Origin of the sequence: Olleya sp. 1-3, assembly GCF_002836085.1 — a bacterium.
GTDB lineage: Bacteria > Bacteroidota > Bacteroidia > Flavobacteriales > Flavobacteriaceae > Olleya > Olleya namhaensis.
In genome coordinates, this window is record NZ_PJBW01000001.1 from 1 (window position 1) to 57,671 (window position 57,671).

A 57,671-nucleotide genomic window follows, 5' to 3' on the forward strand; every position below is an offset into this window, starting at 1 on the left:
GTAAGGTATTGCTAATGCATTAGTCCCTGAATCTGCTTCCGCTTGTGTTAAATAATAACTTACTGCGTATGCAGGGTTACCTCCACTTATTTCGTTGTTTTTAAGACTTAAGTTAAATGATGCTAATCCATCAGGCGTACCATCGTCACAAATTGTTAATGATGTTGGTATTGCCACAGTAGGTAATGGATTTACAATTAAATCAAAAGTTGTAGAGCCATAACATGTAGAATTGCTATTATCATTAACTCTAACATATATTGTTTGCTGAGAAGCTGTCGTATTTTGATAAGCTCCCGGATTTAAAATTGGATTAGCTTCTGTTATAACATCTGCCATATCTTCATAAAAAGTTACCGTATAATTTAAAGGATCTTGTCCTCCTAAAATAGTAGTTTCTTGAGCTGTTAAATCAAACACCTCAAAACCATCTTCGGTTGGGTCATCACAAGACGTCAAATCCATTGGCTGTATCGCAACTGCATTAGCATTCACGATAAGTGTAAAACCACCATTTGGTAATTGATTAGCAGAATAACAATTAGCATCTGAAGCACTTTCTAGTCTTACAAAAATAAATTCGCCATCACTACCACTGTAAGGACTTGTTAATGGATTGATATCTGCATCTGCATCTGCGAAAGAATTATGATAAGTCACATTAAAGTCTGTAGCTAGCTGAGTACCTAAAACAGGAACCGTTTGAGATTCTAAATCAAAAAATTCAACGCCATCATTGGATAAATCATCACAGACTTCCAGATCTGGAGCTTGGTTTAATACCGTTGTAATAACATCTAAAGTAAACGCTTCTGTATCTGAACACGTTTGAGAAGCAAGATCTTCTATTCTAACATAAATGGTTTCAGGATATACTCCAGAACCAACATAATTTGCAGGATCAACAATAGGGTTTGCATCGTTTTGCGCATCTACTAAAAGTGTATGATAACTAACAAATACATCTGTCTGCGCACCAATTACTTCTGTGTCATTTACAGTCAAATCAAAATTAATTGGTCCTGTAGCATTATCACACTCAACAATATCAATTGTATTTTGTACCGTCGGACCGGAAATAAATTCAATTAAAACCGAGTCTGATGCTTGACAAGTTGCAGAAAACACTACATCTACACTATAAACACCCGATATCATAGCATCCAACGTAGACGATGTTTCTCCAGCAATAACAACTCCATCTAAATACCAAGTATGAGAGGCAGTTGGTAGGTTAGTGTCTAATGGTATTACTCCACCACTACAAATTGCCGTACCTGCTCCTATTGTAACATCATCCCCTAAATCTCCTCCTAAATTGAAAGTTCCTGCTCCTAGAAAAACAGCCGAATTATAGCTTGTATCATTACCTCCACTTCCACCATCATCTGCGACTACAAGTTTAATCCTATAATTATTGTTTGGTATTACGTTAGCAAAAGCAGTCATAGCAACAGTGTATCCCCTAAAATCAATTGGTGAATTTGCTGCTGGTTGTCCACCTGCTCCATAAAAAGAATCAAAAAATGCAGGATTTTCTGAAGAACAACTAGGATCAAAAGCATTATCTCTTACGGTATATACAGAAACAACATCTGTTGTACCTGGTACTACAGCAAGGTTAACTGTTGTTGTAGTTGTTAAGTCCGTTAATAAAAAAGCAAATGCATCAGAAAAACTACATTGGAAACCACCATACTCATCCGAAGCAAACAAAAAATCAAAACTTATACTATTTGCTATTGGCACAAAATCGAATTCAATATAAGAAGCATTTGTTGAAAAACCTGCAGGTAAATCATCTCCTGCCACACCATCTAAATCAGTATTAATAGCAGCTTCTAAATCACTATCTCCAGGCCAAGAACCTCCTCCACTACTTTGCACACCAGTTTCAGGGCCCTCTGCTTCCATAGCATCTCCAGAGTTTAAAACAATACCTGCCTCAAAAGCAAATGCACCGGGAATAGCTGTAAAATACCCAATACCATTAACGTCTCCAAAATTGGTTCCTGTACTCCAGTTTATATTTGAAACACTAGCACAGGCACTATTAATTAAAACATCTTCTACTAATTCTGGAACAGTATAAGTGGTTTGATCCACATCTATATATGGACTTAAAACTTGAACTTGTATTGAGGCAGAACTAGAACACCCTGTTGGATTGGTATCCGTTGCTGTAAAAGTTACTGTATACAGACCCAAACTATTAAATGTGTGAGCTACTGATTCTCCTAAATCCGTAAAACCATCTCCGAAATTCCAACTGTAAATAGCACCTGTATTATCATCAGAAAAAGTAGCACTTCCATCAAAACTAACCACGCCACCTAAAGCAACTTGAACAATTCCTGTAGTATCAGCAACTGGGTTTGTACTATCAATAGTTGGTGTTATTGTCTGACAAGACTGTAAACAAGAAATATTTGCCGACCAACCTGTTGTATTAGTATTTGCAGCTGCATCCGAAACAAATGAAATTGTTATGCACCCTGTAGTACTTGTTGGCGATGCCGAAATAGTTCCCGGATTAGTAGTCCCTCCTGAAAAGGTTCCTAAAACAGCACCCGAAGTATCATCTCCATCATAAATAGTCATAACATCCGCTACCAATTGTGTGCTAAACGCTGTAAACTCTAATTGAACAAACTGATCCACACTGTCCGGACAAAAAGTAATAACAAAATTTTCTCCATCTGAATAATTAGAAGTCACCCCTCCTGAATCAGAAAAAACACCTGAACATTGGGTAAATGTTCCGTTTTGCATAACTACATCTTGAGAGTGTGCAGTAAAAAGAGCTCCAAAAAAAGCAATAATTAGTAGAAATTTCTTCATTTCTTTATATAAGAGGGTTTAACAAAGTATTACATTACAAGTATACTAAAATAATGACTAAAAAATCTGATTACTAAGTCATTTAACTAATCAAAAAAGGATATTAAAACTTAATAGTTTAGACAAATAGTCAAGACTATATTATGATAGTTAACAGTATAACAAGTAAAGTTAAAGTTATCCTACCTAAAACTAAGATTTTCTCATTTATATCTATATTTGCTCAAAACTAAGAATATACAGAATGAATTTACAAAAATGGATTGATAAGGGCACGCAAGTTATTATAGACTATGCGCCTAAATTATTAGCTGCAATTGCAATATGGATTATTGGAGCTTTTGTTATTAAGCAAATTACTAAAGCTTTAAAAAAATTAATGCTTTTAAAAAATTATGATGAAAGTCTTCAAAAATTTCTATTAAACCTACTTAACTGGGTATTAAAAATCGTATTAATTGTAGTTGTATTAGGTACCTTAGGTGTTGAAACAACTTCTTTTGCCGCAATTCTAGCTGCAGCTGGTTTAGCCATTGGACTTGCTCTACAAGGATCATTAGGTAATTTTGCAGGAGGTGTTTTAATCATGTTATTTAAGCCTTTTAAAATTGGTGATTTAATTGAAGCTCAAGGTGAAGTTGGTGTTGTTAAAGAAATACAAATCTTTACTACTAAATTAACAGGTCTATCAAACAGAGAAATTATAATACCAAATGGATCTTTATCAAATGGTAATATCATTAATTTTTCTACTGAAGGCACAAGACGTGTAGACTTAGTCTTTGGAGTTGGTTATGACTCTGACATTAAGCAAACAAAATCTGTATTAATGCAAGTTTTAAAAGACAACCCTAAAGTATTAAATACGCCTGAACCTACGGTAAACGTAATGGAATTAGCAGATAGCTCTGTTAATTTCGCGGTTAGACCTTGGTGTAAAGCAGAAGACTATTGGGCTGTTTATTTTGAAACAACTGAAAAAACAAAAGAAGCATTAGATGCTGCAGGAATAGAAATACCTTATCCTCATGCTGTAGAAATACAAAAATAAAGCTAGTTATTTAATATAACGGTATAATTCTTGATGCTAACTATATATATTAACTTAAACCAATAATTATGAAAAAATCAATTTTATTATTAACCGGTATTGTTTCTCTTTTTAGCTTTCAGGCTATTTCACAACAAGTTGTTCTTATACCAGAACGCACTTTTAGTCGTGACATGGGAATGAATACAGCTGAAAGAGAGGAGAACCCAAATATCGAAGGTTCTAAATACATTTACGAAAATTATCAACAGGCAAAATTATCTACGCATCCTAATATATTATTCAACGTAAGATACAATGCTTATAATGATGATATAGAGGTGCAAGGAGCGAATAATACGTCGTATGCTTTAAATAAATATGGAGGTACCATAATTGTAACTATGCTGACGGGAGAAAATTATATCAATTCCAAGTATGTAGACGATAAAGAGAATATTAAGACTGGATTCTTCGAGGTATTAAATACTAGCGGTGATTTTTTTCTATTAAAAAAACAAACAGTTTTTGTAAAAGAAAAAGAAATTGCTAAAACAACATATCATAAAGATAAACCAGCTAAATATGTAAAAAGTAGTGATGAGTATTTTGTAAAAGTAAATGATTTAACTGCTAACAAAATTCCGAAAAAAAATAAAGAATTTGCTAATTTATTTCCTCAAGAAAAAGAAGCGATTTTAAGCTTTATTAAAAGTGAAAAAATCAAATTAAAAAAAGAGGAAGATCTTATAAAGGTTTTCAAACATATTGAAAAGCTTAGAAAAGATAGCAAGTAATAATTTATTTCTTAGATTTTATTGCAACAAAATCTTTTAAATAATAAGGCTCAAAATAGGCGACATCTTCGATGTCGCTTTTTTTATACTTATTAAAACTTAAAGCGCTCATTTGATCTGCAGACGGCAACTTGTTTTCAATAAAAATAGCATTAGGGCTATTTAAAAGTATTTTTGTTTTCTCTACACCGTCTCCAACAAAGTAAACCTTACCAGAAGCTAGCTCTTTCTCAAAAGCACTTTCATTCAATATCTGAGCCTCTATAGCTCGTACTACATTATAATCTTTATCAAATATAGCAGAATAGACTTCTAATCGTCTAGCGTCAAGCATAGGTACAATACAACCTGAATCAGCACTTACTTGATGCGCTAATGCTTCTAGAGTAGATATTGATATTAAGGGGATATTTAAAGCGTAGGCCAATCCTTTTGCTGCCGAAACACCAATACGTAAACCAGTATAAGACCCAGGACCTTTACTTACCGCAATAGCTTCTAATTGACTTGAAGTAATATTTGCTTCCTTTAAAACAGCCTCAATATAGACATGCAGTTTTTCTGCATGAGAATACCCATTACCATAATCTTCTTTTAACACCAAAGTCTCCCCTTTATTAGAAAGAGAGACTGAGCAGTTTGTAGTTGAAGTTTCTATATTTAATATATACGCCACTTTTATTCTGTTATTGGTTTACCTAGATAAAAATCTAGCACTTTTGTTTTAAAAATAAAATCATATTTAGCATTTACTAAAGACGCTTCAGCGTTTACTAGACGCAGTCTTGTTTGCTCTATATCAAATGCGTTCATAGCCCCAATATTATAACGCTCTTGTGCATTTTGAAATGCAATATTTTGCGCTTCAAGGCTTACTTTAGCTGCTTCATAAGATCTAAAAGCTGCTTTTGCATCTGTAAATGCACGTTGCACATTAGCCTCTAAAGACAATTTAGTTTGCACTAAACTTAACTTAGCATTCTCTTCTTGTATTTTTGCTTTAGCAACATTGGTTTTATTCTGAAATTGAGAAAAAATCGGAATGCTAATGTTTAATCTAAAACTATGCGCTTTCTGATCGTTTAACTGATTAAAAAACGTGTTTTCAGTTTGAATTAAGTTAGTATAAAACACATTAGATCCAAACCCGTAACCTACTGAAATAAATGGTAAAAATCCACTTTTTGAAATATCTGTAGACAATTCTGCATTTTCAATATTCTTTTCAGCAACTTTAACCTCATATCTATTAGCCAATGCATACGCTACAATAGGGGTAGCATCATCATACATTAATTCTGCAGACGGATCATTAACCTCAATTACCTGGACATCAAAACCTTTATAAGGCACTTGTAATAGTTGAGATAACGTTAATAATGAAATATCATAATTATTCTGAGCCACAGTTACACTTTGTAAATCTCTACTTAAAGTTGCCTGTGCATCATAAATATTAGCTTGAGGTTGCACACCTGCGTCCACTAAATCTTGTACCTGTTTTAACTGTTTTTCTGTAAATCCATACTGTGCTTCAGCGATTTCAAGATTTTCGATATTAAACAATACATTTAAATAAGCATTAACTACATTTAAAGATATATCATCCTTAATTCTATTCAATTCTAATCTATTAGTCTCTAAACTTAATTGAGACTGCTTGTATAAATTAGTTAACCTAAATCCATTAAACACTGTTTGGTTAGCTGACACACTAAAGCTTGTACTGTTAGACGTTCTATCAACAAATTGTCCCGGAAATATTTCTGTGTTACCTAAAGACAAACTATGTCCTGCACTACCACTTACGGTTGGTAAAAACTGTCCTTTTGAAGCAATGATGTCTTGCTCATTTGATAACAACGTGTTTTGACCTTGTAAAACTGATATATTATTCTCTAAAGCGTGCGTTACACACTCTTGTAATGTCCATTTTTTGTCTTGCGCTGTTGCTGAAAAACCTATTAACAGCAAAAATAAATACGTTATCTGTTTCATATTAGTCTTCGTCTTCATCGTTATCCTCTTTTGAAGCTTTATTCCAAACTTTGATTTTATCACCTTCTTCAACACCATCCTTGATTTCGACATTAATCCCATCAGACAATCCTAATTCTACATCTTTCTTTTCAAATTTACCATCTTCCTTTTCAATTTCAACAAATGGCTTTTCTGTAATTCTATTAAACTGTAGTAAAGATTCTTTTATAACCAAAGTACTATCTCTGCTTTCCATTTCTATTTCAGCATTAGCACTATAACCAGCTCTAATTTTAGTTGATGGCTCCACAGTTACATCTGCTTTTATAGTAAATTGAACTGCTCCATTTTCCTCCATACCTTTAGGCGCTACAAAGGTTAATTTTGCTGGAAACACTTTTTCGTTAATGGCACCTAAGATAACTTTAATGTCTTTACCTTCCTCTAACTTACCAACTTCTGCTTCGTCTACTTTACCTTCAAAAATCATCTTACTCATGTCTGCAATAGTCGCAATAGTTGTCCCAGCATTAAAATTATTACTTTCAATGACTTGGTCCCCTTCACGTACCGGAATTTCTAGTACAGTACCAGGTATAAGTGCTATAATATTAGTATTGGCAGATCCACCACCAGACAACGATCCTCTTTTAATAATTTGATAATTATTTTGTGCTTGACTTAACGTCTCTTGCGCTTGATTTAAAGCCAACTCGCTGTTCTCAAAATCTTGTCTTGAAACTACACCTTTATCAAATAAGGTTTTATTACGATCGTATATTGTTTTAGAATTATTGTAAGACAATTTAGCACTAGAAATTTGACTACTTGCTCCTACTAAACTCTGCTCGTTAGGCACAACCCTAATCTTAGCGATAACATCTCCTTTTTTAACTACATCTCCTTCTTCTACAAGGATTTTGTCAATAATCCCTGATATCTGTGGTTTAAGTTCTACTTCTTCCTCAGGATTTAATTTACCTGTGGCAACAGTTTTAGTATTAATTGAAGTATAAAAAGGTGTTGCAGTTTTAAAATCTTCAACCGATTTTGAACTAGAATCTTTAAAATACTTTAACACCATGACAAGCGCTATTACCAAAGCAAGAATTACAATTATTTTTATTGTTTTTTTCATTTTATTTATAGTTTTCTTGGTTGACTTTATATATTTATTGGTTTGTTATACTACTTAAATTACTCTTCTCTTAAGGCATCGATTGGCTTAATACTTGTTGCTTTAAATGCTGGTATTAATCCTATTAATGTTCCTAAAACTATTAAAATTGTTAATGCTATAAAAACTATAGATATGGATACTGATGCATTTACCAACACCGCTTCTGGACCTTGACCAAAGAGGGTATCTACTAACATCAAAATTAATCCTCCAGTAATAATACCTATTAAACCGGCTATTAATGTAATAAACACAGCTTCTAATACTACTTGTCTTTTTATCTCAAAAGGTGTTGCACCAAGTGCCCGACGCACCCCTATCTCTTTTGTACGTTCTCTAACGGTTATCAATAAGATGTTTCCAATAGCAAATACACCTGCAAACAATGTTGCAATACCAACAAACCATGTTAGAAACTGCATCCCTGTTAAAAACCCAGTAATTTTCTCAAACTCTTTACCAAGGTTAAAACTTCCAAACGCACGATTATCTTCGGGATGGACTTTATTTAAGTTTCTTAAAATCAATTTGGCATCTGCTTCAATTTGAGAAATATCATATTCAGGTTTACCAGTAATCATCATCCAACCAATATTACCTCCCATATTATAGATTTGCTGAAAAGTGGTAAACGGAATATTCATGTCATCCGACGGTCCCATATTACCTCCCGTTTCAAACATACCCACGATCTTAAAATTCATTCCATTAAGTTGAATGTACTCCCCAATCATTTCGGCATCTTTCTCAAAAAGTTGTTTGTATATTTCTTCCGAAATAGCCACGACTTTCCTGTTTTCGTCAATATCCGTTTGATTAATAAAACGACCTTGAATCATTTTCTTTTTCTGAACCTGATCAAGCAATGGATAATCACCACTTACACTAAAATTTCCAGACAGAAAATCATGAATAACCAACGCTTGGTTTCTATTTCTAGGTACCACAAACTCAATGCCTTCTACGTTATCTTCAATTTTTTTTGCATCTGTTATTTTAAGTTGCACTTGTCTACCTTCTTGAAAGCCTTTAAAAGGCTTACTTGTACTTTGTGCCCACACAAACACACTGTTAGTAGCAAAACTACCAAACAATCTATTGAATGAGTTTTCAATCCCACGTGCAGACCCTAATAAAACGATAAGTAATAAAATTCCCCACCAAACACCAACCATAGTTAATGCTGTTCGAAGTTTGTTTTTACCCAAACTATCAAAAACCTCCTGCCAAGTATCTCTCTCTAATAAAAATCGCATAGTTAATCGTTTCTTAGTGCTATAATTGGTTTAATTTTCGATGCTTTTTTAGCTGGTAAATAACCTGCTAAACCTCCTGCAATAATAAGCGTGAATGTTGCGCCAATTACAAGGTTTATACTAACATAAGGGTCCTTTATAAAATAGTCTTCTAAACTAGGACCTATTAACTCTAAGATTCCCATACCTAAAAACAAGCCTAAAAAGCCAGCTATAATGGTAATTAAAATAGATTCTAAAAGGATGATCAAGACAATAGAACTAGGCGAAGCTCCTAAAGCTTTACGTATTCCTATTTCTTTAGTACGTTCTTTAACTATAAAAATCATGATATTACTAATCCCAACAATTCCGGCTATTAAAGTACCAAAACCAATAACCAATACTAGAATCCCTAAAATAAAAGTCATTTGGTCTACCGCTTTAGATTCGTTAGCCAAATTACGTACTCTAATGGCACGTTGGTCATTTTGAGACACCATAAAACGGTCTTTAAGTTTTCTTGTCAATAGATTACTAAAACCAATAGCCGCATCAAAATCCATATCTGGATTATAAGTCAAGTTAATTTGATCTATATGGTCATTGTTACCATAAATTTGTTGCGCTGTAGATACAGGCATATAAATGTAACGTTCCTCATTATCTCCACCATCATCTTCAAAAATACCAACAACTTTATATTGTATTCCGTTAAGGTTTACATATTTTCCAATCGCTGTAGTTTTTAGAAACAAATCCTCCTCCACTAAACGACCAATAACAACCACTTTAGTTTTGTTTTTAATATCAGATTCATTTATATAACGACCATAAGTAACTTTAGTATTTTCTAAAAACTGATGATCAGGGTTTACCGCACGAACACTGTAACTACTTTTTTCGTTTCTAAAAGTAGCAGTAACGTTTATATAAATTCTTGAAGTAATGTATTGCACTTTCCCATCAAATTCCTCTTCTATCCATTTTTGATCCTTATTTTCAAACTGAATTTGTCGTCCTGCTTGCAAACCATTACTGGCTTTTGAAGTTCTTCCTGAATTAATGAATATTGAGTTTTTAGCATCGTCTACAAAAGCACTATCAAACGTATTTAATAATCCATTTGTAATACCAAAAAGCAACGCAAATAACAAAATAGCAAAGGTTACTGTAAAACCAGATAACAACGTTCTGGTTTTATTCATGTTAATACTTTGAAAAATCTCGCGCCAAAGGTCTCTATCAAACATATTCCGAAGCTCTTACTTGTTGTACAAAAGCGTCTTCCATTATTACACCATCTTTTAAACGTACAATACGTTTACACATGCTTGCAATATCCTCCTCATGCGTTACCATTAAGATTGTTTTGCCTTCATCGTTTAAAGATTGGATAAAAGCCATAATCTCATGAGAGGTTTTTGTATCTAAAGCTCCTGTTGGCTCATCAGCCAATAATAATTTAGGATTTGCTGCCAATGCTCTTGCAATAGCGACACGTTGTTTTTGACCTCCAGACAACTCTTTTGGTAAGTGGTGCGCCCAATCTTTTAAACCTACTTTTTCTAAGTGAAACAAAGCTGTTTCAATACGTTCTTTTCGCTTTAAGCCTTGATAATACAATGGTAAAGCCACATTATCTAAAGCGTTTTTGTAATTTATTAAATTGAAAGATTGAAAGATAAATCCTAAAAACTTATTTCTATAAATGGCTGCTTTTTTCTCAGTAAGATCTTTGATGGGTACATTATCTAAAATGTATTCCCCTTCATCAGCTTCATCTAACATTCCTATAATATTTAGTAATGTTGATTTTCCTGAACCAGAAGACCCCATGATTGCCACCATTTCTCCTTCTTCAACAGATAAGTCTATTCCTTTTAAAACATGAAGACTAGAATCACCAATTGGATACGACTTGTGCAGTTTGTTTATTTTGAGCATAATGATGGTTTTTTGATTGATTAGTAACTCAATATCAATTAGACTACAAAGGATGGAATTTGTTACAACATTTATCGAAAATTTATGTTAAATGTTGATTTTGAGCTGTAACTATTGCTTTTTAGTCCTAAAAAATTTCCAATATATAAAGAAACCTAAACCAAAAACTAATATGTATGGAATAGACATCAAATACACAATACCGTCATTTATACCTTTAGCAGCCTTCTGACCATCTTCGTTTTCTAAAACAGCTCTACACATAGCACATTGTGCTGAACTAGTAAGAACAGCTGTTAGAATAAACACAAGACTTAAAATTTTAGTTTTCATTTTAAATATAATAAGGCGAAATCATTAAATACACAATAACACCTGTTACTGCTACATATAACCACAAAGGAAACGTTATTCTGGCTATTTTTTTATGACGTTCTATATTATTTGTAATTGCTCTTACATACGTTATTAATACAAAAGGAATAACAACAATTGATAATGCAATATGTGTTATTAAAATAATAAAATAAACGGTTCTAATAGCACCTTCTCCACCAAATTTAGTAGAATCGCTAGTCATGTGATACGCTACATACATTAGTAAAAAAACGACAGAACAACCAATTGCGGTTGTCATTAATTTTTTGTGAAGCACGATGTTCTTCTTTTTAATAGCTAAAAATGCAAGCACTAAAAGGATTGCTGTTAAACCGTTAATAGCAGCATATATAGCAGGCAAAAAAGTTAGAGGCGCTACATTAAACCCAAAATCGCTTAATTTTACATTAAATAGAACCGCAACCGCAATTGGAATTACTATTGACAATGCAACAATCCACTTATTATATTTTTTTTCGTTTTGTATGTTTTCTAAATTAGCCATATCTATAAGTTTAGGGAATCCTGAAAATAGTCAGAATAACGTAACAGTTTACTCGTTTAATAATTTTGCAATGTCTTGTTTTAAAGCTGTAATTTCTTGTTCATTACCATCTTCATCAACTTTTTCTTGTTCACTTATCACACCTTTGTAAAAGATTTTTGGATTACCAAAACCGTCCTTTCTAGAACGCAAATAACCTTCTTTATCTACTAAGGCAAAATCTCCTGAATGCTCAAAGTTTTCGATATTAACAAAAATATTAAATCCAATATTTGATAACTTATAAATAGCTTCTTTTGCACCAGTCAATAAATGCCAATTAGCACTAGTTACGCCGTAATCTGCAGCGTATGCTTTTAAAACTTCTGGTGTATCATTTTCTGGATTAATACTAAATGATGCAATACCAAATTCTGAGTTATCTTTAAATGCATCTTGAATAAGAGCCAAGTTTTTACTCATTCTAGGACAAATCGTTGGACACGTTGTAAAAAAGAAATCAACAACATACACTTGCCCTAAATAGTCCTTATTAGTAATGGTTTTACCATCTTGATCCGTAAAACTAAATTCAGGGACTTTTTTACGTTGCCCGTTAATAATCAAATACTCTAAATCAGATTTACCTTTAACTGCTTTCTTACCATTAACAACCAAGCCCTCACTTCTACTCTCATCAGTGCGACTAATATCGCCACTATTTATGCGTTCTATTATTCTTGGCACGAAAATAATACCAAATAATAAAATAATAAATGAAATCCCTATGTACGAATAATTTGCTTTTTTGCTCATTGTCCCTATATTATTTTGTGTCTCCTTTTAAATCGTCTGCACGTCTTGAAGCTGAGTTAAACTCACCTTTACGTTTTTGTCTATACTCTGTAAACAACACACGTAAATCATCAGCACCCATTATATTTTTAAGCTCTGATACTTCTGATGCATTATATGCTGTAAGCGGATAAGCTTCTCTCCCTTTTTCCTTTTCAATTTTAGTACGACTATCTAAACGTCCACGTTGGTTTAGTTCTTTATCAATTATAAAAGCTTTGCTTGTGGCTAAGTTAAAATCTAACACTTCACTAGTGCGTAAACTATTAAACATTTTTCTGGTATCAGAATCATCTAACTGAACAAACTTCCAATACTTAAGCTCCCCATATTTAGTCAACTCTTTTCTTAGCCTGGAGGCAGCTTCTTCTGCATCTTTAGACACCAGAGAAATAACTTGAAATTTTTTGAAACCTTGAAACTTATCGTAAATCAATTCTTTTAAATTAGAACACTCTACAACTAAGGCTTCTGGATCTTTACCTAAAAAAGTTAATACAGTAATATGATCTTCTAATTGAACATCTGTATTTGCTGACGTTAAATTTTGAATGTCTAACACATTATTTTTAACTACTTCTAATGGATTGTAATTGTTTGTAGATGGATACAAAAACAATAAAAAGATAACAGGAAGAAAAAACAAAACACTTAAAACAATACCTTTTTTTACATTCTTTTTATCCATAATACTTGCGGTGTTTTTTAAAATACAAAAATAAAAAAGGTGGCTTTAATAAACCACCTTTTTAACTATATATTATATTGATTTCAATCTAGAAATCTCTTTTGATAAATCCTTTGTCATATACGTCAAAAACGTAACCACCTTCTTGTAATAAGATAAAGACTAAGTAACAGATCAGGAAAATAGCTGTCCATACTACCGCACGTCTTAATCCTGGTAATTCATCACGCATGTGCATGAAATCCCAAGTGATATAATATGCTTTTACTATTGTAAGTATAATAAAGATCCAATTTAATAGTTTCATCCCTAAAACCATACTAGCTCCCCATGATGGCTTATAGATACCTAATACAACCTCTACAGCTGTAATAATAGATAATAAGATTAATACTCCCCAGATTTTTTGAGTGTTAGATTTAAACTTTACTAAACCTCTAAATATTTCTAATTTATGTGCGTCTGCCATGATATGTCTTTTCTATTTTTATTAAACTAGGTAGAAGAATGTAAATACAAATACCCATACTAAATCTACAAAGTGCCAGTAAAGTCCAACTTTCTCAACCATTTCGTAACTCTTACGTCTTTCGTATGTTCCTAAAACAACATTAAAGAAAATAATGATGTTTAAAACAATACCCGATACAACGTGAAATCCGTGAAATCCTGTTATAAAGAAAAAGAAATCTGCGAATAATGGTGAACCGTATTCGTTAACTTGAAGGTTTGCACCTTGCACAACAGCTTTACCGTTGTTTTTGATTTGCTTTAAAGATTCTGCTCTAGATAAGATAGTCTTCTCACCTTCTTCATTAAGTATTTGAGTTCTAACTAAAACATCAGTGTTAGCCTCCATACCTTTAACAACGTCTGATACTTGGTAAGCAGGTAACGTTCCTTCTCCAACAAACCATAATCCGTTTTTACGCTCATGATCTACTCTATCTGTATGCGCAGCAGTAGTAAAATCTGAAATAGCGACACGTTTAAATGTTTTTTCGCCATCTATAGTTACATACTCTCCAAACTGTAAGATGTTACCACCTTTAGTTTGTACAGCACCAAAATCTCCTTTAATAAAAGTATTCCATTCCCAAGCTTGAGAACCAACGAATATTATACCACCTATAATAGTAAGAAACATGTACCATGTTACTTTTTTCTTATTCATGTGATGACCAGCGTCGACAGCCAATACCATTGTTACGGAAGACATAATTAAAACAAACGTCATAAACGCTACATAAATCATTGGATAGTTTCCATGAAAAAATGGTATGTGCGTAAAAACTTCATCTGCAATTGGCCAAGCATCAATAAATTTGAATCTTGAAAAACCGTAGGCTGCTAAAAAACCTGAGAATGTTAATGCATCTGATACGATAAAAAACCACATCATCATCTTACCATAACTTGCTTTTAGCGGTTCATTACCACCTCCCCAAGTCTTTCCATCTGTATCAGTAGTTGCAACTGTAGTATTCATAGTGTTAAATTAGTTGTTAAAATGTGGCACAAAAATAATCAATTTATTCAGTTAAAAAAATAGCAAACTCTAATTTTATACTATCTAAATAAGCTTTTTGGCCTTATTGTATCTATTTTATTTAGTTTAGAAAAAAGTATAGGAAGAAAAATAGGTAAATCCAAAGCAAATCTACGAAATGCCAAAAGGTTAAAGCTAACTCAAATCCAACAATGTTTTCTGCGGAATATTTTCCACGTAAGTGATTGACTAACACAACCAAGACAGGTATCAAACCAACTACAACATGCACAATATGCACTACTGCAATTAAGTAAATATACGTTACGGTAATGTTACTTGTTGGTCCTGTAAAATTATAACCTAAATCAATTATCTGATTAAATCCTCTAAATTGATTGTACACAAAAAATAATCCTAATAAAAATGTAGTAATCAACATTGCGGTAGTTAATCCCTTATTACCATTTAATAGCGCTTTTTTAGCTGCCATAAATGTTAGACTACTAACAATCATAATAATAATGCTTATCCAAAATGGCTGAGGCATTGTAAAATCCTGAAGCCAATCTGGTCTAGAGCTACTTACAATAAAAGCACTTGTCCATCCTGCAAAAGACATGATTAAAGACGCTATACCAAAGTAAAGCATCATTTTTTTTGCACGTCCAGTTTTCTCTTCTAAAGTCCCTTGAGTTAAATCCATTTTATCTTATAAATTTATCAATTACATATACAATTTGTATTAATGTAATGTATAATACACTTGACAGCATTAATTGTTTTGCTGCTTTTTCAGTCATGTTTTTATACAGTTTAATAGCATAAAACAACATCATCAAGCCTAAACCAAACACAATAATTGCTGCTACTACAGATAACTTTAGCTGTCCCGTTACACCAAACACTGGTACAATTGACACTAAAATAGTCCAAATAGTATATAACAACACTTGTATTGCAGTCCCTTTATCTTGTTTTCCTGTTGGTAACATAAAAAAGCCACCACGTTTATAGTCTTCAAATAAAAACCATCCAATTGCCCAAAAATGCGGGAATTGCCAGAAAAATTGTAAAGCAAATAATGTCCCAGACTCAATACCAAAATCATCCGTTGCTGCAACCCAACCTAACATAAAAGGAATAGCTCCCGGAATAGCTCCAACAAAAACAGATAATGGTGTTTTTGTTTTTAATGGCGTATAAACACTAGTGTATAAAAATATTGATATTGCACCAAACATGGCTGTCTGCGCATTAATAGTATATAAAATTGCAATCCCTAAAATGGTAAATATACATGCAATTGCAAATGCCGTATTTACTGTCATGCGTCCAGAAGCAACTGGTCTGTTTTGCGTACGATGCATTAAAGCATCTAAATCTTTTTCGATAATTTGATTAAATGCATTACTAGCACCAACCATAAAATAACCTCCTAAAGATAGAAGTAAAACAATTTTTAAACTAATGGTATCTGCTCCTAAAAAATAACCAGCAACTGACGAAAACACGACACTTAAAGACAAGCGCATCTTTGTGATTTCTTTAAAATCTGATATAACTGTATGTTTTATTGTGGGTGTTGCTGTTGTACTCAAACCAACGCTATTTTTTTTGCTGATGCAAAGATACTGCTAATTGACTATTTAGCATAAAAAAAGCGCAAGGTTTTTATAGTGTAATGGATATCCTTGATTTACATATCAAAATACCAATTGAACAAATCAGTTCTGACACCAAAATTAATCCAAACCGTACTATTATTTAAAACCGAAGGGGTTTCTGCTTCTGGATTATAGTTACGGTAACTTAAATTAACAAATGCTTTTAAATTAGAAGCCGGATTAACTAAATACCCCAATTGAGCACTCGCATTTAAGGTAGTTGTTTTTATACCTTGGCCTATAGTAACGCCTGTATCAAAAGGTCTGTCATTATAATTTCTATAAATATCTCCACCGTAACTAAAATTATCAGTTCCGTCGTTTACATCAAAACCTCTTATCCCTGCAATCATCTTAGCTTCTCCAAACCAACGGTCCTTTTGATAACGCCCAATTAAAACTAACTCTCTAAAGTTTGCGCCCCAAAGATGAGCCATGGGCTGATTGTTATGCGCATAGTTTAAAACAATGGTGTTGTGAGAATACGTATATGGTCGGACTTGGTTATATTCTGCTTGAAGCATTAGATTTTTTGTCTTAAATGCATTGTACCATTTTGCGCCTAACTGAAACCCATATTTGTTTTTCCAACTTTTATTACCTCCTGTAACATCGCTTAACGAAAATTCGTCTAAAATAAATTGACCATATACGTTAGCATTATCACTTAATTTATATTTCCCTGATGCTCCTAAAATAGCATTTCCTGCACCTTGACCAGTTTCAAATTCTATAGCTCTAAAAAAGATTAACGGATTTAAATAATTAATATCAAAACCACGATCATTACTATTTTCCCAAATTACAGATTCAAATAAACCTAAATTAAATCGCTTAGTAACGTTCCAACTTAAGTAATGGTTGGCAATATATTTTGTTCTAAAAGCTTTATCAAGTGTAACATCATCGCGTACATCCTTTAGCCACGTCCAAGTATTGGTGTATTTAATATTCCAAAATTTAGTATTTAATTTTAAATATGGATATGGACTAGACACGTCACTTTGCAATAAACTTCTATAACCATCTCCAATAAACTGTTTACCGTGTCCAAATTGAATATTTAAAAACTTAGCTGGAGAATAAGACAAATAAGCTTCGGCAACAGGATAATCATAGGCATCTTCCTTAAATCGTTTTGCAATTCCACGACCAGGAATAATTGCTGGATCAGGACCAAATGCTTTTAAACTTTCTGCATATTGATTATAATATTGTGCAAAACGACCTTGACTTTCGTAAACCGAGGCAGAAAAACTAAGCTTGTTACCCAACCCTCCTTGAATGTAAGCCCCACGTGTATTATTGTATGTGTAACTAAAATCGGCATCTGTATCTTTTCCTAATTGTAAATCTAAAATCGGATCTATAGTTAACCAATAGTCTTTACTTTCTAACTGCACCAAATGCTCGTTCCATAACTTACGCCCAGCCCATGACTGAGATGTCCTCTGAAGCGCCTCATTTTCGTCCTCAAAATCATAATAATTAGACACCTCTTCATACCTGTACGGTTTTGAAGCTGTATGATTATTAGTACCTATTCTATTAACGTCTTGATCAAATCTTGAATAATTTTCATGAGAAAACGGAACATTAACCTGACTTTTATATGCTTTGTTTGTGTATTTAACTAATGATTTTTGAACACTATCAAACTCTTGTTTTGCTTTTTGTTGCAATACTGTCAATTCTTCAATTGGATTAACAGTCATATCGGTATCGGTCGTAGCCGAAGTAACAATAACATTACTTGGTATGTTATTTTCGTTTAATGGAAAATACAACGTCATACTATATTGCTTAAACGTTGGATTACCATTATATGTCGCAGGTTTAATTTTAGGAAAAGCAGAAAACACACGAGACGTCTCTTTTTTTAAAGCTGAATTCTGAGCATCAACATAAATAGTTTTAAAAAGACCATCTTTAGTAACTTCAAAAATAACTGCTATTTCTCCAATGTAATCCGCCTTAACTGATTCTGGCAAATTAAACTGAGCATATAAAGCTTTATATACTTCTTGATTAAAACAATGATCTAATTGTTTTAAATCCGTTTCTTGACAATTTTCAAAACGAGGAGACACTTGATATACAGTTGTATCTTGTCCATAAGACAACGTAGAAAACATTATAAATAGTCCTAAAATGAAAGTTTTCATATTTAGTTGGAAGTTTAAATTTAGCCGAAAGATACTGCTTTTTATTAACGCTTTAAAACTGAAAAAGTCGTTATCTAAAAAAGATAACGACTTTAAATATTACTAATTTTTTCTTAATATTTTACTTCAAAAATTATTGGTAAAGAATACAAAACAGAAACTGGCTCACCACCTTGCTCCCCTGGTTTCATTTGTGGCACTTTATCCACCACACGATTTGCTTCTTTTTCTAAATCCTTATGCGGTGCACGTGTACTCATAATCTCAACAATTCCAGATTTATTTATTCTGAAATTAACATATATACGTTGCACACCTTCTCTTAAACCAAGCTCAGCACCTAAATTTCTATCAAATTTTTTCTTAATTAATTTAGCTAATTTGTTAGACATACATTTTTTACGCTGATCATTACTATTAGCACTTTCGCATCCTGGGTAAACAGGTACCTTTTCAACAAAATTAATATGCACTTCCTCCTCTGGTTCTATAACGACTAATGACTTTTCATCTAAAGAGGGTTTTGTGCCTTCTGGTTTAGTTGCGTGAACAATATCTGAAATTAAGTTTTGTTCTGTGATTTTTTCATCTGGAGTATCATTTGGCACCATTGTTACGTTATCTGGACGCACAGGTTGTTTAGATACAGGCTCTGAAGTCTCTACAGCATCAGGCGCTACAGTAATAACAGGAGCAAACATATAATCCTCTTCAACGTCAGCTTTTGCAGTAACAGGCACTTTAAAATCTTTTGTTTCGAATTGATACTCCAATGCACCATACGCAGCTAACAAACACATTATTAATCCAATTTGGAAATATAATGCTGTGTTAGTTTTTAGGTTTACATCCTTTTTTTGAGGTTTCCTTACGTTTTCTTCAACTTTTTTACTAAAACTTTCTTTTTTACTTGAAATTCTCATAATATCTATAGTTTAAACGTTAATATTATGAAAAAATATCAACAATTATACCAAAAAGAAAGATCCCGTTACATTGCTGTAACGGGATCTTAAAATATATATGGAAATATCTTTTACTCTACTTTAAATGTAATAGGTAATCCGTAAGGTACATTTACTGCTTTACCTCTTTGTCTACCTGGTTTCATTTTAGGTAACTTAGCAATAATACGCTTAGCTTCCTGCTCTAATTTAGGGTGCGGTGCTCTTGCTTGAATATTTACAATATTACCAGTCTTGTCAATCTTAAACCCTACATTAATTCTTTTAATACCACTATCAAGACCTAAATCCTGTGCTAAGTCAGCATTAAAATTCTTTCTAACAAATTTTCCGATTTTTTCAGACATACACTTTTTCTTTGCGTCATTGTTTCCAGCACCTTCACATCCTGGATACACTGGTACGTTTTCAATAATAGAGAACGGTACATCTACATCTTCTTCAACTTCTTCAACCTCTACATCCGCAACTTCAATTTCCACAACTTCTTCTTGAGTTGTTTCTGTAGACATTACTTCTGTTTCCACTACATCTTCTTCATCTTCTACTACCTCAATAACTTCTGGAGCTGCTGGTGGTGGTGGTGGTGGTGGTGGCGTATTCAAAATCTCTGTAATTGGCACATCATCCTCATCATTATCATCAAACACTAACATTCCTATATCAATATCGGACTTATCAGTTGTTGTGTAATTAAGTGTTACGTAAGATAGAAAAAGCATTAAAGCTAGTCCTACTGCCACGTAAAGAGAACTGTTACGTCCTACATTTGCTTTTGTATTTTTTTTAGATTCCATATCTTTTTTGTTTACTGAATGCTAAAATAACTATTTATTTGTTAAAAAAACAAGCTATTAGTCGTTTTTAACTTTACTCAGTGTTAGTAAATTAATAATTAAGACCGCAATAAGCGCACCTACTACATTGGCAATAACGTCTTTATAATCGGCTTGCCTACTTTCTGTTAGTGTATGCTGTAATATTTCAATTACTATGCCAAATAGAAAAGCGCTTATAAAAGCCATTTTCAAGGCTTGTTTCTTACTTTTATTTAAATAAAAATAAAAGGATAAAAACCATAACCCAACAAATATAAAATGTGCTATTGCGTGATTAACTTTATCGTTGTTATCAGGTATGATGGAAATATCAGATATAGTTGCTAAACTTAACACTATTATAACCACAGTATACCCTAAACTGATAAATGGCAACAGTTTACGCACCAATAAGTGCTTTGTAGTCATCAGCAGACATTAAACCTTCTAATTGAGAGGCATCTGTCACTTTTACTTTAACCATCCAGCCTTCACCATAAGGATCAGAATTAACTTTCTCTGGTTCGTCTTCTAAAGCTTCATTAAAAGCAACAATCTCTCCTGAAACAGGTAAAAATAAGTCAGACACAGTTTTAACTGCCTCTACTGTACCAAATACTTCTTCTGCTTCTAACGTTTCGTCTAAAGTCTCTACTTCAACGTATACGATATCTCCTAACTCACTTTGTGCAAAATCTGTGATACCAACTGTAATTTGGTCTCCTTCTATTTTAATCCACTCGTGATCTTTAGTGTATTTTAAATCTGATGGTATGTTCATTATATATTTTTTAATTGAGTTACAAATGTATTTAAATGAACGTTAAGTTCAAACATTGAAATGCTAATTTCCAAAATTATATCTTAATGTCATTCCTGAACGAATAGTTGTTTGTGGAAAAGCAGTAGAAATAGCATATTCTGAGAAAGTATAATCAAAATAGAATAAGCCTGTTAGGTTTTTACTAAATGCATATTCCGCGTTATATTTAAGCCCCCAAATAGTTTGCCCATTTGTAATTTGATTATTATCCAAATCCAAATAACGAATAATTGTTTTGTTATCTCTAACAGAAACATCAGCAGACATAATTAAATCAGACACGATTTTAGTTTTAGTACCAGTTAAATTTGAATTAAAAGTTACATCCTTAATACGATATCCTAAACCAACGACATATTCATTCCCTGATATTTCCGTCATTAAATTATTATCAAAACTTAATGACAACATTCTATCTTTTCTCATTTCTAACAAGACTCTAACCGAATTTTTCATTTCCATATCAAAACGGAATAATGGGCTAAACATCTCTGTTAGTGTTACACTACTATATAAATGTTCGCTTTTAAAGTTTCCTGCTTGATCTAAATCTTCATTTGGTTGCGAATCATAATCCAATCCATAATCAATACCATCAAAATCAAGATTAGTTCTAAACTGACCAATACTATAGCTTGAACGGTATCCATGTGTTAAAGAGAAACGTTTAAATTTTTTCTTAAACCATTTCATTTTCATGAAACCAGAATATTTAATATCCCAGTTTGGAATTGGTACATTTCTTAACGCTCCCAATTTAGTCTTCTTAGAATCTTGACCTGTGTAAGCACTTACAAACGCCGGTAGTAATACCTGTTGACTAGTTTTACCGAATCCTTTAGGATAACCATCTGCATCAACATCATCCGGATCTGAACCGTTTTGAACAGCTAAACGTCGTGCTATTTCTAATCTATTTTCTCTAAAATCGTTAAATGCCTGAGATCCCGATTCATCACTTTTACCAAATGCTGTTGGTAAAGTAAATGATGAGATACTAAAGTTTCCATAAGTATTAGGTGTTAATGATAAATACTCATCATTCTCAATACGGTAGTTTTCTGTATAGTTTTCGGCATATGTTCTAAACCCAACTAAATCAATTTTAAAATCATTAAACGGTTCTAAGTTTGCAGATAAATCTAATTGCTTTGTTTGGTTAGTTGTGTATTGTTGATTAAAATCTGGAAATACAGTTAACCATCCATTTCTTGCTGCTAAATCTCTAACATCACTTTGACTTCCTAAGGTATAACCTACCGTAGGTTTAGCTGTTCCGAAAAATCCAGGTGTCTGCAAGTAACCAGGCAGATACGTACCGTTAGTTTCACTATAAACTGCTTGTATTCTTTTTACTGAAGTTAATAAACCAATTCCAACATCACCAATTTTAGAACCAATACCACTACCCTTCTTTTTTGTAGTTGCCTCTGCTTTTCCTTTTGCAGTAGTTGGTGGCGCACTATTTCTAGAGCCTCTAGCAACTTTATTTGTTTTTCTTTTCTTCTTTGTAGTAATACCTAAATATTTATACAACTTATTCATGTCTAAAGTTGAATTAATATTATGTGTGTTTCCGTTAGAAATAGTGTTTCCTAGGTTGTACGTGTTACCATCATCCCCGACAAGGTTTCCAAATAAATCAGACCCTTTTTGCCATTGGAATAACCCTGAATAAGAATACGTCGCTCTAATAAAACTTAAAGTTGGAATTTTATTAAATGGCAACTCATAATTAATCCCTATTTGTTGTTGTTGACGATTTGGATCTCCAAAATCAAAGAAACCATCCCAAACATCTAATAACGGATCTGGTTCTCCATTAATAATATTGTCTTTAAAATAGTTTCTTACAATATTATTATTTGCTGAAGAATAAGTGACTTGAAGCGACTTTGTTAAACTCCAATTAACATTGTATTGATAATCAAATGTGTAATTTCTTCTGTACAATTCTTCTAATCCAATATTACCTTCTGCTAAATCTAAATCTCTGAATTTTTGACGATTAAACTGTCTGCTTAAATCTGAATTTACTGTAAAACTAGATGGTAAGGCATTAAAGTTTAAATCTTTTAAGAACTTCCAATATTTACCTGTAAATAATGAATCATTTTTCTTGAAAGGCTCAATAATTTTAGGTTCAAAATTATAAGCATAATTAACACCTGCTCTTACTTGTTTATCAACAGCTCTTTCTATTTCAAAATCGCGATGTTCTAATTTATTATAAGAATAGTTTAATGTTAGATTTTCCACGTCATAGAAACGCGGTTTACTATCTCCAGTTCTAGATTTTTTAACCCCTATAAAGTTTATGCTTTTACGTTTAGTATATTCTTCTGACTGTTCTAGTATTTGCTCTCTTTCTAAACTGGTTTCGGCTTCAGCCAAACGCGTATCCAACTCGATATCTTCATATTGCTGATCAAACTTAGGCGTTATAACCTCTACTCCTTGACCGTAACTGAATGGGATTTGAATTCCCCATTTTTTTGGTAATAACTGACCAACATTTACATTGGTTAATACATCGTATTGTTTTACATCTTCCAAACTACGCTCGCTTGGACCTTGACTAACACTACCAAATCCGGCTGTACTCATTCTACCAGTGGCACTAACACTTGCAAAATCTGCTAATTGTGTATCTACTGTTACTATTGCTGCCCAACCACCTTCGTTATCTAACTCTGATAAACGTAACTCATTAAACCAAACCTCTCCACATTGTACAACCTGTGTTCCGTTTTTTACACCAACCATTAAAGTCCTTACATCTCCAAAATTAGGATTTCCTTTAATAGCTACACGTTGTTGTCCTGTTACATACCCTCCATATTGGTCGGGTACTGGTAAAAGATCACTACCAACAACATCATAAAAATTAGCAGTACCATCTGCTAATGTTTGGTTAGTAATTCCTAAAGATTTAATACGTTGTAAAACTTCTAAATCAATATTTATCTCATTGGCTTCAGGCCAATATGCTTCTGCTGTCGCACCTCCATTATACACTTGTAATGGTACTTCTATTTGATAATAATTATCTGTTAAATCGTTACCCATTCTGATAAAACCAACTAAATCATTATCTGTTAAACCAGGTGTTTCTCCATCTCTAGCGTGCATAAACATACGTAGCTTTTTATACTGACGCATATCTATATTAATATTTTTAAATACGGCTCTAGAATCTTTAGCTTTTAAATCACAAACATCAACAACAAGAGCTTGCTCGTTTTGTCTTACAATAGTGTTATTATTATTTAATCGTTCTGGAACAACACTAGGTGGCGACACATAACTTCCATCATTTTCTTGTGTACTAACTGCACCAACAGTAAAATCTGTATCATCAAAATCTAATGGCGTTGGCCCACCATCTAAGGCTAACTGGTAACGTCTCCAATCACTTCTAACTAACTCTAAAGAACCAAATCGTAAAGTTGTACTTTGATCAAACCCATTTAAATAAAGTCTTGTAAATCTAATAGAACGTAAATCCGTAATTCCATTTACCACAAACTCATCATCCGTGCGGATCGGAATTCTAAACTGGTACCATTTTGGATATACTGTATCACCATTAGGTAATACTCTGGGATTATTATTGTCTGTTACGTTTTTAGTATCAACAATATACTCGTTATCAATATTTAAAGTAGCAGGCGTTATTTCAACTTCATACTCAAAATAGCTATCAATAGTATTCATTGTGTTATCTCTATTGACATCCTCTACATCTGGCTGAGTTGTAGACCCTCTATTGGTATCACTAAATGTATCTGGTGAGTTTCCATCTAATCCATTATACAATTTATACCTCTCAAATAAGTTACCATCTCCATTTAAATAGTAATTATAATTATCGTTAGCAGGATCTGGCAGACCAGCAAAACCTGTTGGAAAATTAATAGCTTCCTCTGCATCATCATATCCATCAAACCCGACATCTTGATTAGTACGCTCTTGACCATTTGTATCAAATGCATAAATTAATGCTTGGTTTTGTGGCACTACAGATTGAAAATCTGTTTGTGGCAATAAACTAACGTTACCATCCTGAGGTAAACCGTTTTCATATTGTTTACGACCATCCTTTAGCACGTCTTCAGAAATATTTCCTAAATTAATAAATAATTTACCACCTTGATTTGACGCATTTTCTTGAAAAGGATCTTGCAACCAAAACTCGACATACTCAACATTTGCTTGTTCAAAATCTGTTGAAGTTATTTGACGCGTCACCCCTGCCCAACTTGCTGTTGGATTGGAAACTGTTCCACTTTCTGTTCCTGGCTCAAAATTATAAGGTCCACGTTCTTGTGGGTAATACGATAAATCTAATGTGTTTAAAACAGAGGTTTGTCCTTGTGCAATGTCTTGTTCAGGAAACAACTCATTAACAAAAACACGACTAGTATATAAACTAGACATATCGTCGTCTGAAATTCCTGAAGGACGCTGACTTCCATAAAATATTGGATCAATAGTATACCAGTTAAGCATTGCTCTACCGTATCCGTTTTCGATACCATTATTATCCAAAGAACCAGTTCCATTTATATTTAGAGGTCTACTTGAAATGCTCCAAGATTGAGCAGACTTAAGATCTATTCCGTTTTGTGTTCCTTCAAAATCATCTATGTAAGCAGTTGCTTCACCATTAAAATCAGTACCTTTTGGAGCACCTGGCAACAAATAAGCAAAATCTCCTCTAACAGAAATGTTAGATGGCGCATCCGTATCAATATTTGGAAGTTTATTTACTAAGCGTGATAAAAATGGTAATTCTGAAGAAAAATTAGCATTCAACCCAAACATTGTATTATTGATAGGCTCGCTATTATAATTTGCTTTTTGAGTAATTGGACGTTCATTTAAATTTAAATAAGTGGCTCCAACTACAAACTTTTCATTAAACTGATGTTCGACATTTAAACCTGTATAACGTTTTGTTTGTTGTCCGAAAATAGAATTGTTTTCAGTAGAAACTTGAATAGGAATGTTAGATGCTTTTAAACCTTCGTCAATTATATAAACACGTCCTAACGGATAATTTACTGTATAATCCTGTCCTTCTACTAATGTACGTCCTCCGGCAGTAACCTGAACAGATCCTCTTGGCACGTTAAACCCACCTATAGGAATCCCATCTCCACCCGAAGATTTATAACGTCCTTTTATTAAAAATTTATTTTTCTGACTTTCATCTAAAGCAGCTGTTTTAGTTGCTTTATATAGTAAATCATAAACATATTTTTCTTGATTGGCATTGGCATAAGTATCGCCTTCATAATCCGTCGCGTTATTTCCTGCATTAGAATCATTATCTAAAACATCAAATAAATAACGTCCAAAAGGCTCGACCTTGGTAAACACAATCTTACCATTTGTTGGTATTACTGTTATCCCTGAAACAAAGTCAAAAAATCCATCACCGTTAGTTTGCGGATCATTATTATAATTTAATCTATCAAAATTAAATAAACGTAATAATGTTGTTTGCTCAATTGCTTCTCCATTAAAATCGACTCCAAATGGTGTCCCTTCTACTGGAGTAATATAATTTAAAGGTGCAGATTCGTTATAAAATATATTAAGTTTAAAATCTTCTTGTGTTAATTGGTATGCGCCTGTGTCATACACGTTTTTCATCATCAAATCCCAAATAGGCTGAGAGACACTGGTAATACTACTTTTTAATAGTTTTAGTACTAAGGCGTTATTGGTAACGTTTATAACCTGACCTGAACTATCTACATCCACATCCGTTGCACCAATACCATCATTAGCAAATTCTCCAACTTGGAATACTTGCCCACCAACCGTATATTGGTATGCTACTGCTAAAACTTCGTCATTATTAAGACGTTGATTTAACGAAATATAACCCAACTGAGTATTTAAAGTAAATTCTTGTCCTTCAGTTAATTTTCTAGTATTTTCTTGTTTAGCATAATCAAAACCTTCATTAAAACCTGAAATTGAAATACCATTTTGTACCGTAGCAATATCTCTAACTGCGTTATTTAATTGTGATCCAGCATTACCAATATTGGTTGGATCTAGACCGTTATTTCCGTTATCCGGAAATGCATTTGGACCACCCGTAATTGCAACGCCAGGATTACCTACAACACTAGTTTCTCCTAAATCTTGGAAAGCCACAAAGTTTCTTACATTTTCAGTACGATTACTTCTATTAGTTACCCAAGCTTCAATTCTTGTAATTTGAATATTATTATTTATAAAAGGATAATTCTCCAAAGCTTTATCATAATTATTACGGAAGTATTGTCCTAAGAAAAAGTGACGATTCTCATCATAATCTCTAATAAAAAACTCAAACTCATCAATAGTACCACCACCTTCTGCAGTTACCGATCTAGCGTCTGAACGTTGGTCAGAAAAGACTCCAGTAACAGTTGTCTTACCAAATTTTAATTGTGTTTTAACACCAAATAAACTTTGTGCTCCAGAAATTAAAGAGTTATTAATTGGCATGCTAACGTTACCAACTTCAATTTTTTGAATAATATCATCCTCTGTAGGTGCGTATTCTAATTTAATTAAATTCTGAAAATCAAAAGTAGATTGTGTATCGTAGTTTGCATTAACTTGTAACCTAGACCCTACTTTACCTACCATACTTAAACTAATACGCTGGTCAAAATCAAAAGAAAAGTTACGTCTATTTCTGGGTGAAAATGAGGGATTATCTTGTTTTGTAAACAATACACCCAAATCCATTTCTACGGTACCTTGTGGTACTATTGAAATTGGACCTTCACCAAAAATACTTTCAAAAAAACTAGAGTTTACATAAAACTCAGGAATAAGATTTTTTTGAGCCTCTTCTGAGCCTCCTTTTTTACCTTCGTAAGCATCAATTTTATCTTTGTAATAGGCCTTTTGATTTTGTCTTGCAACTAAATCCTGATACTCCTGTGGTGATAAAATTACAGGGTAATTAATATTAAACTGTCCAACCGACTCTGTATAGATATAACGATCGGTTACCGGGTCATAAGTATATTTAGATTCAATACTAGTTGGGTTAGGCATATTAATAGTCCCAAGACTAAAGCCTGTACTAGTACTATCTTGCTCTGTTTGGTTATCGTCCTGTCCAAAAGACAAGGCAGACACTAACAATGCAAATGCAGTTAGATAAAAATGTTTAAGGGATTTATAAAAACTAAGTTGAGCTGTCTTCAAAATATATTATAAATTTTTTAAGGCTAGTTTGATAATTGTTTCTACGTTAGCATCTGGTTGAGTCATGACAATTTTATCCACAACTTTTTCGGCTTGTTTTTTAACAAAACCAAGTACTTCTAAAGCTGATAACGCTTCATCTTTGCTTGTATTGTTCTTAGTAACAGAAACTTCATCAATATCATAGATTTTAAGAATCTTATCTTTTAAATCTATAATTACTCGTTGAGCAGTTTTTATTCCGATTCCTTTTATTGATTTAATTAATGCAACATCTTCGGTTGCTATCCCTTCTCTAATTTGTTTTGGTGTTAAAGAAGACAACATTGTTCGTGCAGTATTAGCACCAATACCGCTTACAGAAATAAGTAAGCGAAACAGCTCTCTTTCAGCTAAAGAAGCAAAACCATATAATGTATGCGCATCTTCTCTAATTTGAAGATGCGTATATAATTTTAAAGCTTCTTGTTCCGGTATTTGAGAATACGTATGCAAGGAAATGTTTAAAAAGTACCCAACACCATTACAATCAATAACGACATCCGTCGGATTTTTTTCTACTAATTTACCTTGTATATGTGTAATCATCCGTTTTTTTACTATTAAGCCTCCAAATGTAAGAAAATTATTTGTATCAAATAATGCTTCTATTTTTTAGCTTTTTGTTCTAACTTTTCTTTTTGCTGAGCATCAATAACCGCAATAGCTGTCATATTTACAATTTCATCCACGCTAGCATGTAATTGTAAAATATGCACTGGTTTGCGCATACCCATCATAATTGGACCAACTGATTCTGCCTTATTAAGTTCTTTTAATAACTTATATGTAATGTTAGCCGATTCTAAATTAGGGAAAATTAAAGTATTAACCTTTTTTCCTGCAAGTTTAGAAAATGGAAAGCTATCCATTAACATTTCACTGTTTAACGCAAAATCTGTTTGCAACTCTCCATCCACTAGTAAATCTGGATGTCTTTTGTGCAAATAAGATACGGCTTCTCTTACTTTAGTTGCCGTTTGATCTTTTGACGATCCAAAATTAGAATATGATGTCATAGCCATTACTGGCTCCATTCCAAACATTTTAACCACTTTTGCTGTCATTTGTGCAATCTTAGTTAAATCTTGCGCTGAAGGGTTAATGTTAATAGCGGTATCACTTAAAAACATTGGGCCACGTTGCGTCATCATAACATTGGTAGTTGCAATTCTAGTAGAACCAGGTGCTAAACCAATCAGATCCAACATGGGTTTTACTACTGATGGGTAACTACGAGAATATCCAGAAATTAATGCATCTGCATCACCTTCGTTAACCATCATTGCAGCGTAATAATTACGCTCTCTCATTATTTTTTCTGCCAAAAGACTTGTAACACCTTTCCTTTTGTGTTGCTCCCAATAAATATTAGCATACTTATTTTTTTGTTCTAATTGTTCGTCAGACTTAGGATCAATAATCTCAACATCTGCGTCAAACTCTAATTCTTCTTTTAGACGTTCAATCTCATCCTTTCTTCCTAATAAAATCGGAATTGCAATCCCTTCTTCATAAACAATTTGAGCTGCTTTTAAAACATCTATTGAGTCTGCTTCTGTAAAAACAACACGTTTAGGGTCTAATTTTGCTCTGTTTAATAATAATCTTACAATTTTATTGTCATTACCTAATCTATCTAATAATTGCTCTTCGTATTTAGCCCAATCTTCAATAGGTTCTTTTGCTACTCCACTTTCCATTGCCGCTCGTGCTACTGCAGGAGGCACTGTTGCTATCAAACGTGGGTCAAAAGGTTTAGGTATAATATATTCTTTACTAAATGTCAAACGTGTTTCTCCGTAAGCAATGTTTACTTGTTCTGGAACTGCTTCTTTAGCTAAATCTGCTAACGCTTTTACAGCTGCCATTTTCATTGCTTCATTAATTTTAGTTGCTCTAACATCTAAAGCACCTCTAAAAATAAAAGGAAAACCTAACACGTTATTAACTTGATTAGGATGGTCACTTCTTCCTGTAGCCATGATAATATCCTTACGTGTTGCAATTGCTAAATCATATCCTATTTCTGGATCTGGATTAGCCATAGCAAATACAATAGGGTTTTTAGCCATTGCTAATAACATGGATGGACTAACAATGTCTGAAGTAGATAAACCAACAAAAACGTCTGCATCTACCATGGCCTCATCCAACGTATCAATTTTACGATGCGTTGCGAATTCTGCTTTTTGAGATGTTAAGTTATCGCGATCATTTCTAATCACACCTTTACTATCCAACATCACCACATTTTCGCGTTTTGCACCAAATGCTAAGTACAAACGCGTACAAGATATTGCTGCTGCACCTGCACCACTTACTACTATTTTTGCGTCTTCTATGCTCTTTTCTGAAAGCTCTAATGCATTTAATAATGCTGCTGCAGAAATAATTGCCGTTCCATGTTGATCATCATGCATTACAGGAATATCTAATTCCTCTTTTAAACGTCTTTCAATTTCAAAAGCTTCAGGCGCTTTAATATCTTCTAGATTAATTCCTCCAAAAGTTGGAGCAATCATTTTTACAGTTTGAATAAATTCCTCGATATTTTCTGTATCAACTTCAATATCAAAAACATCAATGTCTGCAAATATTTTAAAAAGCAATCCTTTACCTTCCATAACAGGTTTTGATGCTTCAGGACCAATATTTCCTAATCCCAAAACAGCTGTACCGTTAGATATAACTGCCACTAAATTTCCTTTTGCTGTATATTTATAAACGTTATTAACGTCTTTTTCTATTTCTAAACACGGTTCTGCTACACCTGGAGAATATGCTAATGCTAAATCCCGTTGTGTTGCATATTTTTTTGTTGGAATAACTTCTATTTTACCAGGTTTTGGCTTTGCATGATATACTAAAGCTTCTCTGCGTTTGCTTTGTTTGCTCATAATTCCACTTTAAATTTTAGTGAATTACAAATGTAAGGTTTTTAGAAGAAAAGAAGTTAGAAAAAAAGGGGTTTGAACGCAGTATATTTAATCCTAACGATTAACTATTTTAAAAAATCGATATTACGCTGTAACCCTGAAAATTTAGTACGTTTAACTGCCGATTTTTGAAACACTTTTTGAAACACATCTTCCGTAATCTCATCCCAATCCTTTTTAGTCATGTCTAACAATTCTGGGTGAGGATTAAAAAGAGGCTCACTATGTGGCTTAGAAAACTTATTCCATGGGCAAACATCCTGGCACACATCACAACCAAACATCCAGTCGTCAAATTGTCCTTTCATTGTGTTGGGTAATTGATCTTTAAGCTCAATTGTAAAATAACTAATACATTTACTACCATCTACAACATAAGGCTCTGTAATTGCTTGTGTGGGACAAGCATCAATACAAGCAGTACACGTTCCGCAATGATCAGAAACAATAGTATCATATTCTAGATCTAAATCAATAATTAGCTCGGCTATAAAATAAAAAGAACCGACTTTCTGTGTCAATAAATTACTATGCTTACCTATCCAACCTAAACCTGATTTTGCTGCCCAAGCTTTGTCTAAAACGGGTGCAGAATCTACAAAAGCACGACCAGAAACTGCGCCTATTTCCGTTTGAATATAGTGCGTTAATTCTTTTAATTTAGATTTAATAACCTCATGATAGTCCTTACCATAGGCATATTTAGACAACTTGTAAGATTGATCTGATTGCTTTTGTTCTGGATAATAATTAAGAAGTAATGAGATTACAGATTTAGAATCATCAACCAAAAGGGTTGGATCTAATCGTTTATCAAAATGATTTTGCATGTAACTCATTTGTCCATGCATGTTATTATTTAACCACTTTTCTAATCTAGGAGCTTCAACTTCTAAAAACTCAGCTTTACTAATTCCACAAGACAAAAAACCCAAACGCTTAGCTTCAGATTTAATAAGTTGCGTGTATTTAGATCTATTATTAATCACTTAATCAATTACCTTTTTACAAATTTTAAAAACGCATTTTTTGGTTTAAGGGTAATTAAGGGTGTGATCTCTATAGCATCAATTTTGGGTTCTATTTTATACTTTTTAAGTAATTCTGTAATAGCAATAATCATTTCAAACATTGCAAAATTATTACCTATACATTTTCTTGGTCCCGCACCAAACGGAAAGTATTGGGCAGAAAATTGTCGTCCACCATCCGCGAATCGTTCTGGCATAAAATCAATTGCATTTTCCCATAACTTTGGATGCCTATGGATTTCGTAAACCGAAAACAATAAGTTGCTTCCTGCTTCAAATTCCATATCATTAAAACTATCAGCTTCCACATTAACACGATCTATAAAATACGCCGGTGGATACAACCTCATGGACTCTTCTAATACTTGTTGACATACTTTAGACGAAGCAACACGCGTCATTAAATCCGCAGTATCTCCTCCTAAAGCTTGCCATTCTTGATATATTTTATCTTGCCATTCTGGATGTTTAGCTAATAATTGGAATGTAAATGTTAAAGCATTAGATGTTGTTTCGTGACCTGCTGTAAAAATGATTAAAATTTCATCAATAAGCTGCGCTTCACTCATGCCTTTACCATCATCATATCTGGTTTCTAATAGCATGTCAAGCAAATCGTCATAACGTTTACCAGATAATTTTCTTTCTGCGACAATGCCCTTTAAAATGTATCTAGCTTCTTCAGATAGTTTTAGATGTTTATTTAAAGCACCTCCAATTTTAAACCACCAAGCTAAATAAGGTTGTCGCAACTCTTTAACCAACATACGCTGATTAGCCTCCGTAATAAATTGAAGCCTATCCATATCCTTACTATTAGCAGCCTGAGTAAATAAAGATTTTACTACTGTTTGGAAAGCTAAATCATTAAGAATAGGAAATACGTCTATAGTTTTACCAACCTCTATATTATCAAATTCTGATATAATAGTTTCTTGCATTCCGCTTAATAAATTCTGCAATTGCTTTTTATGAAAAGCGGGTTGCATCATTTTGCGTTGTACTTTCCATTTAGCACCTTCGGAAGTCAATAAACCTTCACCAACATACTTTACCAAATCTACAGTCTGTATTTTAGACTTAACATAGTTTTTTTGATTCTTCTGAAGGACATATTGTGCGAAAGCTGCGTCACGACAAAAATGTATTTTTGTATTGAAACCAACGTTAAGCTTAAAAATATCTCCTTTTAATTGAAAGTTTCGATTATGAAAAGGTAATGGGTTTTTAAGAATTTCTAATGAATGCTTAATGAACTTTAATAATGATACTTCAGGTATATTTTTCATTTATTCTTTAATCTTAAAATCCCTTTTGATAACTCACGATATACTAAAACACATTAAAAACATTATATTGGTTAAAACAACCCGCCTTGAATAGGACCTTTAATTTTACCCAAATGTTTATACGCTAATTCCGTGACCTCACGACCACGTGGTGTACGCATAATAAACCCTTGTTGTATTAGAAAAGGTTCGTAAACCTCTTCAATGGTTTCTGTACTCTCGCTCACTGCAGTTGCAATAGTAGAAATTCCGACAGGACCACCTTTAAACTTATCAATTATTGTAGATAGTATTTTATTATCCATTTCATCTAGACCGTAAGCATCCACATTAAGCGCTTCTAAACTATATCTAGCAATTTTAATATCAATACTACCATTACCCTTAATTTGTGCAAAATCACGAACGCGACGTAACAATGCATTAGCTATTCTAGGTGTCCCACGACTACGACCAGCAATTTCAATTGCAGCCTCCATAGATATAGGTACATTTAGTATTTCTGCACTACGCTGTATAATTGTAGTTAATAAATCTGTTTTATAGTATTGTAATCTACTTTGTATTCCAAAACGTGCACGCATTGGAGCTGTTAATAATCCTGATCTAGTCGTTGCACCAACTAAAGTAAATGGATTTAAATGAATTTGAACCGTCCTTGCGTTTGGGCCAGACTCAATCATTATATCAATTTTATAGTCCTCCATTGCGGAGTATAGGTACTCTTCTACTATTGGACTTAATCTATGGATTTCGTCAATAAACAAGACGTCTCTTTCATCCAAATTAGTTAGTAAACCCGCTAAATCTCCAGGTTTATCCAATACAGGACCAGAAGTAACTTTTATACCAACGCCTAACTCATTTGCTAATATATTAGCCAATGTCGTTTTTCCTAAACCAGGAGGTCCATGAAACAAGGTATGATCCAATGCTTCGTCCCGTGCAACTGCAGCTTGAACAAAAACTTGAAGATTCTCCAATACTTGATCTTGACCGGTAAAGTCATCAAAGGATAATGGTCTTAATTGCTTTTCTACATCAAATTCTTCTGGCGTAAAATTCTCGTTGGTTGGATCTAGGTTATCGTTCATTAAATTATTGTTGGATTCTGATAGTGCAATCAGCTTAAACAAATATAAAGAAAAAGCCTTTCCGAATTATCAGAAAGGCTTTTCAATATTATAGATAGATTTAAAAATCTAATGTTGTAATTCTTCTTCTCCTTCTTTAAGAGGAACATTTTGAGGAACAAAATCTTCATCGTGTCCTGGTTTACTATAGTCATAAGACCATCTGTATACGTGAGGAATAGCTCCTGGCCAGTTACCATGAACATGCTCTACAGGAGTAGTCCACTCTAAAGTGTTAGATCTCCAAGGGTTTTGCTCTGCTTTCTTACCGTAAAAGATACTAGCAAAGAAATTGTAGATAAACACGATTTGGAAAATAGCTCCAATAATTGCAAAAATTGTAATTACTACGTTTACACTCGCTAAGTCATCAAACAATGGGAAGTTAGTGTTAGTATAGTAACGTCTTGGTAAACCTGCCATACCAATAAAGTGCATTGGGAAAAATACCCCGTAAGCACAAACAGCAGTTACCCAAAAGTGAACATAACCTAAGTTTTTGTTTAACATACGACCAAACATCTTAGGGAACCAATGGTAAACCCCTGCGAAAAAACCATATAAAGCAGATATACCCATCACTAAGTGGAAGTGAGCAATTACAAAATAAGTATCGTGTACGTTAATATCTAAAGCACTATCACCTAAAATAATTCCAGTTAAACCACCTGTAATAAAAGTAGATACCAATCCTATTGAGAAAAGCATGGCTGGGTTCATCTGGAGGTTACCCTTCCAAAGTGTCGTAATATAATTAAATGATTTTACTGCTGACGGAATTGCAATTAATAAGGTTGTGAATGTAAACACAGAACCTAAGAAAGGATTCATTCCTGAAATAAACATATGGTGACCCCAAACAATTGTAGATAAAAATGCAATTGCTATAATTGAAGCAATCATGGCACGGTATCCAAAAATTGGTTTACGTGAATTAGTTGCAATAATCTCTGAAGTAATACCTAATGCTGGTAATAATACAATATATACTTCTGGGTGACCCAAGAACCAAAATAAGTGCTCAAATAAAACTGGAGAACCACCTTGGTAATGTAAAACTTCACCTTGAATAAATATATCTGATAAAAAGAATGACGTTCCAAAACTTCTATCCATTATTAACAATAATGCAGCAGATAATAAAACTGGGAAAGAAATAACACCAATAATAGCTGTTACAAAAAATGCCCATATTGTTAAAGGTAATCTAGTCATAGACATTCCTTTAGTACGTAAATTAATTACCGTTACAACATAATTTAAAGATCCTAATAAAGAAGATGCAATAAATATAGCCATAGAGACTAACCACATTGTCATACCTAAACCAGAACCCCCTTGAGCCATTGGTAATGCACTAAGTGGAGGATAAATTGTCCATCCAGCTGCAGCAGGACCTGCCTCAACAAAGAAAGAACATACCATAATAATACTAGATGTAAAAAACAACCAGTAAGATACCATGTTTAAGAATCCTGAAGCCATATCACGAGCTCCAATTTGCAATGGAATAAGTAAATTACTAAACGTACCACTTAAACCTGCTGTAAGTACAAAGAAAACCATGATAGTACCATGAATAGTAACTAATGCAAGATAGATATCTGCACTCATTACACCATCTGGTGCCCATTTTCCTAATAATGCTTTAAATAATGGATTTGACTCTTCAGGCCAAGCAATTTGCATACGCATCATGATTGACATTACTACAGCTATGATTCCCATTATAAGACCAGTAATTAAATACTGCTTAGCAATCATTTTATGATCCTGACTAAATATATACTTAGTTATGAATGTTTCTTTATGATGATGACCATGATCGTCATGTCCATGTTCTTCTACGTGTGCTGACATAATCTAAAAATCTTTAAATTGAATTTTTGTTCTTAATTTTTTACTAATGAATCTACGAAAAGCTTTTGCCCCTTCATCCATTCGTCGTACTCCTCTTGCGTTTCTACTATAATCTTCATTTGCATGTTATAGTGAGAAGTTCCACAAATTTTATTACAAAGTAATAAATAATCAAATGTGTAAGGTTCTAAACCTTCCTTACCTTCAGCAATTAAAGACTTGCTTTTATCTCTTCTGATCTCATTAATATTAAATACTTTCTCTTTCATTTCCTCTGTCTCACGCATATCAGCAGTCGTAACAGTAGGCGTAAATCCAAATTGAGTAATCATACCAGGAACACAATTCATTTGAGCTCTAAAGTGAGGCATGTAAGCTGAGTGTAATACATCTTGAGAACGCATCTTGAACACTACAGGTTTACCAACAACCAAATGTAATTCTTTTACGATAACGTCATCTTGAGCATTAGGATCTGCTTCGTCAACACCTAATTCATTAGCTCTGTTGATATCAATTAATCTTACGTTAGCTTTTCCTAAAGCATTATCTGGCCCTGAATATCTCGCTTTCCAATTAAATTGTTGCGCATATAATTCAATAACCATTGGATCAGCTTCTTCGTCAATATTCATGATGCTATTCCAAGTAAATAAACCTTGAATAATTAAACCTGCTAAAACAATTACAGGTATAATAGTCCAAATAGCTTCTAACTTATTGTTATCTGCATAAAACAAAGCTTTTCTACCTTTTTCACCTTTGTATTTAAAAGCAAAATAATGTAATAAAAACTGAGTTACCGTTTGTACAAAGAAGATAACAATCATTGAAATGATCATTAAACTATCAATACCAGGTCCATGCTCTGAAGCAGAATTAGACATTAAAGGTAAATCTCCCCATTTAACAAAACACACGATTGTTATAACATAAATGAAGATTAAAAAACCTATCATTAAATAACCATTAATACGGTTGTCGTCGTCGTTTGCAACTTGATTATTTTCTGTTGTCTTTCCGACTTGGGTTAAATCAAAGATTTTAACCATTTGCCAAATTGCAACGAAAATAAATACTAAAACTAAAATTGATAATAAAGTCGTCATTGTTATCGTTCTTCTTTATTTAATTTTTATTAATAATGGAAGTTTTCACTTTCTTTAATGAAAGGGTTTCCTTTAGGCACTAAAGATTGTTTTGAAATAGCGTAGAATACTATAAACATGAATAAACCTGCAAATAATAACACTGCACCAATTTCTGGCATACCTATAAACCATCTATCTCCAACTGTAGCCGGCATAATCATATTAAAAATATCAATATAATGCCCTGCTAATATTACTACACCTGCCATGATTACAAACCAAGACACACGCTTAAAGTCACTATTCATTAATAATAATAATGGGAACAAGAAATTCATTGCCACCATACCAAAGAATGGTAAGTTATAGTCTTCAATTCTTGTAATAAAGTAAGTTACTTCCTCAGGTATGTTAGAATACCAGATTAACATAAATTGAGAGAACCATAAATACGTCCAGAAAATACTAAATCCAAACATGAACTTAGCTAAATCATGAATATGACTATTGTTAACGTTAGGTAATAATCCTTTAGATTTTAAATATATAGTAATCATTGCCATTACTGTTACAGCACATACTAACATACCAGCTAACACATACCATCCAAATAATGTAGAGAACCAGTGTGGGTCAACACTCATAATCCAATCCCAAGACATCATAGACTCTGTGTATAAAAAGAATACTAAAAATGCTGCTGATATACGGAAATTTTTGACAAAATAACGAGTATCACCTGCTGGAGCATCATCTTGAGCTAATGAGAATTTACGAGAAAAGTATCTATAAACTGACCATCCTGTAATAAAAATTAGAGCTCTAATTACAAAACCTGTTGTATTTAACCATCCTGATTTACCAGCTACTAATTTATCATAGTCAGCACTCTCTGGATTAACCATATCAGGATTCATCCAAACAAAAATATGATCTCCAGAAATAACTGCTATTGCTACTACAATTAATGCACCAGGTAATAAATAATAAGTAATACCTTCCATCACTCTAAATAACAAAGGAGACCAACCAGCCTGAGCTGCTTGCTGAATAGCATAAAAAGCTAAAGCTCCTAAAGCAATCATCATAAAGAAAAATGCTGCAATATAAAGTGCCGAATAGGGCCTGTTATGAATTTGGTGCATTACATGTTCTGCGTGAGCGTCACCATGATCAACCTCTGCATTACCAGCTTCAGCGTGGTCATTAGTAGCATGAGCATCACCGTGAGCAACGCTTTCAGTAGCATGAGTATCTGCAACAGCGTGCGCGTCTCCGTGTCCACCATGACTCGCTTCTTCAGCTAACATAATTTTCACATCATCTTGTGTAACATGATGAGATGTATAATAACCTGTTCCCCATAGTATTGCTCCTACCACGATTAAGGCAAGTGATACTATTTTTAGTCTATTTGAAAGTGTGTACATATCTGTATATAAACTTTATCTAAATCTTATTTTTCTAGGTCTCCCTTTAATTTCATAACGTAAGCAACTACTTGCCAGCGCTCTTCTTCGCTTAAAAAGTTAGCGTAAGATCCCATCGAGTTTTTACCATAATAAATAACATGGTAAATACTACCTACATTTATTGCTCTACCTGCGTCATCATAACTAGGGACTCCAAGAATTTTTTCTCTCTTCACTAAGTTACCTTGACCGTTTCCTTTGTTACCATGACAAATACCACAGTAAATAGTGTATAATTCTTTAGCTCTTGGCTCATCAAACTGAGTTGAATCTAAAGGTGATACTAATTCAGCCTTAGCTAAATTATAACCAGAAACATCGCTAGAATATTCAAAAGGTGTATAACCTCTAGGAATTGTACCATCGACTGGTAATTGTGCTTCAACACCATTTGCAAATGCATTTGACTCTTGGTAAGCTTCGTATCCAACAGATTCATACATGTTTGGCATGTATTGGTAATTTGGACGCGCACTATTATTACAAGAAGTAAACGATACTGCTATTAATGCTATGATTGATATTTTAATTAAATGCTTCATTATATCTAATTAATGTGCTTTATCTACTATGTTAATTTCTACCGCTCCAGTTTGACCTAATAAACTTTCTAATTCATTTTGGTTTCCAGTAACAGAGATTTCCATTAAAAAATGATCATCTGTAGTTCTTGGATCTGGATTTTCAGCGTTTTTAAATGGCCACATTTTACTTCTTAAGTAGAATGTTATAACCATTAAATGGGCTGCAAAAAATACTGTAAGCTCAAACATAATTGGTACAAATGCCGGCATGTTTTCTAGGTAACTAAAACTAGGTTTCCCACCAATATCTTGTGGCCAATCTTCAATCATGATAAAATTCATCATTAATGTGGCTACAGTTAAACCAACGCAACCATACATAAATGCACAAATTGCTAAACGTGTTGGAGCTAATCCCATTGCCTTGTCTAGTCCGTGAACTGGAAAAGGTGTATAAACTTCGTCAATGTGATACTTTGCAGCTTTGACTTGCTTAACTGCATTCATTAACACATCGTCATCGTTATAAATAGCGTGAATTACTTTTGAAGCTTCCATATGCTACTTTAAATTATTAGTTTCTTTATTATTCACTACTGACGTTCTAGCATCAGCTCCTGTCCCTACTAAACTATCACCTCTTTCTCTGATAGCTTTATAATTATCACCAGAAGACTTTAATATAGTCTTAACCTCTGCTTGTGCTATTACTGGGAAAGTACGAGAGTACAATAAGAATAGTACAAAGAAGAACCCTATTGTTCCGATAAAAATTCCAATATCAACAAATGTTGGTGAGAACATTGTCCAAGAAGAAGGTAAGTAATCTCTGTGTAGTGATGTAACAATAATTACAAAACGCTCAAACCACATTCCGATATTTACAACTATCGAAATAGCGAAAGAGAACATAATACTTGTACGTAATTTTTTAAACCACATAAACTGAGGTGAAAATACATTACAAGACATCATTGCCCAATATGCCCATGCATAAGGTCCCGTTGCTCTGTTTAAGAAAGCGTATTGCTCATACTCTACACCAGAATACCATGCAACAAATAACTCAGTTATATATGCAACACCTACTATAGACCCAGTAAGCATAATTACAATATTCATTAACTCGATATGTTGTACAGTAATATAGTCTTCTAAGTTACATACTTTTCTCATAATGATAAGTAATGTATTTACCATTGCAAAACCAGAGAATACAGCACCTGCCACGAAATATGGAGGGAATATAGTTGTATGCCATCCAGGTATTACTGAAGTAGCAAAATCAAAAGATACAATTGTGTGTACTGATAATACTAATGGTGTAGCTAATCCTGCAAGCACTAAAGATACTTCCTCAAAACGTTGCCAGTCTTTTGCACGACCTGTCCATCCAAAACTTAATAAGCTATAAATTTTCTTTTGAAAAGGTTTAACAGCTCTATCACGTAACATTGCAAAATCTGGTAATAAACCTGTCCACCAGAATACTAATGATACCGATAAATAAGTAGAAATCGCGAAAACATCCCAAAGTAAAGGAGAGTTAAAGTTTACCCATAACGAACCAAATTGGTTTGGTATAGGTAATACCCAATATGCTAACCATGGACGACCCATGTGAATAATTGGAAATAAACCTGCTTGAACTACAGAGAAAATTGTCATGGCTTCCGCAGAACGGTTAATAGCCATTCTCCATTTTTGACGGAATAATAAAAGTACTGCAGAAATTAATGTTCCTGCGTGACCAATACCAACCCACCAAACGAAGTTAGTAATATCCCAAGCCCAGTTTACTGTTCTGTTTAAACCCCAAGTTCCAATACCTGTTGAAACGGTATAAATAATACAACCTATTCCCCAAAGAAAAGCTACAAGTGCGATAGAGAATACAATCCACCACTGTTTGTTAGCCTTACCTTCTACAGGAGCTGCGATATCTACAGTTACATCGTGGTAAGATTTCTCACCGGTAACCAAAGGTCTTCTAATAGGTGCTTCGTAATGAGACGCCATAATCCTTTATAATTGTTTATTAATTAATCCTTTTTATGCTTCTTTCGTGTTTCTCACTTTAGTATGGTACTGCACATTAGGCTTGGTACCAACACTTTCTAATAAGTGATACATACGATCGTCTTTTAAAAGTTTTGCAACTTTACTTTCCTTATCATTGATGTCTCCAAAAATCATTGCTCCATTACCACAAGCGGCAGAACAAGCTGTTTGAAACTCACCATCCTTAATCTCACGTCCATCGCGTTTAGCGTCTAGAATAGTCTTTTGTGTTTTTTGAATACACATAGAACATTTTTCCATTACACCACGAGAACGAACCGTAACATCAGGGTTAATTACCATACGACCTAAATCATTGTTCATGTGGTAATCAAACTCGTCATTTCCATTGTATAAGAACCAGTTAAAACGTCTTACTTTATACGGACAGTTGTTTGCACAATATCTTGTACCAACACATCTGTTGTATGCCATATGGTTTTGACCTTGTCTACCGTGCGCTGTAGCAGCTACAGGACAAACAGTCTCACATGGTGCATGATTACAATGTTGACACATTACGGGTTGAAATGCTACTTGTGGATTATCTGCAGGATCTTCTAATTCTCCAAAACCTCCTAAAGAACCGTTATCTCCAAATAAACCAGAGAACCCTTCTTTTTTAGCATCATCTTCAGCAAATGTATCTTCTGATGAGTAATATCTATCAATACGTAACCAGTGCATATCACGACTACGTCTAATTTCTTCTTTACCTACTACTGGCACGTTGTTTTCAGCGTGACAAGCAATAACACATGCTCCACAACCTGTACAAGCATTTAAGTCTATTGAAAGATTAAAGTGATGTCCAATTGAACGATCAAATTCATCCCATAAATCAACTTCTGGAGACGTTACTGGAGTTTCTTCGTGATTTAAAGATACCATTGGTATTTTATTCCAACCATGCTTATGATCTTGACTATCATAAGTATTAAAAACCTCTAATGTCGTTTCCTTTATAATATCTCCACGTCCCATTAAAGTATTCTGTAACTGTACACATGCAAATTCATGCATTCCAGTTGCAGGCTCAATAGATACACTTTGAACTGTATTGAAATCGTTATATAGTGTAAACGCGTTAACACCCGTTTTCATTTCGTCTTTAAGACCTGAAGTTCTACCGTAACCAAACGCTAATCCTACAGTTCCTTTTGCTTGACCTGGTTGGATAATTGCTGGTACAGTCAACGCTTCAGAACCGTTAACATTTAAAGTAACATAACTACCGTTTAAAGCTCCTGTAGAATCGTTTTCATTAACAATTCCCCAAGCTTCTGCATCTGACTTAGATACCGTTAAGTAGTTATCCCATGATGTTCTTGTAATAGGGTCAGGAAACTCTTGTAACCAAGGGTTATTTGCTTGTTGACCATCACCCATTCCTGTTTTAGAATACAATGTCAACTCTACACCTGTACCTTTTGCTGAACTAGCTAAAGTCCTAGCTGCATTGCTAGCAGGTACTTCATCTATTTCTACTTCCTCAGAAACAACATCTGTAGCAGTATTGTTGCTTACAAAAATTCCATCATGTAAAGCTTGATTGTAAGATCCACCATTAAGGATAGATTCTTTCCAAGTTGTTTTGATAAACTCATTTAATGCCACTGCATTTCCAGTCCACTTTAATAAAGTGTCTTGAAACTGTCTTGTATCAAATAATGGTCTTATTGTTGGTTGCATTAAAGCAAAGTGACCTTTCTTTAATTCAACATCACCCCAAGACTCTAAATAATGTGGTGCTGCTGCTATATATTGTACTAAACCAGCAGTTTCATCTTCTTTAGAAGTAAACGCAACTGATAACGTCGTATTTTTTAAACCTTCTGCAAAATCGTTAGCATTAGGTAATGTATACATTGGATTAACACCGCTCATGATAACTGCACCTACTTTTCCTGCTTTCATATCAGCAATTAAAGTTTGAACATCTTTATTGTTACCTTGACGTGTTTTAATAGGTGTTTTAGGATCAAATGCCTTACTTCCTAACTTTGCATTTATTTCTAAAACAACAGTTTGAGCATTTACATCTTGAATACCTGTTACTACAACACCATTACTACCAGCTTTAATCAACTCAGAAGCAGTTTTTTGAACAGCCTCTTTAATTTTAGCAGGCAAGTCATTTGTATTGACTGAACCTCCTACGATTAAACTATGTAATTGTGCTAAAGCTAATTTTTGTTGTGTTGGCGTTAATGGAACACGTTTATCAGCGTTTGCACCTGATATAGACATATTAGATTCAAACTGAATATGACGTGACATTTTTCCATGCGCTGGAATTCTTTTTTTAGAATATCCAGAATCAAATCCACCTCCTTGCCAATCTCCTAAGAAATCTGCTCCCACAGATACTACAGTCATAGCTTTTGAAAAATCGTAATTAGCTAAACCTCTCTCACCATATTTTGCTTGGTAAGCATCTAAAGCAGCAGACTCTGAAACCGCATCATAAACCACATGGTTTACATTACCGTATTTAGCAGTAAATTCTGCAACTAATTTAGATGTTGATGGACTAGCGTAAGTTTGAGTTAACAAAACGATTTGCTTTCCTGAATTTTTCAAACCATTTAAAGCTTGTGTTGTTTCAGAATCAAAATCTGACCATGAAATAGCGTTTCCACCTTTCATCGGACCTTGTACTCTTGTACTATCATATAAATCTAAAACTGAAGCATTTACTCTAGCATTTGCATGACCATTGGTTGCAGCTAAAGTATTGTTTTCAATTTTAATTGGACGACCTTCTCGAGTCTTAACTAAAACACTTGCAAAATCAAATCCGTTAGCAATAGTTGTTGCATAATAATTAGCAACACCAGGCACTATTCTGTCTGGTTGCACCACATAAGGGATAGACTTAACTACTGGTCCCTCGCAGGCTGCTAATGATGCAGCAGCTGTACTAAAACCAACATACTTTAAGAAATCACGACGTGTTGTTGAAGAAGCTTCTAATGTATCCTTATCACCTAAGAACTCATCAGTAGGAATTTCTTGAACAAATTCGTTTTGTTTTAGCGTCTCAACAATAGAGCTATCTTTTAGCTCCTCAACACTTTTCCAGTATTTCTTGTTTGATGACATATTATATAATTGAATTTATTTCTTTATTAATTATTTTCAAGTTTTCCATTGTACTGGAAAAGCGTCATTTTGTTATTAGTAATGACATTTACCACATTCCAATCCTCCCATTTGTGCGGCTGTAAGGTTTTCAACACCGTACTTCTTAGACAATTGTTCGTGGATTTTTGTGTAATATGCGTTATCTTTTACTTTAACGTCAGTCTTTCTGTGACAGTTAATACACCACCCCATTGTTAATGGCGCATGTTGAGAAACTATTTCCATCTCTTCAATAGGACCGTGACACGTTTGACATTCAATACCTCCAACAACAACGTGTTGCGAGTGATTAAAATATGCAAAGTCAGGTAACTTATGAATCTGAATCCATTTTACTGGAGAAGACTTTCCTGTATACTTTTGCTCGGCATCATCCCAACCAACAGCTTTGTACAATTCTTTGATCTCAGCGTTATAATCAACACCATATTCAGCTAAACCTTCCGCTTGCGTTTCAGGAGCAACTTCATAAATAGATTTATGACAGTTCATACATACGTTTAATGATGGAATACCTGAATGCTTACTAACTCTTGCAGAAGAGTGACAGTATTTACAATCGATACCATTATCTCCAGCATGAATTCTGTGTGAATAATGTATAGGTTGTACTGGTTGATATCCTTGATTAACTCCTACTTGCATAAAGAATCCATATACAAAATAAGCACTAGCCAATAATAAACCAATAACAGTTACAAATATTAAAAATTGATTTTGAACAAAAGCTTTCCAAATTGGCGTACGTTTTGTTTCAGTTAAAGCAACCCCTTTTGCATCTGCAAAATTACGAAGCGTTTTATTTACTAAAAACAATGCCCCTGCTAATAAAGCAAACAACACACCTAAAGCTCCTAAAATTAACTTATTTGAAATACCACCTTCTTGAGACGTTGAAGAACCTCCTCCGTCAGTACCACCTGGTACAGGCGCTGGAGCTGGAGCAGCATCCTCTGCAGTGTATGCTAAGATATTATCTATATCCGCATTTGACAACGTAGGAAAAGCACTCATAGCAGCACCATTGTACTCATTATAAATCTTGTTCGCATATGCGTCACCAGACTTAATTAAACCAGCACTGTTTTTTATCCACTTGTAAAACCATTCTCTATCTAAACCTTCTGAGTCAGCCAAACGCGATTCCACTTTACGCAAAGCGGGACCAGTCATTTTTTTGTCAAGCTTGTGACAAGCTATACAGTTAGCATTAAATAATGATTTACCAACAACAGGGTCGCCATCTTGAGCGAAGATTGATGTTGAGAACGTTAGTAAAAAAATTAAGCTTAAACGAAGGTAGTTACTACTTAACTTACGGTGAATCACCTGTTTCATATTATATATTGAATTTACTTCTAGACTTTGGTATGATTTTTTCATTACTGAATACATATTTCAGCTCGAAAAACGTTACGCAAAAGTAATACTTAAAGTCGATTTTTAAAATCTTAAAGAAGTCTTAATTGCTAATTTAGATAAATTCTAAATAATAAAACGCGTCACTTTTAAGTTTAATACTTTTACATTTGCATTAAATCCGTTATAAAATGAAGAAACCAAAAATAAAAGCATACTATCTAACCGCCTTAATTACAATTAGTTTTTGCGCTATTAGCTATGCACAACAAGGGACAATCGTTATTAATGAAGACCCTAATATTGATAAGTTATTAGAAATTAAAAAGGACTTAAATAAAGATGAAAAGAATAGCGATAAGTATAAAATACAGATCTATTCTGGAACTTTAGCACAAGCTGAAAGCGCTAAATCCAAGTTTGATGGTTCCGTTGGACAATGGCGCTCTCAATTAGTATTTGACTCGCCAAACTACAAAATTCAAGTTGGTAACTTTAGATCTAGATTAGAGGCAGACCGCGCGCTTTTAGACGTGCAGAAAAAGTTTTCTGATGCCTTTATATTTAAACCAAAAAAGGAAAAAGAATAATTTATAATACGATACAAAACAAAAAAAAGCGATTCAAATGAATCGCTTTTTTTATATAATAACTTAAGTATTATTTAAGTTTTTTCTTAACTTCTACTTCATGGAACGCTTCAATTACATCACCAACATTAATGTCGTTGTAGTTCTTGATTTGCATACCACAGTCATAACCTTTAGAGACTTCTCTAACATCGTCTTTGAATCGTTTTAACGACTCTAACACTCCTGTGTAAGTTACAACACCATCTCTAATAAGACGTATCTGTGAGTTTCTAAATATCTTACCATTCATTACCATACAACCTGCGATAGTACCAACTTTAGACACTTTAAACATTTCTCTAATTTCAGCCGTACCAGTAATCTCTTCTTTTAACTCTGGAGATAACATACCTTCCATAGCATCCTTAAGATCATTAATAGCGTCATAAATAATAGAATATGTTCTAATATCAACTTCTTCTCTATCTGCAATTGTACGTGCATTTCCAACAGGACGCACATTAAATCCAATAATTATCGCATCTGATGCAGTTGCTAATAACACATCACTTTCTGTAATGGCACCAACACCTTTATGAAGAATATTTACTTGAATTTCTTCAGTAGATAGTTTCTGGAACGAATCTGTTAATGCTTCAACAGAACCATCCACATCCCCTTTAAGGATAATATTTAATTCTTTAAATGTACCTAACGCAATACGACGACCAATCTCAGCCAACGTTAATGTCTTAGTTGTTCTTACATCTTGTTCACGTTGTAATTGTGTACGTTTAGTAGCAATCTGCTTAGCTTCACGCTCATCAGCAAATACATTAAACTTATCACCTGCCTGAGGCGCTCCGTCTAAACCTAATACAGATACTGGTGTAGATGGTCCAGCTTCCTGTACATCATGACCACGCTCATCCTGCATAGCTTTTACTTTACCACTATTCTTACCTGCTAGAACATAATCCCCAACACGTAATGTACCAGCTTGTACTAATACTGTAGATACATAACCTCTACCTTTATCTAAAAAGGCTTCAACTACTGTTCCTATTGCCGGTTTATTTGGATTAGCTTTAAGCTCTAATAATTCAGCTTCAAGTAATACCTTTTCTAATAATTCTTTAACACCTGTACCTACTTTTGCAGAGATATCATGAGACTGGATTTTTCCACCCCAATCTTCTACAAGTAAATTCATTTGTGCTAAACCTTCTTTAATTTTTTCTGGGTTAGCGTGTGGCTTATCAATCTTGTTTATTGCAAACACGATTGGTACACCAGCTGCTTGTGCATGAGATATTGCTTCTTTAGTTTGAGGCATAATATCATCATCCGCTGCTGCTACAATAATAGCAATATCTGTTACTTGAGCACCACGTGCACGCATCGCTGTAAAAGCTTCGTGACCTGGTGTATCTAAGAACGCTATTTTTTGACCGTTATCCAATTGTACTCCATAGGCACCAATGTGCTGTGTGATACCTCCAGATTCTCCTGCAATTACATTCTCCTTACGGATGTAATCTAATAAAGACGTCTTACCATGATCAACGTGTCCCATTACAGTTACGATTGGTGCACGAGGTTTTAAGTCTTCAGGCTTGTCAATTACATCTTCAATTGAAACTTCAATATCAGCAGTAACAAATTCTGTTTTATATCCAAATTCTTCCGCAACAATAGCAATTGTCTCAGCATCTAAACGCTGATTCATTGTTACCATCATACCTAATGACATACATGCTGAGATAATTTGTGTTACAGGAACATCCATCATCGTTGCAATCTCATTTGCAGTTACAAATTCTGTAACCTTAAGTATTTTGCTTTCTGCTGCTTCAATTTGTTGATCAATTTCTGATTGCTCTCTATGTTGATCTCTTTTCTCTCTTCTATACTTTGCTCCTTTTCCTTTTGAAGATTTACCTTGTAATTTCTCTAAGGTCTCACGTACTTGTCTTTGTACTTCTTCTTCACTAGGCTCTGCTTTTACAACAGGGGTTGCTTTACGACCTCCACCAGTTCTTTTTCCTTTAAATCTATCATTACCACCTCTTGATGGTCCTGAGTTAGATCTATTGTTATTATCACCTGGTTTAGATATACGACGACGCTTTCTTTTATTAGCGTTATCATCCTTTTTAGGATCTTCTTTCTTTTTCTTAGGTTTATTAAATTGAGATAAATCAATTTTTTCACCAGCTATTTTTGGTCCAGAAAGTTTAGTATATTTTGTTTTTAAAGTTTCTTCAACAGGCTCTTGAGGTGCTGCGTCTTCTTTAGCTACTTCCTTTGCAGGCGTTGCTTTAGTGTCCGCTTTTACTTCAGCTTTAGCTTCTGTTTTAACTTTAGGGTCTGCTTTGGCTTTTGAATCAACAGACTTAGAGTCCACTTTTGCTTTGTTATCCGTTGTTGCTTTCGCTTCAACTTTAACTTCCACTTTTGGTGTTTCTTTAGCTTCAGGAGCTTTTTCTGACTTAACAGCAGCTTGTTTAGCTTCCGATGTTTTCTCAACTTTCTTAGCCACTTTCTTACCAGTATCTAAATCTATTTTACCAATAGTTTTAGGTCCCTCAAGTGCCTTAGAAGCTTTGATAACTTCTTCGTCTTTTTTGAGCTGAGCAGCTTTAGCCGCCTTAGCAGCATCATCCGCCTTTTGCTTAGCCTCTAGTTCTTTTTCGCGTTTAACACGCAACTCTTCCTTTTCTTTATTCTTTGCTTCATTAACTTCTTGAGACGCCATCTTTTTGTTAGCATCTGTTTGAAATTCATTTGAAAGAATACTGTACGTTTCCTCTGAAATTTTGGTAGTCGGGCGCTTCTCAACCTCTACACCCTTAGAATCCAAAAATTCTACAGCGCGATCAAGAGAGATGTTAAGCTCACGTAATACCTTATTTAATCTAATTGTTTCAGCCATAAATTGCCTTTAACCTAATTTCTTTTTTTCTCAAATATATGTTAATCTTCGAATTCTTCCTTAAGAATTCTAATAACATCTAAAATTGTTTCCTCTTCTAAGTCTGTTCTTTTGACTAGATCTGCCACATCTTGCTCTAAAATACTTTTTGCTGTATCTAGACCTGCTTTACTAAATTCTTTGATAATCCAATCTTCGATTTCATCAGAGAATTCTCTTAATTCTACATCTTCTTCTGCGCCTTCTCTTAAAACGTCAATTTCGTAACCTGTTAATTGACCAGCTAATCTAATATTATGACCACCTCTACCAATTGCCTTACTTACTTCTTCTGGTTTTAAGATTGCTTCTGCACGTTTGTTTTCTTCATCAATTTTGATTGAAGTCACTCTTGCAGGACTTAAAGCTCTTGTTATGTATAATTGTAAGTTAGTTGTATAATTAATAACATCAATGTTTTCATTACCTAACTCACGTACAATACCATGAATACGAGATCCTTTCATCCCAACACATGCTCCAACTGGATCGATTCTATCATCGTAAGAATCTACAGCTACTTTTGCTTTTTCACCAGGAATACGAACAATATTCTTTATAGTAATTAAACCATCAAAAACTTCAGGTATTTCTGACTCAAAAAGTTTTTCTAAAAACTTAGGAGACGTACGAGACATAATGATCGTTGGTTTGTTACCTTTTAGCTCTACGCTATCAATAACACCTTTTACATTATCTCCTTTTCTAAAAAAGTCAGAAGGAATTTGCTTATCTTTTGGTAAAATAATTTCATTTCCTTCGTCATCCAATAATATTACTGCTCTGTGACGTATATGGTGTACTTCTGCAGTATATAAATCTCCAACAAGTTCTTGAAACTGTTTGAAAATATTTGAATTATCATGTTCGTGAATTTTAGAAATCAAGTTTTGACGTAACGCTAATATAGCACGACGACCTAAATCAATTAACTTAACCTCTTGAGACACATCTTCTCCAACTTCAAAATCTGGTTCAATCTTTCTTGCTGCAGTTAAAGATATTTCTTGATTTGGTTCTTCAACCTCACCATCTGCAACCACTACACGATTTCTCCAAATCTCTAAATCTCCTTTATCTGGGTTTATAATAATATCAAAATTATCATCATCTCCAAATTTTTTCTTCAATGCATTTCTAAATACATCTTCCAAAATAGCCATTAAGGTGACACGATCAATTAATTTATCGTCTTTGAACTCTGAAAAAGATTCAATTAACGCTATATTCTCCATAACTCTATTTGAATTAAAATTTTATAATAACTTTTGCTTCTACAACATCTTTGTAGGCAATATTTTCTTTTTTATTCACTGTAACTTTTCCTTTACCTACAGGTTTTGGCTCTCTTGCCTTCCACTCTAACGTAAAGTCGTCATCACTAACTGCTGTTAACGCACCTTCAATATGTTGCGTTGCGGTCTTAACTTCTAATGTGCGTCCGACGTGTCTAGGGTATTGTCTTGGCAATGTCAAAGGTGCAGCTGCACCTGCCGACATAACTTCTAGAGCAAAATCATGTTCCTCTCTATCAATATTATGCTCTATTGCACGACTAACAAATATGCAGTCTTCAACCTTAACCCCTTGATCTCCATCAATAATTATATTGATAGCATTATCTCCAGTAACACTAAAATCTATTAAAAATAAATCTTGGCGCTCCGTTAGGGCTTCTTCTAATAAACTTTTTACTGTATTTATAAACATTTTTAAGTATAAAAAGAGGGGACTTTAGTCCCCTCATTTTTCATTTTCTTCTTACAACGCTGCAAATATACATATTTTTATTGATTTTCATAACTTTTTAAAAGTCATTTTTTATTGCTAACTTTATAATAAGTTCTTTATTAACCAACTATAACCATATTATGAAAAAACTACTCGTACCTACAGATTTTTCTAAAGAAGCAGAAAATGCTGTCCAAGTTGCTGCCCAATTAGCAAGAAAACATGATTGCGAAATCATTCTACTTCATATGTTAGAGCTCCCCTTTAACAATCTTGCCGACACCCCATCAATGTCAGAGCTGCCTGAAGCGGTTTATTTTATGAAACTAGCGCATAAAGAATTTGAAACCTTACTGCAAAAAGACTACCTAAAAGGCCTAACCGTTCATGAAGCTGTTGATTTTAATGAAATAGCAACCGGAATCCTAGAAACCTGTAATAACCATGACATAGACTTAATAGTTATGGGATCACATGGATCTGAAGGCATAAAAGAATTGTTTATTGGTTCTAATACCGAAAAAGTAATACGCACATCAAACACACCTGTATTAGTGATTAAAAACGAACACGCGCATTTTGATATCAAAGAATTTGTATTTGCCTCCGATTTTAAAAACGACAATAAAGAAACTTACCAACAAGCAGTAAAGCTAGCCAATCTATTTGAAGCCAAAATGCATCTTCTTAACGTAAATACACCAAGCAATTTTACAACAACTGCTGCTTCAAAGGTTAGAATGATGGAATTTATTGACAATAATACATTTGACAACTACACGATAAACATCTATAATGATGACACTATTGAGAAAGGCATTCTTAACTTTTCTAAAATAGTAAATGCAGATTTAATTGGAATAAGCACGCACGGAAGACAAGGGATCGCACATTTTTTTAATGGTAGTATAAGCGAAGATTTAGTAAATCATGCTAAAAGACCTGTTATAACCTTTAAAATATAAATTACAAACTGTCTTAAATAGAAAAAAGCTCCCTTTTGAAAGGAAGCTTTTTTTGTTGGCCCACTAGGTCTCGAACCTAGACTCTTCAGTACCAAAAACTGACGTGTTACCAGTTACACCATAGGCCAATCTTGTAATGAGGATGCAAATTTAAAACAATTATTAACTCCCGCAAACTTTTTTTAAAAAAAATTTCAATAAAAACTTAACGTTACCTTAAAAACGGTGTCTGTTTGATAATAATTACTAAATTCGCAACACATAACAAACCGATACTTTATGATGTCTTTCAACTTTAAAAAATGGAACTTAATACTAAGTTGGTTCGCTTTTTTAATTGCTTTAATCACCTACACACTTACCGTAGAGCCTACAGTAAGTTACTGGGATGCTGGAGAATATATATTAACATCTTCCAAACTACAAGTTGGTCACCCACCAGGAGCACCTCTATTTCAAATGCTAGGCGCAGTGTTTTCCGTGTTTGCTTTAGACCCTTCTCAGATCGGTTTTTTAATGAATATGATGAGTGCAGTCTCTAGTGCTTTTGCCATTTTATTTATGTTCTGGACTATTGTATTATTATTAGAAAAAATAGTTGGACAGCCAGAAAAACTTGAAAAAGGACAACAATTTGCTATTTTAGGAAGTGCTTTTGTAGGAAGTTTAGCATTCGCCTTCACAGATTCGTTCTGGTTTAATGCAGTCGAAACTGAAGTTTATGCTATGGCCACTTTAATTATGACCGTAATGTTCTATTTAGGGTTACGTTGGGAAAAGGACATGCACAAACCTAGAGGTAACCGTTGGCTAATTTTAATTGCTTTTGTAGTTGGTCTATCTTTTGGTATTCACTTTATGGGATTATTAACTATTCCAGCTATCGGATTAATTTACTTCTTTAAAAACTATAAGACCGTAACCGTTAAAAACTTTATAATTGCCAATATCGTATCGGTAGCCGTATTATTATTCGTTTTTAAATTAATGTTTCCTAATGTCCTTAGATACTTTAGTGCTTTAGAGTTGTTTTTTGTTAATCAAGTAGGACTTCCTTTTAACTCCGGTTCTATTATTGCGGGTATATTATTGGTTGCAGCCTTTTATTATGGTTTAAAGTACACAAACACTAAAAAATTATATGCTTATAATACAGGTATCCTTTGTTTACTTTTTGTACTTATTGGATCATCTACATGGTTAATGCTACCTATTAGAGCTAACGCTAATGTTGTTATTAACGAAAACAACCCTTCTAGTGCTAGAGAATTATTAGCCTATTACAATTTAGAACAGTATCCAGAAACACATTTGTTTTACGGACCTTTATTTACAGAACAATATACTGGTTTGGATGAAAACAATCCGTACGTAGATGACAAACCTAAATATGAAAAGGACGAAGTCAACGGTACTTATATTATTGTAAACCAATATAAAAATGCAAAACAGAATTACAATTCTGAACAAGCTGCATTTTTACCAAGAATGTGGAGTGGCGAAAATGCAGAAAACTACCTATTATTTACTGGCTATTTAGACTTTAGCATAAAACCCGAATACCAAGGCGAAGCACGTTTAGAAAAATCTATCCTTGATTTTAAAAATGATGTGGCTCAAGGCCGAATAGATTATGAAGATTATAATGACTTTTTAAAGCAATTTGGAACGGTCCTTAATATTGAAAAGCCATCTTTAGCAAGTAATATTCAATATTTATTTGAATACCAATTAGGGTATATGTATTGGCGTTATTTTATGTGGAACTTCTCAGGTCGTCAAGATGACCTGCAAGGACGCTATGACCAACACGGAAACTGGATTAGTGGTATCAAACCAATTGACGAGTGGCATTTAGGGCAGTCTCAAGACAATCTACCTACGGACGTTGCACAAAACAAAGGACGTAACACATACTATTTCTTACCTTTAATTCTAGGACTATTAGGTTTGTTTTTTCTATTTAATAAAGACAAAAAATTATTTTGGGTCACTTTGGTGTTTTTCCTATTTACAGGATTAGCCATTCAAGTGTACACCAATGTTAGACCTTTTGAACCTAGAGAACGTGATTATTCTGTAGTAGGGTCCTTCTATGTCTTTGCGCTTTGGATTGGATTAGGGGTTTACGCTATTTTTGATCTACTTAAAAAACACGTACCGTCAAAAGTACTAGCACCAGCAGTCTCTTTAATATGTCTATTATTAGTACCAACAATATTAGCGTCTCAAAACTGGGATGACCATGATAGATCAGGAAAGTATACTGCTTTAGCTATGGCTAAAAAGTATTTAGATTCTTGTGGCGAAAACGGAATACTATTTACCATTGGAGATAATGACACGTTTGCCTTATGGTACGCGCAAGAAATTGAGAATTATCGTACTGATGTTAGAGTTGTAAACACTAGTTTATTTCAAACCGATTGGTACATCGATCAAATGAAGCGTAAAGCATATAAAAGTGATCCGATACCATCAACATTAACCCATGACAAATACAAACACGGGACTAGAGATTATCTTATAAAACGTATCCGTTCTAAAGACACATTAGACATCCGTACGTTTATGAATTTTGTATCTAGTGAAGATGCTAAAACGAAGCTAAAATATGCGCTTCAACAAGAAGGAGACGCAGGCAGCAACTATCCTGAGCAATACTTAAACTCTAATTACTTCCCTGTGGAAAACATTAGAATTCCTGTGGACAAAAATGCTGCTTTAGCTAGTGGTGTTGTAAAAGCAAAAGATGCTGATTTAATTGAATCTTATTTAGATGTCAATATTTCTAGCAATGCCATTACAAAAAACAGACTATTAATGTTAGACATTGTTGCTACTAATAATTGGGAGCGTCCAATCCATTTTACTGGTGGTGCGTTTAGTGATGAAGACTACATTTGGATGAAAGACTATTTACAGTTAGATGCCATGGTCTACACATTAGTACCTATAAAAACTGCTGTTGCTAGAGCAAATCCATTTGACATGGGACGCTTAGACACGGAGTTTATGTATGACAAAGTTGTTAATTGGGATTGGGGTAATAGTGGTAGCGACAATATTTACCATGATACAGAAACTAGACGTAACTCTATTACATACAGAGGTAATCTAGCGCGTCTAATTCAAGAATTGATTAACGAAGAACAATTAGACAAAGCTGAAGAAATAGCAGATATTGCTATGAAAAACATGCCTGTAGACAAGTATGGTTTTTACACGCTTCTAGAACCTTATATTAGTGCTTACTACGAAGTTGGCAATCAAGAAAAAGCGCGACAATTGTTTAAAGACGTTTCTATTAAGTATCAAGAAAACTTAAAATACTACAGCACTTTAACCAAGGAGAATCAAGACAATAACTTTACAGAAATACTAACAGATATCGAGCGTTATAAAGCCTTAGTTGATGTTTTAGTACAATATGATAGACCGTTTGCTAAAGAAGAGTCTATGACGTTTACAAACTACCTAGAGTTATTTAAACAATACTATGACAGTGCGCCTGAAGTTGAAACAAATCCAATCCGTACGGACAAAGATTTACTACAACAACTAGACACGGTCTTAAAAAGCGAATAAATGCCTGTTTTTCCAGCAAAAACACCAAAATTAATCCAACGCCTTTTTCCAAAATACATTTGGAAAAAGGCGTCTTTGGACAAAACATTATACTTAACGTTTGATGATGGACCAACTCCAGAAATCACACAATGGACATTGGACACCTTAGCACAATATGATGCTAAGGCTACCTTTTTTTGTATTGGAGAAAATGTAACAAAATATCCTGATATTTTTAAGTCTGTTGCCAAAGCAGGTCACGTTATTGGCAACCATACATTTAATCATTTAAAAGGATGGCATACACATACGGACCGCTATATTGATAACACATTAAAAGCACAACAAGTCATTGCACCTAATAGTAATGGACTGTTCCGTCCACCATTTGGAAAAATAAAAGGAAGTCAAGCAAAACAATTACTTAGTAAAGGTTATAAGATTGTTATGTGGAGCGTATTGTCTTATGATTGGGAAGTCAAGGTTACGCAAGAGCAATGTCTTAAAAACGTAATAAAACATGCTACATCTGGAAGTATTGTTGTGTTTCATGACAGTGTAAAAGCATCAAAAAATATGCAATACACATTACCTAAAGTTTTAGATTACTTTAGCAAAAAAGGGTACACCTTTAAATCGCTTTAAACAAATTGCTGTACAATACCAATTAAGGTATTAGCATCTTGCTCTCCGCTTTGGCGCCATTTCATTTCACCATTTTTATAAATAATTAAGGTTGGTAAACCTTTGACACGCAAAGCCTCAGATAGCTCTTGATTTTTCTCAACATCTATCTTAATTACTTTTGCTTTGTCACCAAGTGCTGCTGCTACATCACGTAGCACTGCATGCATGGCTTTAGACGGTTCATTCCACTCTGTAAAAAAATCGAACAGTACAGGAATTTCGACATCTATTAATTCTCCAAATTTTGACATTTGATATCAGTTTAGTTAAAACTTAGTTACTAAAATATAACATTTAGATTTAATTAAGCAATTTGCTTACCTTTTTTAAGTTCTATTACGGTTATTTCTGGCCAAATTCCTACACGTCCAGGGTAGGCTAAATAACCAAAACCTCTGTTAACGTTAATATATTGCCCTTTTTCTTTATAGATTCCTGCCCAATGCTTATAACGCCATTTAATTGGACTCCATTTAATCCAACCCGGGATTTCTATCCCAAACTGCATACCATGTGTATGACCACTTAATGTTAAATGATAATGGTAATCGTGTGCGATAACTTTCTCATCCCAATGTGATGGATCATGAGACATTAATATTTTAAAATCGTCAGCTGTAATATTAGACGATGCTTTATCCAAATCTCCAGACTTCTTAAA

The 57,671-nt window shown here is 33.7% G+C and carries 45 protein-coding genes and 1 tRNA gene (1 of these 46 running past the window's edge); 6 read left to right on the forward strand and 40 right to left on the reverse strand.

Translation table 11 applies throughout. From position 1 onward, the window contains the following. The coding region (locus CXF54_RS00005; RefSeq protein WP_157823359.1) for a choice-of-anchor L domain-containing protein at window positions 1–2,841 on the reverse strand (2,841 nt) is incomplete at its 3' end. 244 nt (window positions 2,842–3,085) lie between these two features. Between CXF54_RS00005 and CXF54_RS00010 the strand changes: the two genes are divergently transcribed. Then, window positions 3,086–3,892, forward strand: a complete 807-nt coding sequence (locus tag CXF54_RS00010; protein ID WP_090836340.1) for a mechanosensitive ion channel family protein — start codon at window positions 3,086–3,088, stop codon at window positions 3,890–3,892. A gap of 68 nt (window positions 3,893–3,960) precedes the next feature. Further along, window positions 3,961–4,668, forward strand: a complete 708-nt coding sequence (locus CXF54_RS00015; protein ID WP_101201945.1) for a hypothetical protein — start codon at window positions 3,961–3,963, stop codon at window positions 4,666–4,668. Window positions 4,669–4,672: 4 nt separating this feature from the next. Here CXF54_RS00015 and tsaB read toward each other — a convergent pair whose 3' ends face one another. The 33 genes from tsaB to CXF54_RS00180 all read right to left on the reverse strand — a co-directional run bounded on the left by tsaB (window position 4,673) and on the right by CXF54_RS00180 (window position 46,490). Further along, window positions 4,673–5,344, reverse strand: a complete 672-nt coding sequence (tsaB, locus tag CXF54_RS00020; protein WP_101201946.1) for a tRNA (adenosine(37)-N6)-threonylcarbamoyltransferase complex dimerization subunit type 1 TsaB — start codon at window positions 5,342–5,344, stop codon at window positions 4,673–4,675. Window positions 5,345–5,346: 2 nt separating this feature from the next. Next, the gene (locus CXF54_RS00025) at window positions 5,347–6,684 is read right to left on the reverse strand and encodes a TolC family protein (RefSeq protein ID WP_198551028.1); all 1,338 of its coding nucleotides are present in this window, start codon (window positions 6,682–6,684) and stop codon (window positions 5,347–5,349) included. Next, window positions 6,668–7,786, reverse strand: coding sequence for an efflux RND transporter periplasmic adaptor subunit (locus CXF54_RS00030; RefSeq protein ID WP_090836347.1), 1,119 nt, complete (start codon window positions 7,784–7,786; stop codon window positions 6,668–6,670). Before CXF54_RS00030 ends, CXF54_RS00025 begins: the two co-directional genes overlap by 17 nt. 59 nt (window positions 7,787–7,845) lie before the next feature. Further along, window positions 7,846–9,084, reverse strand: coding sequence for an ABC transporter permease (locus CXF54_RS00035; protein ID WP_101201948.1), 1,239 nt, complete (start codon window positions 9,082–9,084; stop codon window positions 7,846–7,848). 2 nt (window positions 9,085–9,086) lie between these two features. Continuing rightward, window positions 9,087–10,316, reverse strand: a complete 1,230-nt coding sequence (locus tag CXF54_RS00040) for an ABC transporter permease (protein ID WP_090836352.1) — start codon at window positions 10,314–10,316, stop codon at window positions 9,087–9,089. Next, entirely contained in the window at window positions 10,309–11,010 is a 702-nt protein-coding gene (locus CXF54_RS00045; protein WP_101201949.1) for an ABC transporter ATP-binding protein, read from the reverse strand. The genes CXF54_RS00040 and CXF54_RS00045 overlap by 8 nt, the downstream gene beginning before the upstream one ends. 111 nt (window positions 11,011–11,121) lie before the next feature. Continuing rightward, entirely contained in the window at window positions 11,122–11,343 is a 222-nt protein-coding gene (locus CXF54_RS00050; protein WP_101201950.1) for a hypothetical protein, read from the reverse strand. A 1-nt stretch (window position 11,344) separates the two neighbouring features. After that, window positions 11,345–11,893: a DUF420 domain-containing protein gene (locus CXF54_RS00055; protein ID WP_101201951.1), complete on the reverse strand. Its 549-nt coding sequence runs from the start codon at window positions 11,891–11,893 to the stop codon at window positions 11,345–11,347. 48 nt (window positions 11,894–11,941) lie between these two features. Next, complete coding sequence (locus CXF54_RS00060; protein ID WP_101201952.1) at window positions 11,942–12,688, reverse strand: SCO family protein; 747 nt, start codon at window positions 12,686–12,688, stop codon at window positions 11,942–11,944. A 10-nt stretch (window positions 12,689–12,698) separates the two neighbouring features. After that, a complete protein-coding gene (locus CXF54_RS00065) occupies window positions 12,699–13,415 on the reverse strand; it encodes a hypothetical protein (RefSeq protein WP_101201953.1) in 717 nt (238 codons plus the stop codon). 88 nt (window positions 13,416–13,503) lie between these two features. Further along, window positions 13,504–13,884 carry a cytochrome C oxidase subunit IV family protein gene (locus CXF54_RS00070; protein ID WP_101201954.1) on the reverse strand — a complete coding sequence of 127 codons (381 nt, stop codon included), beginning with the start codon at window positions 13,882–13,884 and terminating at the stop codon, window positions 13,504–13,506. Window positions 13,885–13,905: 21 nt separating this feature from the next. After that, the gene (locus tag CXF54_RS00075; protein WP_101201955.1) at window positions 13,906–14,904 is read right to left on the reverse strand and encodes a cytochrome c oxidase subunit 3; all 999 of its coding nucleotides are present in this window, start codon (window positions 14,902–14,904) and stop codon (window positions 13,906–13,908) included. 121 nt (window positions 14,905–15,025) lie between these two features. After that, window positions 15,026–15,610 (reverse strand): heme-copper oxidase subunit III, encoded by a 585-nt coding sequence (locus tag CXF54_RS00080; RefSeq protein ID WP_101201956.1) that lies wholly within the window; start codon window positions 15,608–15,610, stop codon window positions 15,026–15,028. A 1-nt stretch (window position 15,611) separates the two neighbouring features. Next, window positions 15,612–16,505: a heme o synthase gene (cyoE, locus tag CXF54_RS00085; RefSeq protein WP_090836368.1), complete on the reverse strand. Its 894-nt coding sequence runs from the start codon at window positions 16,503–16,505 to the stop codon at window positions 15,612–15,614. Window positions 16,506–16,603: 98 nt separating this feature from the next. Further along, complete coding sequence (locus tag CXF54_RS00090; RefSeq protein ID WP_101201957.1) at window positions 16,604–18,736, reverse strand: gliding motility protein RemB; 2,133 nt, start codon at window positions 18,734–18,736, stop codon at window positions 16,604–16,606. Between the two features lie 113 nt (window positions 18,737–18,849). Next, the gene (locus CXF54_RS00095; protein WP_101201958.1) at window positions 18,850–19,659 is read right to left on the reverse strand and encodes an energy transducer TonB; all 810 of its coding nucleotides are present in this window, start codon (window positions 19,657–19,659) and stop codon (window positions 18,850–18,852) included. Between the two features lie 113 nt (window positions 19,660–19,772). Next, window positions 19,773–20,498, reverse strand: coding sequence for an energy transducer TonB (locus CXF54_RS00100; protein ID WP_090836374.1), 726 nt, complete (start codon window positions 20,496–20,498; stop codon window positions 19,773–19,775). Window positions 20,499–20,555: 57 nt separating this feature from the next. Further along, complete coding sequence (locus tag CXF54_RS00105) at window positions 20,556–20,948, reverse strand: VanZ family protein (protein ID WP_101201959.1); 393 nt, start codon at window positions 20,946–20,948, stop codon at window positions 20,556–20,558. Then, on the reverse strand, window positions 20,920–21,300 hold the full coding sequence (gcvH, locus tag CXF54_RS00110; RefSeq protein ID WP_090836378.1) for a glycine cleavage system protein GcvH: 381 nt from the start codon (window positions 21,298–21,300) through the stop codon (window positions 20,920–20,922). The genes CXF54_RS00105 and gcvH overlap by 29 nt, the downstream gene beginning before the upstream one ends. 63 nt (window positions 21,301–21,363) lie before the next feature. After that, window positions 21,364–28,566, reverse strand: a complete 7,203-nt coding sequence (gene sprA, locus CXF54_RS00115; protein ID WP_101201960.1) for a cell surface protein SprA — start codon at window positions 28,564–28,566, stop codon at window positions 21,364–21,366. Window positions 28,567–28,572: 6 nt separating this feature from the next. Beyond that, complete coding sequence (ruvA, locus tag CXF54_RS00120; protein ID WP_090836382.1) at window positions 28,573–29,154, reverse strand: Holliday junction branch migration protein RuvA; 582 nt, start codon at window positions 29,152–29,154, stop codon at window positions 28,573–28,575. A gap of 59 nt (window positions 29,155–29,213) precedes the next feature. After that, window positions 29,214–31,505: an NADP-dependent malic enzyme gene (locus CXF54_RS00125; protein WP_101201961.1), complete on the reverse strand. Its 2,292-nt coding sequence runs from the start codon at window positions 31,503–31,505 to the stop codon at window positions 29,214–29,216. Window positions 31,506–31,609: 104 nt separating this feature from the next. Then, complete coding sequence (gene queG / locus CXF54_RS00130; protein ID WP_090836386.1) at window positions 31,610–32,533, reverse strand: tRNA epoxyqueuosine(34) reductase QueG; 924 nt, start codon at window positions 32,531–32,533, stop codon at window positions 31,610–31,612. Window positions 32,534–32,541: 8 nt separating this feature from the next. Further along, window positions 32,542–33,864 carry a cytochrome P450 gene (locus CXF54_RS00135; RefSeq protein ID WP_101201962.1) on the reverse strand — a complete coding sequence of 441 codons (1,323 nt, stop codon included), beginning with the start codon at window positions 33,862–33,864 and terminating at the stop codon, window positions 32,542–32,544. Between the two features lie 71 nt (window positions 33,865–33,935). Beyond that, window positions 33,936–34,958: a Holliday junction branch migration DNA helicase RuvB gene (gene ruvB, locus CXF54_RS00140; protein WP_090836390.1), complete on the reverse strand. Its 1,023-nt coding sequence runs from the start codon at window positions 34,956–34,958 to the stop codon at window positions 33,936–33,938. Window positions 34,959–35,066: 108 nt separating this feature from the next. Beyond that, a complete protein-coding gene (locus CXF54_RS00145) occupies window positions 35,067–36,857 on the reverse strand; it encodes a cbb3-type cytochrome c oxidase subunit I (protein ID WP_090836392.1) in 1,791 nt (596 codons plus the stop codon). 32 nt (window positions 36,858–36,889) lie between these two features. Continuing rightward, window positions 36,890–37,966: a cytochrome c oxidase subunit II gene (locus tag CXF54_RS00150; protein ID WP_101201963.1), complete on the reverse strand. Its 1,077-nt coding sequence runs from the start codon at window positions 37,964–37,966 to the stop codon at window positions 36,890–36,892. Between the two features lie 29 nt (window positions 37,967–37,995). After that, window positions 37,996–39,378, reverse strand: coding sequence for a quinol:cytochrome C oxidoreductase (locus CXF54_RS00155; protein ID WP_101201964.1), 1,383 nt, complete (start codon window positions 39,376–39,378; stop codon window positions 37,996–37,998). Between the two features lie 26 nt (window positions 39,379–39,404). Beyond that, window positions 39,405–39,962 carry a c-type cytochrome gene (locus CXF54_RS00160; RefSeq protein WP_198551029.1) on the reverse strand — a complete coding sequence of 186 codons (558 nt, stop codon included), beginning with the start codon at window positions 39,960–39,962 and terminating at the stop codon, window positions 39,405–39,407. 9 nt (window positions 39,963–39,971) lie between these two features. Next, window positions 39,972–40,502: a DUF3341 domain-containing protein gene (locus CXF54_RS00165; RefSeq protein ID WP_090836398.1), complete on the reverse strand. Its 531-nt coding sequence runs from the start codon at window positions 40,500–40,502 to the stop codon at window positions 39,972–39,974. A gap of 3 nt (window positions 40,503–40,505) precedes the next feature. Then, a complete protein-coding gene (gene nrfD, locus CXF54_RS00170; protein ID WP_090836400.1) occupies window positions 40,506–41,963 on the reverse strand; it encodes an NrfD/PsrC family molybdoenzyme membrane anchor subunit in 1,458 nt (485 codons plus the stop codon). Between the two features lie 33 nt (window positions 41,964–41,996). Continuing rightward, complete coding sequence (locus CXF54_RS00175; RefSeq protein WP_101201965.1) at window positions 41,997–45,110, reverse strand: TAT-variant-translocated molybdopterin oxidoreductase; 3,114 nt, start codon at window positions 45,108–45,110, stop codon at window positions 41,997–41,999. A gap of 75 nt (window positions 45,111–45,185) precedes the next feature. Beyond that, complete coding sequence (locus CXF54_RS00180; RefSeq protein ID WP_101202237.1) at window positions 45,186–46,490, reverse strand: c-type cytochrome; 1,305 nt, start codon at window positions 46,488–46,490, stop codon at window positions 45,186–45,188. A gap of 212 nt (window positions 46,491–46,702) precedes the next feature. Between CXF54_RS00180 and CXF54_RS00185 the strand changes: the two genes are divergently transcribed. Further along, window positions 46,703–47,101, forward strand: a complete 399-nt coding sequence (locus CXF54_RS00185) for an SPOR domain-containing protein (RefSeq protein ID WP_101201966.1) — start codon at window positions 46,703–46,705, stop codon at window positions 47,099–47,101. Window positions 47,102–47,171: 70 nt separating this feature from the next. Here CXF54_RS00185 and infB read toward each other — a convergent pair whose 3' ends face one another. Genes infB through rimP form a run of 3 tightly spaced genes read right to left on the reverse strand, consistent with a single transcriptional unit; the run spans window position 47,172 to window position 51,767 of the window. Next, window positions 47,172–50,018, reverse strand: coding sequence for a translation initiation factor IF-2 (gene infB / locus CXF54_RS00190; protein ID WP_101201967.1), 2,847 nt, complete (start codon window positions 50,016–50,018; stop codon window positions 47,172–47,174). Between the two features lie 41 nt (window positions 50,019–50,059). Beyond that, on the reverse strand, window positions 50,060–51,292 hold the full coding sequence (gene nusA, locus CXF54_RS00195) for a transcription termination factor NusA (protein WP_090836409.1): 1,233 nt from the start codon (window positions 51,290–51,292) through the stop codon (window positions 50,060–50,062). Between the two features lie 13 nt (window positions 51,293–51,305). Further along, window positions 51,306–51,767 carry a ribosome assembly cofactor RimP gene (rimP, locus tag CXF54_RS00200; RefSeq protein WP_101201968.1) on the reverse strand — a complete coding sequence of 154 codons (462 nt, stop codon included), beginning with the start codon at window positions 51,765–51,767 and terminating at the stop codon, window positions 51,306–51,308. Window positions 51,768–51,928: 161 nt separating this feature from the next. Between rimP and CXF54_RS00205 the strand changes: the two genes are divergently transcribed. Next, window positions 51,929–52,753, forward strand: a complete 825-nt coding sequence (locus tag CXF54_RS00205; protein ID WP_101201969.1) for a universal stress protein — start codon at window positions 51,929–51,931, stop codon at window positions 52,751–52,753. Window positions 52,754–52,808: 55 nt separating this feature from the next. On the opposite strand, the gene CXF54_RS00210 is transcribed toward CXF54_RS00205, so the two are convergent. Then, window positions 52,809–52,881, reverse strand: a tRNA-Gln gene (locus CXF54_RS00210). 151 nt (window positions 52,882–53,032) lie between these two features. On the opposite strand from CXF54_RS00210, the gene CXF54_RS00215 reads away from it, so the two are divergent. Beyond that, window positions 53,033–56,341, forward strand: a complete 3,309-nt coding sequence (locus tag CXF54_RS00215) for a DUF2723 domain-containing protein (RefSeq protein WP_101201970.1) — start codon at window positions 53,033–53,035, stop codon at window positions 56,339–56,341. Next, complete coding sequence (locus tag CXF54_RS00220) at window positions 56,342–56,968, forward strand: polysaccharide deacetylase family protein (RefSeq protein WP_101201971.1); 627 nt, start codon at window positions 56,342–56,344, stop codon at window positions 56,966–56,968. On the opposite strand, the gene CXF54_RS00225 is transcribed toward CXF54_RS00220, so the two are convergent. After that, window positions 56,965–57,261, reverse strand: coding sequence for a thioredoxin family protein (locus CXF54_RS00225; RefSeq protein ID WP_090836420.1), 297 nt, complete (start codon window positions 57,259–57,261; stop codon window positions 56,965–56,967). The genes CXF54_RS00220 and CXF54_RS00225 overlap by 4 nt on opposite strands. Before the next feature lie 53 nt (window positions 57,262–57,314). Beyond that, a protein-coding gene (locus tag CXF54_RS00230) for a metallophosphoesterase (protein ID WP_101201972.1) crosses the window boundary here: on the reverse strand, window positions 57,315–57,671 show its final stretch. Its footprint extends 873 nt past the window's final position; only the last 357 of its 1,230 coding nucleotides appear in the window; its start codon lies off the right edge, out of view; it ends in the stop codon at window positions 57,315–57,317.

Coding starts and splice junctions, on each gene's coding strand:
- CXF54_RS00025 (WP_198551028.1), bottom strand. CDS start 6,684: ATGAAGACGAAGACTAATATGAAACAGATAACGTATTTATTTTTGCTG.
- CXF54_RS00060 (WP_101201952.1), bottom strand. CDS start 12,688: ATGAGCAAAAAAGCAAATTATTCGTACATAGGGATTTCATTTATTATT.
- rimP (WP_101201968.1), bottom strand. CDS start 51,767: ATGTTTATAAATACAGTAAAAAGTTTATTAGAAGAAGCCCTAACGGAG.
- CXF54_RS00150 (WP_101201963.1), bottom strand. CDS start 37,966: ATGACGACTTTATTATCAATTTTAGTTTTAGTATTTATTTTCGTTGCA.
- CXF54_RS00035 (WP_101201948.1), bottom strand. CDS start 9,084: ATGCGATTTTTATTAGAGAGAGATACTTGGCAGGAGGTTTTTGATAGT.
- CXF54_RS00160 (WP_198551029.1), bottom strand. CDS start 39,962: ATGAAGCATTTAATTAAAATATCAATCATAGCATTAATAGCAGTATCG.
- CXF54_RS00105 (WP_101201959.1), bottom strand. CDS start 20,948: ATGACTACAAAGCACTTATTGGTGCGTAAACTGTTGCCATTTATCAGT.
- CXF54_RS00080 (WP_101201956.1), bottom strand. CDS start 15,610: ATGGATTTAACTCAAGGGACTTTAGAAGAGAAAACTGGACGTGCAAAA.
- CXF54_RS00045 (WP_101201949.1), bottom strand. CDS start 11,010: ATGCTCAAAATAAACAAACTGCACAAGTCGTATCCAATTGGTGATTCT.
- CXF54_RS00225 (WP_090836420.1), bottom strand. CDS start 57,261: ATGTCAAAATTTGGAGAATTAATAGATGTCGAAATTCCTGTACTGTTC.
- CXF54_RS00065 (WP_101201953.1), bottom strand. CDS start 13,415: ATGGATAAAAAGAATGTAAAAAAAGGTATTGTTTTAAGTGTTTTGTTT.
- nrfD (WP_090836400.1), bottom strand. CDS start 41,963: ATGGCGTCTCATTACGAAGCACCTATTAGAAGACCTTTGGTTACCGGT.
- CXF54_RS00125 (WP_101201961.1), bottom strand. CDS start 31,505: ATGAGCAAACAAAGCAAACGCAGAGAAGCTTTAGTATATCATGCAAAG.
- CXF54_RS00180 (WP_101202237.1), bottom strand. CDS start 46,490: ATGAAACAGGTGATTCACCGTAAGTTAAGTAGTAACTACCTTCGTTTA.
- CXF54_RS00145 (WP_090836392.1), bottom strand. CDS start 36,857: ATGTCAGCACACGTAGAAGAACATGGACATGACGATCATGGTCATCAT.
- CXF54_RS00135 (WP_101201962.1), bottom strand. CDS start 33,864: ATGAAAAATATACCTGAAGTATCATTATTAAAGTTCATTAAGCATTCA.
- CXF54_RS00075 (WP_101201955.1), bottom strand. CDS start 14,904: ATGAATACTACAGTTGCAACTACTGATACAGATGGAAAGACTTGGGGA.
- CXF54_RS00175 (WP_101201965.1), bottom strand. CDS start 45,110: ATGTCATCAAACAAGAAATACTGGAAAAGTGTTGAGGAGCTAAAAGAT.
- CXF54_RS00090 (WP_101201957.1), bottom strand. CDS start 18,736: ATGAAAACTTTCATTTTAGGACTATTTATAATGTTTTCTACGTTGTCT.
- CXF54_RS00055 (WP_101201951.1), bottom strand. CDS start 11,893: ATGGCTAATTTAGAAAACATACAAAACGAAAAAAAATATAATAAGTGG.
- CXF54_RS00165 (WP_090836398.1), bottom strand. CDS start 40,502: ATGGAAGCTTCAAAAGTAATTCACGCTATTTATAACGATGACGATGTG.
- CXF54_RS00215 (WP_101201970.1), top strand. CDS start 53,033: ATGATGTCTTTCAACTTTAAAAAATGGAACTTAATACTAAGTTGGTTC.
- infB (WP_101201967.1), bottom strand. CDS start 50,018: ATGGCTGAAACAATTAGATTAAATAAGGTATTACGTGAGCTTAACATC.
- CXF54_RS00010 (WP_090836340.1), top strand. CDS start 3,086: ATGAATTTACAAAAATGGATTGATAAGGGCACGCAAGTTATTATAGAC.
- CXF54_RS00220 (WP_101201971.1), top strand. CDS start 56,342: ATGCCTGTTTTTCCAGCAAAAACACCAAAATTAATCCAACGCCTTTTT.
- CXF54_RS00155 (WP_101201964.1), bottom strand. CDS start 39,378: ATGTACACACTTTCAAATAGACTAAAAATAGTATCACTTGCCTTAATC.
- CXF54_RS00205 (WP_101201969.1), top strand. CDS start 51,929: ATGAAAAAACTACTCGTACCTACAGATTTTTCTAAAGAAGCAGAAAAT.
- CXF54_RS00040 (WP_090836352.1), bottom strand. CDS start 10,316: ATGTTTGATAGAGACCTTTGGCGCGAGATTTTTCAAAGTATTAACATG.
- nusA (WP_090836409.1), bottom strand. CDS start 51,292: ATGGAGAATATAGCGTTAATTGAATCTTTTTCAGAGTTCAAAGACGAT.
- ruvA (WP_090836382.1), bottom strand. CDS start 29,154: ATGATTACACATATACAAGGTAAATTAGTAGAAAAAAATCCGACGGAT.
- ruvB (WP_090836390.1), bottom strand. CDS start 34,958: ATGAACGATAACCTAGATCCAACCAACGAGAATTTTACGCCAGAAGAA.
- CXF54_RS00070 (WP_101201954.1), bottom strand. CDS start 13,884: ATGGCAGACGCACATAAATTAGAAATATTTAGAGGTTTAGTAAAGTTT.
- CXF54_RS00100 (WP_090836374.1), bottom strand. CDS start 20,498: ATGGAATCTAAAAAAAATACAAAAGCAAATGTAGGACGTAACAGTTCT.
- CXF54_RS00015 (WP_101201945.1), top strand. CDS start 3,961: ATGAAAAAATCAATTTTATTATTAACCGGTATTGTTTCTCTTTTTAGC.
- gcvH (WP_090836378.1), bottom strand. CDS start 21,300: ATGAACATACCATCAGATTTAAAATACACTAAAGATCACGAGTGGATT.
- CXF54_RS00050 (WP_101201950.1), bottom strand. CDS start 11,343: ATGAAAACTAAAATTTTAAGTCTTGTGTTTATTCTAACAGCTGTTCTT.
- CXF54_RS00095 (WP_101201958.1), bottom strand. CDS start 19,659: ATGAGAATTTCAAGTAAAAAAGAAAGTTTTAGTAAAAAAGTTGAAGAA.
- CXF54_RS00185 (WP_101201966.1), top strand. CDS start 46,703: ATGAAGAAACCAAAAATAAAAGCATACTATCTAACCGCCTTAATTACA.
- CXF54_RS00030 (WP_090836347.1), bottom strand. CDS start 7,786: ATGAAAAAAACAATAAAAATAATTGTAATTCTTGCTTTGGTAATAGCG.